General features: G+C 30.5%; 53 protein-coding genes and 1 tRNA gene (2 of these 54 cut by a window edge). 22 read left to right on the top strand and 32 right to left on the bottom strand.

Annotation, left to right across the window (positions count from 1 at the left end; genetic code table 11):
• Window positions 1-3,276 carry part of the coding region annotated (locus AAC008_RS08980; RefSeq protein ID WP_339888869.1) for a choice-of-anchor L domain-containing protein on the bottom strand (this coding region is incomplete at its 3' end). Its footprint begins 1,073 nt before the window's first position, so 3,276 of the 4,349 annotated nt are shown.
• A gap of 187 nt (window positions 3,277-3,463) precedes the next feature.
• On the opposite strand from AAC008_RS08980, the gene AAC008_RS08975 reads away from it, so the two are divergent.
• Window positions 3,464-4,210, top strand: a complete 747-nt coding sequence (locus AAC008_RS08975; RefSeq protein ID WP_339888867.1) for a UDP-2,3-diacylglucosamine diphosphatase — start codon at window positions 3,464-3,466, stop codon at window positions 4,208-4,210.
• On the opposite strand, the gene AAC008_RS08970 is transcribed toward AAC008_RS08975, so the two are convergent.
• The 7 genes from AAC008_RS08970 to AAC008_RS08940 form a co-directional block, all read right to left on the bottom strand.
• On the bottom strand, window positions 4,207-5,475 hold the full coding sequence (locus tag AAC008_RS08970) for an MFS transporter (protein ID WP_339888866.1): 1,269 nt from the start codon (window positions 5,473-5,475) through the stop codon (window positions 4,207-4,209). The two genes, AAC008_RS08975 and AAC008_RS08970, sit on opposite strands and share 4 nt — an antisense overlap.
• Window positions 5,476-5,507: 32 nt before the next feature.
• Complete coding sequence (gene recJ / locus AAC008_RS08965) at window positions 5,508-7,205, bottom strand: single-stranded-DNA-specific exonuclease RecJ (protein ID WP_339888865.1); 1,698 nt, start codon at window positions 7,203-7,205, stop codon at window positions 5,508-5,510.
• Between the two features lie 101 nt (window positions 7,206-7,306).
• Complete coding sequence (locus AAC008_RS08960; protein WP_339888864.1) at window positions 7,307-7,648, bottom strand: HopJ type III effector protein; 342 nt, start codon at window positions 7,646-7,648, stop codon at window positions 7,307-7,309.
• A gap of 3 nt (window positions 7,649-7,651) precedes the next feature.
• On the bottom strand, window positions 7,652-8,077 hold the full coding sequence (locus tag AAC008_RS08955) for an OsmC family protein (protein WP_339888862.1): 426 nt from the start codon (window positions 8,075-8,077) through the stop codon (window positions 7,652-7,654).
• 317 nt (window positions 8,078-8,394) lie between these two features.
• Window positions 8,395-9,078, bottom strand: coding sequence for a 16S rRNA (cytidine(1402)-2'-O)-methyltransferase (gene rsmI / locus AAC008_RS08950; protein WP_339888860.1), 684 nt, complete (start codon window positions 9,076-9,078; stop codon window positions 8,395-8,397).
• Window positions 9,079-9,080: 2 nt separating this feature from the next.
• Window positions 9,081-9,455, bottom strand: a complete 375-nt coding sequence (locus AAC008_RS08945) for a DoxX family protein (protein ID WP_339888858.1) — start codon at window positions 9,453-9,455, stop codon at window positions 9,081-9,083.
• Window positions 9,455-10,483: a hypothetical protein gene (locus AAC008_RS08940; RefSeq protein WP_339888856.1), complete on the bottom strand. Its 1,029-nt coding sequence runs from the start codon at window positions 10,481-10,483 to the stop codon at window positions 9,455-9,457. Before AAC008_RS08940 ends, AAC008_RS08945 begins: the two co-directional genes overlap by 1 nt.
• Before the next feature lie 103 nt (window positions 10,484-10,586).
• Here AAC008_RS08940 and AAC008_RS08935 point away from each other — a divergent pair, with 103 nt between their 5' ends.
• The 7 genes from AAC008_RS08935 to AAC008_RS08905 all read left to right on the top strand — a co-directional run bounded on the left by AAC008_RS08935 (window position 10,587) and on the right by AAC008_RS08905 (window position 20,244).
• Window positions 10,587-11,180 (top strand): thymidine kinase, encoded by a 594-nt coding sequence (locus tag AAC008_RS08935; protein WP_339888855.1) that lies wholly within the window; start codon window positions 10,587-10,589, stop codon window positions 11,178-11,180.
• A gap of 1 nt (window position 11,181) precedes the next feature.
• A complete protein-coding gene (locus AAC008_RS08930; RefSeq protein ID WP_339888854.1) occupies window positions 11,182-13,623 on the top strand; it encodes a bifunctional UDP-N-acetylmuramoyl-tripeptide:D-alanyl-D-alanine ligase/alanine racemase in 2,442 nt (813 codons plus the stop codon).
• A 72-nt stretch (window positions 13,624-13,695) separates the two neighbouring features.
• A complete protein-coding gene (gene mscL / locus AAC008_RS08925; protein WP_339888853.1) occupies window positions 13,696-14,103 on the top strand; it encodes a large conductance mechanosensitive channel protein MscL in 408 nt (135 codons plus the stop codon).
• Window positions 14,104-14,256: 153 nt separating this feature from the next.
• A complete protein-coding gene (locus tag AAC008_RS08920; protein ID WP_339888852.1) occupies window positions 14,257-15,246 on the top strand; it encodes an aspartate-semialdehyde dehydrogenase in 990 nt (329 codons plus the stop codon).
• 4 nt (window positions 15,247-15,250) lie between these two features.
• Window positions 15,251-15,586: a hypothetical protein gene (locus tag AAC008_RS08915; RefSeq protein ID WP_339888850.1), complete on the top strand. Its 336-nt coding sequence runs from the start codon at window positions 15,251-15,253 to the stop codon at window positions 15,584-15,586.
• 225 nt (window positions 15,587-15,811) lie between these two features.
• Window positions 15,812-18,016, top strand: a complete 2,205-nt coding sequence (locus tag AAC008_RS08910) for a TonB-dependent receptor (protein ID WP_339888849.1) — start codon at window positions 15,812-15,814, stop codon at window positions 18,014-18,016.
• Between the two features lie 95 nt (window positions 18,017-18,111).
• Entirely contained in the window at window positions 18,112-20,244 is a 2,133-nt protein-coding gene (locus AAC008_RS08905; RefSeq protein ID WP_339888847.1) for a prolyl oligopeptidase family serine peptidase, read from the top strand.
• A 108-nt stretch (window positions 20,245-20,352) separates the two neighbouring features.
• Here AAC008_RS08905 and AAC008_RS08900 read toward each other — a convergent pair whose 3' ends face one another.
• The 6 genes from AAC008_RS08900 to AAC008_RS08875 form a co-directional block, all read right to left on the bottom strand.
• On the bottom strand, window positions 20,353-21,153 hold the full coding sequence (locus AAC008_RS08900; protein ID WP_339888845.1) for a TIGR00266 family protein: 801 nt from the start codon (window positions 21,151-21,153) through the stop codon (window positions 20,353-20,355).
• 114 nt (window positions 21,154-21,267) lie between these two features.
• Window positions 21,268-22,059 carry a T9SS type A sorting domain-containing protein gene (locus tag AAC008_RS08895; RefSeq protein ID WP_339888844.1) on the bottom strand — a complete coding sequence of 264 codons (792 nt, stop codon included), beginning with the start codon at window positions 22,057-22,059 and terminating at the stop codon, window positions 21,268-21,270.
• A gap of 106 nt (window positions 22,060-22,165) precedes the next feature.
• On the bottom strand, window positions 22,166-22,843 hold the full coding sequence (gene mtgA, locus AAC008_RS08890; RefSeq protein ID WP_339888842.1) for a monofunctional biosynthetic peptidoglycan transglycosylase: 678 nt from the start codon (window positions 22,841-22,843) through the stop codon (window positions 22,166-22,168).
• Between the two features lie 4 nt (window positions 22,844-22,847).
• Complete coding sequence (locus AAC008_RS08885; protein WP_339888841.1) at window positions 22,848-23,960, bottom strand: FAD-dependent oxidoreductase; 1,113 nt, start codon at window positions 23,958-23,960, stop codon at window positions 22,848-22,850.
• Between the two features lie 35 nt (window positions 23,961-23,995).
• On the bottom strand, window positions 23,996-24,682 hold the full coding sequence (locus AAC008_RS08880; protein ID WP_339888839.1) for a VTT domain-containing protein: 687 nt from the start codon (window positions 24,680-24,682) through the stop codon (window positions 23,996-23,998).
• A gap of 1 nt (window position 24,683) precedes the next feature.
• Window positions 24,684-25,946 (bottom strand): dicarboxylate/amino acid:cation symporter, encoded by a 1,263-nt coding sequence (locus tag AAC008_RS08875; RefSeq protein WP_339888838.1) that lies wholly within the window; start codon window positions 25,944-25,946, stop codon window positions 24,684-24,686.
• A 264-nt stretch (window positions 25,947-26,210) separates the two neighbouring features.
• Here AAC008_RS08875 and AAC008_RS08870 point away from each other — a divergent pair, with 264 nt between their 5' ends.
• From AAC008_RS08870 to AAC008_RS08860, 3 genes are all read left to right on the top strand, one after another.
• Window positions 26,211-29,426, top strand: coding sequence for a reprolysin-like metallopeptidase (locus tag AAC008_RS08870; RefSeq protein ID WP_339888837.1), 3,216 nt, complete (start codon window positions 26,211-26,213; stop codon window positions 29,424-29,426).
• A gap of 105 nt (window positions 29,427-29,531) precedes the next feature.
• Window positions 29,532-31,406: a S9 family peptidase gene (locus tag AAC008_RS08865; RefSeq protein ID WP_339888835.1), complete on the top strand. Its 1,875-nt coding sequence runs from the start codon at window positions 29,532-29,534 to the stop codon at window positions 31,404-31,406.
• Window positions 31,407-31,453: 47 nt separating this feature from the next.
• Complete coding sequence (locus AAC008_RS08860) at window positions 31,454-31,966, top strand: hypothetical protein (RefSeq protein ID WP_339888834.1); 513 nt, start codon at window positions 31,454-31,456, stop codon at window positions 31,964-31,966.
• A 37-nt stretch (window positions 31,967-32,003) separates the two neighbouring features.
• Here AAC008_RS08860 and accC read toward each other — a convergent pair whose 3' ends face one another.
• The 6 genes from accC to pdxA all read right to left on the bottom strand — a co-directional run bounded on the left by accC (window position 32,004) and on the right by pdxA (window position 36,980).
• Window positions 32,004-33,356 (bottom strand): acetyl-CoA carboxylase biotin carboxylase subunit, encoded by a 1,353-nt coding sequence (accC, locus tag AAC008_RS08855; RefSeq protein WP_339888833.1) that lies wholly within the window; start codon window positions 33,354-33,356, stop codon window positions 32,004-32,006.
• A gap of 95 nt (window positions 33,357-33,451) precedes the next feature.
• Entirely contained in the window at window positions 33,452-33,919 is a 468-nt protein-coding gene (gene accB / locus AAC008_RS08850) for an acetyl-CoA carboxylase biotin carboxyl carrier protein (RefSeq protein ID WP_339888832.1), read from the bottom strand.
• Window positions 33,920-33,947: 28 nt separating this feature from the next.
• Complete coding sequence (locus AAC008_RS08845) at window positions 33,948-34,946, bottom strand: beta-ketoacyl-ACP synthase III (RefSeq protein ID WP_339888831.1); 999 nt, start codon at window positions 34,944-34,946, stop codon at window positions 33,948-33,950.
• Between the two features lie 161 nt (window positions 34,947-35,107).
• A complete protein-coding gene (rpmF, locus tag AAC008_RS08840) occupies window positions 35,108-35,302 on the bottom strand; it encodes a 50S ribosomal protein L32 (protein WP_026716620.1) in 195 nt (64 codons plus the stop codon).
• Window positions 35,303-35,311: 9 nt separating this feature from the next.
• Window positions 35,312-35,848 (bottom strand): DUF177 domain-containing protein, encoded by a 537-nt coding sequence (locus AAC008_RS08835; protein WP_339888830.1) that lies wholly within the window; start codon window positions 35,846-35,848, stop codon window positions 35,312-35,314.
• 91 nt (window positions 35,849-35,939) lie between these two features.
• A complete protein-coding gene (pdxA, locus tag AAC008_RS08830) occupies window positions 35,940-36,980 on the bottom strand; it encodes a 4-hydroxythreonine-4-phosphate dehydrogenase PdxA (protein WP_339888829.1) in 1,041 nt (346 codons plus the stop codon).
• 57 nt (window positions 36,981-37,037) lie between these two features.
• Between pdxA and AAC008_RS08825 the strand changes: the two genes are divergently transcribed.
• On the top strand, window positions 37,038-37,637 hold the full coding sequence (locus AAC008_RS08825) for a riboflavin synthase (protein WP_339888828.1): 600 nt from the start codon (window positions 37,038-37,040) through the stop codon (window positions 37,635-37,637).
• An 82-nt stretch (window positions 37,638-37,719) separates the two neighbouring features.
• Window positions 37,720-37,881 (top strand): hypothetical protein, encoded by a 162-nt coding sequence (locus tag AAC008_RS08820; protein WP_339888826.1) that lies wholly within the window; start codon window positions 37,720-37,722, stop codon window positions 37,879-37,881.
• A gap of 111 nt (window positions 37,882-37,992) precedes the next feature.
• Here AAC008_RS08820 and AAC008_RS08815 read toward each other — a convergent pair.
• Window positions 37,993-38,066, bottom strand: a tRNA-Ile gene (locus AAC008_RS08815).
• A 108-nt stretch (window positions 38,067-38,174) separates the two neighbouring features.
• Entirely contained in the window at window positions 38,175-38,582 is a 408-nt protein-coding gene (mce, locus tag AAC008_RS08810; RefSeq protein ID WP_339888825.1) for a methylmalonyl-CoA epimerase, read from the bottom strand.
• Between the two features lie 83 nt (window positions 38,583-38,665).
• Between mce and rbfA the strand changes: the two genes are divergently transcribed.
• On the top strand, window positions 38,666-39,058 hold the full coding sequence (gene rbfA, locus AAC008_RS08805) for a 30S ribosome-binding factor RbfA (protein WP_339888824.1): 393 nt from the start codon (window positions 38,666-38,668) through the stop codon (window positions 39,056-39,058).
• A 1-nt stretch (window position 39,059) separates the two neighbouring features.
• Window positions 39,060-40,256, top strand: coding sequence for an FtsX-like permease family protein (locus AAC008_RS08800; protein ID WP_339888822.1), 1,197 nt, complete (start codon window positions 39,060-39,062; stop codon window positions 40,254-40,256).
• Between the two features lies 1 nt (window position 40,257).
• On the opposite strand, the gene dusB is transcribed toward AAC008_RS08800, so the two are convergent.
• On the bottom strand, window positions 40,258-41,250 hold the full coding sequence (dusB, locus tag AAC008_RS08795) for a tRNA dihydrouridine synthase DusB (protein ID WP_339888821.1): 993 nt from the start codon (window positions 41,248-41,250) through the stop codon (window positions 40,258-40,260).
• 146 nt (window positions 41,251-41,396) lie between these two features.
• Between dusB and lepA the strand changes: the two genes are divergently transcribed.
• The 5 genes from lepA to thiL all read left to right on the top strand — a co-directional run bounded on the left by lepA (window position 41,397) and on the right by thiL (window position 46,314).
• On the top strand, window positions 41,397-43,193 hold the full coding sequence (gene lepA, locus AAC008_RS08790) for a translation elongation factor 4 (protein WP_339888819.1): 1,797 nt from the start codon (window positions 41,397-41,399) through the stop codon (window positions 43,191-43,193).
• Between the two features lie 73 nt (window positions 43,194-43,266).
• The gene (locus AAC008_RS08785) at window positions 43,267-44,061 is read left to right on the top strand and encodes a TIGR04255 family protein (RefSeq protein WP_339888818.1); all 795 of its coding nucleotides are present in this window, start codon (window positions 43,267-43,269) and stop codon (window positions 44,059-44,061) included.
• Between the two features lie 7 nt (window positions 44,062-44,068).
• Entirely contained in the window at window positions 44,069-44,593 is a 525-nt protein-coding gene (locus AAC008_RS08780) for a hypothetical protein (RefSeq protein WP_339888816.1), read from the top strand.
• Window positions 44,594-45,139 (top strand): hypothetical protein, encoded by a 546-nt coding sequence (locus AAC008_RS08775; RefSeq protein ID WP_339888814.1) that lies wholly within the window; start codon window positions 44,594-44,596, stop codon window positions 45,137-45,139.
• A 122-nt stretch (window positions 45,140-45,261) separates the two neighbouring features.
• Window positions 45,262-46,314 (top strand): thiamine-phosphate kinase, encoded by a 1,053-nt coding sequence (thiL, locus tag AAC008_RS08770; protein ID WP_339888813.1) that lies wholly within the window; start codon window positions 45,262-45,264, stop codon window positions 46,312-46,314.
• Window positions 46,315-46,652: 338 nt separating this feature from the next.
• Here the strand turns inward: thiL and AAC008_RS08765 are convergent, their stop codons facing one another.
• The 7 genes from AAC008_RS08765 to AAC008_RS08735 all read right to left on the bottom strand — a co-directional run bounded on the left by AAC008_RS08765 (window position 46,653) and on the right by AAC008_RS08735 (window position 53,631).
• Window positions 46,653-47,318, bottom strand: coding sequence for a response regulator (locus tag AAC008_RS08765; protein WP_339888811.1), 666 nt, complete (start codon window positions 47,316-47,318; stop codon window positions 46,653-46,655).
• A gap of 2 nt (window positions 47,319-47,320) precedes the next feature.
• On the bottom strand, window positions 47,321-49,381 hold the full coding sequence (locus AAC008_RS08760) for an ATP-binding protein (protein ID WP_339888810.1): 2,061 nt from the start codon (window positions 49,379-49,381) through the stop codon (window positions 47,321-47,323).
• 41 nt (window positions 49,382-49,422) lie between these two features.
• Complete coding sequence (locus AAC008_RS08755; RefSeq protein WP_339888809.1) at window positions 49,423-49,566, bottom strand: hypothetical protein; 144 nt, start codon at window positions 49,564-49,566, stop codon at window positions 49,423-49,425.
• 65 nt (window positions 49,567-49,631) lie between these two features.
• Window positions 49,632-49,775, bottom strand: a complete 144-nt coding sequence (locus AAC008_RS08750; protein ID WP_339888809.1) for a hypothetical protein — start codon at window positions 49,773-49,775, stop codon at window positions 49,632-49,634.
• A gap of 65 nt (window positions 49,776-49,840) precedes the next feature.
• Window positions 49,841-49,984 carry a hypothetical protein gene (locus AAC008_RS08745; protein ID WP_339888809.1) on the bottom strand — a complete coding sequence of 48 codons (144 nt, stop codon included), beginning with the start codon at window positions 49,982-49,984 and terminating at the stop codon, window positions 49,841-49,843.
• A gap of 712 nt (window positions 49,985-50,696) precedes the next feature.
• Entirely contained in the window at window positions 50,697-51,683 is a 987-nt protein-coding gene (locus tag AAC008_RS08740; protein ID WP_339888807.1) for a response regulator transcription factor, read from the bottom strand.
• A gap of 406 nt (window positions 51,684-52,089) precedes the next feature.
• Window positions 52,090-53,631 (bottom strand): glycine--tRNA ligase, encoded by a 1,542-nt coding sequence (locus tag AAC008_RS08735; protein WP_339888805.1) that lies wholly within the window; start codon window positions 53,629-53,631, stop codon window positions 52,090-52,092.
• A gap of 217 nt (window positions 53,632-53,848) precedes the next feature.
• Between AAC008_RS08735 and AAC008_RS08730 the strand changes: the two genes are divergently transcribed.
• Both AAC008_RS08730 and AAC008_RS08725 read left to right on the top strand, forming a co-directional pair.
• The gene (locus AAC008_RS08730) at window positions 53,849-54,382 is read left to right on the top strand and encodes a ComF family protein (protein ID WP_339888803.1); all 534 of its coding nucleotides are present in this window, start codon (window positions 53,849-53,851) and stop codon (window positions 54,380-54,382) included.
• Between the two features lie 70 nt (window positions 54,383-54,452).
• Window positions 54,453-56,066 carry an Ig-like domain-containing protein gene (locus AAC008_RS08725; RefSeq protein ID WP_339888802.1) on the top strand — a complete coding sequence of 538 codons (1,614 nt, stop codon included), beginning with the start codon at window positions 54,453-54,455 and terminating at the stop codon, window positions 56,064-56,066.
• A gap of 58 nt (window positions 56,067-56,124) precedes the next feature.
• On the opposite strand, the gene AAC008_RS08720 is transcribed toward AAC008_RS08725, so the two are convergent.
• Together AAC008_RS08720 and AAC008_RS08715 are read right to left on the bottom strand one after the other, a co-directional pair.
• The gene (locus AAC008_RS08720; RefSeq protein WP_339888801.1) at window positions 56,125-56,892 is read right to left on the bottom strand and encodes an amidohydrolase; all 768 of its coding nucleotides are present in this window, start codon (window positions 56,890-56,892) and stop codon (window positions 56,125-56,127) included.
• 82 nt (window positions 56,893-56,974) lie between these two features.
• Window positions 56,975-57,671, bottom strand: partial view of a succinate dehydrogenase/fumarate reductase iron-sulfur subunit gene (locus AAC008_RS08715; RefSeq protein WP_339888799.1) — the 3' portion only. 62 nt of this gene lie beyond the right edge of the window; 697 of the gene's 759 nt are visible here — the last part of the coding sequence; the start codon falls outside the window, past its right edge — the gene reads right to left on this strand; it ends in the stop codon at window positions 56,975-56,977.

The raw sequence follows: 57,671 nt of genomic DNA, 5'->3' as shown, positions 1-57,671 counted from the left end.
AACAACTGAGATAGGTGTTGTTGTTGCAGGAACAAATGCTAAATTAGAAACTGTATTTGTTACTGTATTTGTCAAAATAAAAGCAAAAGAATCTGAAAAAGAACATTGAAAAGTTCCATATTCTTCAGATGCAAACATAAAATTAAAACTTATTTGATCAATCAATGGCACAAAGTCAAATTCAATAACTGATGCATTTCGAGAGTTTAAAGTAACTCCAGAAGCTGCTAAAATTGTTTCCAACTCGGTATCTCCTGTCCAAGCTTGATTTCCATCGCCCATAAGCGAATCATTAGGCCCAGAAACCCTCATTGCATTTCCTGTTGTCATAACAATTCCATTTGAAAAAGGTAAAATACCCGGAGAATTTTCTTGAAAATATGCAATACCATTAGTTGATCCAAAATTATTTGTATTTCCTGTCTTCCACGTTATGTTCGTTACTTGAGCACAAGGGGAGTTAATTAATACATCTGTTACCAATTGTGGAACTGTATATGTTGTATTGTCTAATGTTATAGGTGGAGAACCTATACACAAATCAAAATTAGAAAATTGACCTGTTGTTGCAGTATCTGTATAAACTCTAATTAAATATGTAGTTCCTGGAGTTAAACCAGCAATAGTACCACTATTTGGTAAATTACATGCTACTTGTGTTAAAGAGCCACAAGAAGCACCTGAATAAACCACAAAATTTAAATTAGTATTAGTTCCTGTTATATTATTTAAAGATATAATGTGGGTTGAATTTGCTGCTGTAAATTGAAACCAAACATCATCATCTGCAGTACCTCCACATGTTTTTGGCTCTGGAGAGGCTGTTGCGCTTGTTACCGAACCTGCAACAAATAATGCACAATCGTTAGCTGCATTTACTGGCGCAATGATTGGTGTTGCACAACTATCGTTAGATGGTGTTGGCGGTGGAACACTTACACAAACATTAAATGTTGTAGTTTGTAATAAAGCTGCTGTTGCCGTATAAACTCTAATAAAATATACTTGTCCTGGAATTAATCCAGTTAAATAACTAAAATCTGGATTACTACAGAATACTTGAGTTAAATTTCCACAAGGATTAGTTGTATTAGTAGAAGTGTAAATTACATGATTAAGGTCTAATGTAGAACCTGCTATATTTTGCAAACTAATTGTATGTATTGCTTGAGTTGCAGTAAAAGAAAACCAAACATCATCATCGGCAGAACCTATACATGCGTTTGCTTGAGAAGAAGGTGTCGCACCAACAACTGTTCCTGCTGTGATTTGAGCACACGAACCATCAATATTTACAGGCACTGATGTAGCAGTATCACAATTATCATTTACTGGTGGTGTTGGTGGGGTTATACATGAGGTATTCAGTGTAAATGTTCCTACTGTAGTATTATTAACTCCAAATACATAAATATAGTACAATGTTCCTGGTATTGTTACAACTTGAATTTCAGATTGCAATCCACATGAATTATCATTTCCTGCGACACAAGTAAATGTACCACAACTTCCGGTTAAAACTTGAATTTTTGTATTAAAAGCAGATCCACATAATGAAAAAGTTACAACATCTCCATTACCTGCAAAACTATACCAAACTCCAGGTGAAGTATTTGATGCCGTTCCACAAAAAGCAGTTGACGCTCCTACATTTGTTGAGCCTTGTGTTGTTCCTGCAAATGTACTCCCACAGGTTACAGGTATTGCATTTGCACACAAATTGTTTGGAGCAGGACAAAATGTTTGAGTTAAAGCTGTACTATTTCTAAAGCAGTTTACATCTTGATCATTTTGAAGATTTATAGTAACTGGTGTATTATTTGGAAAAGGACCAAATTGCATTGTTCCAGCCGTTGTTATTGTCTGTGTTGTTGATGCAGGTGTTGTTGTTCCAGAAACTGAAGTTGCAGAACCTAAATTCGTTACATTAGCAGTTACAAAGAAAGTATCTGTTCCGCTAGAACAATTTGAAACCATTGCATATGATGCTGTTAGGTTTGTACAAGTATTTTCAACTATTGTTAATGTATAAGGAACACTTTGATTTGTTGCATTTGTTCCCCATGAAGATATCACAACAAAATAAGTTTGCCCTAATGTTTGGGTAAAAGTTACCGAGTCCTGAGTATTTGTACCATTTCCAGCTGTACTACCTGCAAAACAACTTACGCCTACATTTGCGCAACTGGTATATACAAATAGACCCGACCAAGTTGAATTTGTTGAAGAAGAAATAGTAACTGGATTATTAGAAGTCGCTGTAAATTCATAGAATACATCATCTCCATCTAAATATGGCCCTGTTGTTCCACAACCAGATGAACCTGGACTTCCACTATAATCATCTCCATATCCAGAAGTATTATCGGTAGTAGTATAAGGACCAGTTGAAAGATCTGGAACTATTATTGGTGCGCCACAAGTTTCTCCTAATGAAACAGTACAAAAGTTAAAAGGGCCTATCCATTGACTATTTGTTCCAGAAGTACATTTTGCTTTAACATAAAAATCATAACATGTTCCTTGTGTTAATGTTGTTACTGTATATGGATTAGAAGTAACTAATGTTCCTGTTCCTGTTGGAGTGGCTCCTGTAGCTACAATTTCAACTTCCCATTGAGAAGCACCACTTGGATTGTCCCAACCTAAAGTTGCACCCGTTAATGTTGGGTTAGTTACTGTTTGAACTGTAGGATCTAAACATTGCTCCACGACACTTACATCATCAACAATCCAACGGTCACCATTGTCATTTGTCATTACAAAGGCTACGTATACTGGTTGCCCAACATAAGAAGCTGGAAATTGAACTACTTTTTCTTCACAAATATCATAAACAACATTTAATTCTGTTTCATTCCACGTCTGAATAGTTGTAAATGAAGCCGCATTTGTCTGTGAAGTAGTAGATACTCGAATAGTATAGATACTTCCAAAATTTGCTGCTAGTGTTTGTTTTGTAGAAAAATGTAATTGACCATTAGTTGGTATTGTTACTTGAGGTGTTACCAACCAGTCTTCTGCGAAAGTTCCATCTGTAACATTTTCTCTACTTACATAAGCAGAACGTCCATTACAAGAGTTTGGAGCTGGAATCACTCCCCAAGATTGAGCGGTTCCTATTCCATTATCAAAAACTTTCCAGTTCCCTGAAGTTAATGCCCAGTTTCCTGTAGCTAAGTTTGGTATAGTTGTTCCTTCAAAATCTTCAGTTAGCTGCGAATGGCCAATAAAAGAGAAGAACAACATCACAAAGAGTAAGGTAATTTTTTTCATTATTTATTATTGTTTGGTTTGATTTAGACCCACAAGTTAAGAAATTATTAACAAAATGTAATTAATTAATGGTGTAAATAACAATTTTGAGTGTATATGTTATATTTTTAAATGTGTGTTTATGTACTTAGAATTAATTTTAATAAAAACTTTTATATATTTGACAAGTAATCAATAAGTATACAACTTGAAAACCAAAATATATTTTGCTTCCGACCAACATTTTGGCGCTCCAACTCCTGAATTAAGCTTTCCTAGAGAACAAAAATTTGTAGCATGGCTAGATGAAGTAAAAAAAGATGCTGAAGCTATTTTTTTGTTAGGTGATTTATTTGATTTTTGGTTTGAATATAAAACGGTTGTACCTAAAGGTTTTGTACGTGTTTTAGGGAAATTAGCTGAAATTAGAGACTCAGGAGTTCCAATTTATTTTTTTGTAGGCAATCACGATTTATGGATGCATGATTATTTTGTAAAAGAATTAAATATTCCTGTTTATCATGACAACAAAGAATTCACCTTTAATGGCAAAACTTTTTTAATTGGTCATGGTGACGGAAAAGGTCCAGGAGATAAAGGCTACAAAAGAATGAAACGTGTTTTTACAAATCCTTTTTCTAAATGGATTTTTCGTTGGTTACATCCTGATATTGGTGTAAAATTAGCACAATATCTATCCGTTAAAAACAAGCTAATTTCAGGTGATGAAGATGTGAAATTTTTAGGCGAAGAGAATGAATGGCTAGTACTTTATGCAAAACGAAAGCTAGAAACTAAACATTATGATTACTTCATATTTGGACACAGACATTTACCGATGATTATTGATGTTGGTGAAAATTCTAAATATGCAAATCTTGGAGATTGGATTGGCTATTTTACATATGGCGTTTTTGATGGTGAAAAATTCGAATTGAAGAAATTTGAAAATTAATTCTCATTTTCCAAATCCTCAACATCTTTTTCTAAATCAAGTTTTCTGAAATTTGGCAAGGCAAAACCTGTAAAAGTAACGGTAAGCAAAGTCATAATTCCACCAAAGACTACTGCATTTACTACACCCATTAATTTGGCTGTTAATCCACTTTCAAAAGCCCCTAATTCGTTTGATGAACCTACGAAAATAGAATTCACAGAGGCAACTCTTCCTCGCATGTGATCAGGTGTGTGTAGTTGTAGAATTGTATTTCGAATAACTACGGAAACACCATCAAAAACACCACTTAAGAACATCGCTAAAACGGAAATCCAGAATATTTCAGAAAGACCAAATACGATAATACAAATTCCGAACATAAAAATAGCTCCTAATAATTTGATTCCGGCTTTTCTATTTAGAGAAATATAAGCTGAAAAAAGCATCATTAAAAAAGAACCCAAAGCTGGTGCAGCTCGTAAAACGCCAAAACCCTCTGAACCTACTTTTAATATGTCTTGAGCAAAAATGGGTAACAAAGCCACTGCTCCACCAAATAAAACAGCAATCATATCTAAAGAAATCGCCCCTAAAATTGTTTTATTGGTAAATACAAAATTCAATCCTTCTTTTAAACTTTTGAAGATAGGTTCTCCGATTTTTGGATTTAAAATTGGTTTACTTTCAATTTTCGATAGCATGATCAAAGCCATAATCGAAAAAGCAAAAACCAAACACAAAGACCAATGAACTCCTATAAAACTAATAGAAACACCTGCCAAAGCTGGCCCAAACATGGATGCTAATTGCCATGTAGAACTACTCCAAGTAGCCGCATTTGGGTATACTTTTTTAGGAACAATTAAAGACAATAATGAAAAAATAGTTGGCCCTAAAAAAGAACGCACTAACCCACCTAAAAACACCAAAGCATATACAGTATACAAAACTGTATTTAAGGATAAGTCTTCTGTAAATTGAGGAACAGTTATTAAAAACAAGCCTAAACTCACTACAGAAAAACCAAGAATACATTTGACTAATAATTTCTTCTTTTCACTTTGATCTACAATATGTCCTGCAAATAAAGCCATTGAAACAGCAGGAATAATTTCCATTAAACCTATAATTCCTAATGATAATGGATCTTTTGTAAGACTATAAACTTCCCATTCTATGATAACAAATTGCATTGACCATGCAAAAACCATTGCAAATCGCATTAAAAGAAAAAAATTAAACTCTTTATATCGTAAAGCCGCGTAAGGATCTTTTTTTGCCATAATATTTTCAGCGAAAGCTGAAATCTTTTCAATTAATTATCAACTCTTAAATCTCGTAATCTTAATTGCAAACTCACATTTCCATTCCATTCATTTTCTTCTATGGAATACACTACATCAAATGGATTGAAGTTTTTTGTTAGTTCTAATTTATTTCCAATTCCAAAGCCGATTGCTCCTATTCCTTCTGAATCTTTATGTTTCAAAAACAAACGCAAATGTTCGTCTACTTTACCCATTGGCTTTCCGTGACCTGAATCCATAACATTTTTAGTTAAGAAAATAGGATGCATATTTTGCGGACCAAAAGGTTCAAACTGGTCTAAAATGCGTACAAATTTCGGATTAATTTCTGAAAAATCAATCTCAGCGTCAATAGAAATTTCAGGAATTAACAAATCAGGATGAATGGTTTCTTTAACTGTTTTTTCAAAAGCATTCTTGAAATTTTCATAATTTTCTTCCTTCATAGTCATTCCTGCAGCATACATATGACCTCCAAATTGTTCTAAATGTTCTGAACAAGCTTCTAAGGCATTATATACATCAAAATCTTTAACCGAACGAGCTGAAGCCGCTAATTTATCGCCACTTTTTGTAAATACAATAGTTGGTCTATAATGTTTTTCAATCAATCTTGAAGCTACAATTCCAATGACTCCTTTGTGCCAATCTTCTTGATAAACTACGGATGAAAATCGATTTTCTTCTTGATTATTTTCTATTTGAAGTAAGGCTTCTTTTGTAATTTGTTGGTCTAAACCTCTTCTATCGGTGTTAAATTCTTCAATTTCTGACGCAAATTCTGTGGCTTGTTCTAAATTAAATTCTGTTAATAATTGAACTGCGTAATTTCCGTGTTTGATTCTTCCTGCAGCGTTAATTCTGGGTGCAACTACAAAAACAACATCCGTAATGGTTAGACTTTTCTTTTTTATGTTTTGAACCAACGCTTGAATTCCAGGTCTTGGATTTGAATTGATAATTTCCATTCCAAATTTAGCCAAAACACGATTTTCACCAGTCATTGGAACAATATCAGCAGCAATGGCTGTCGCTACTAAATCCAAATAAGGCAAAAAATGCTCAATAGTTTGATTTCTGTTTTGACCTAAAGCTTGAATTAATTTAAATCCCACTCCACAACCACATAATTCGTCATAAGGATACGAACAATCTTCTCGTTTTGGGTCTAAAACTGCGATTGCCTTTGGTAAAGTGTCTCCAGGTCTGTGATGGTCTCCAATGATAAAATCGATTCCTTTTTTATTGGCATAATCGATATGATCGATGGATTTTATTCCACAATCTAAAGCAATGATTAGAGTAATTCCGTTGTCTTCTGCGTAATCAATTCCTTTGTAGGATATTCCGTAACCTTCATCATATCTATCTGGAATATATGTATCAATATTTGGATAAATAGTTTTCAAATAACTAGAAACTAAAGAAACCGCAGTTGTTCCATCGACATCATAATCTCCAAAAACTAAAATATTTTCTTCGTTTTTGATGGCGTTTTCAATTCGATTTACAGCCAAATCCATATCTTTCATTAAATAAGGATCGTGTAAATCTTCTAAAGAAGGTCGGAAAAAAGTTTTGGCTTGTTCAAAGGTTTCGATACCTCTTTGTACTAATAAAGTCGCAATTATTTCATCGACTTGAAGTTCATTTTGCAGTTGTTGAACTTTTTGTTTTTCTGGCTTAGATTTTAAATTCCATCTCATTTTAGATAATTTAGAAGTTAGAATTCTGAATTTAGAATTCAGTTGTTATGGCGTATATAATTGAAATGCAAATGTATAAATAATTTCAACTCAAAAACTAATTATTTTTTTTCTTGAAGAGCATCATTCTCAAATTGAATGCCATCCCAACCAAATTTGATGAAATTTCTAATGTTTTGATGGTCTTCTTCATTTGGAGTATCAACTACCTTTTGATAATGTTCTCCGAATAAAAATAAGGTTTCAGCAACTTTTAATTCATTTAATTTCGCAAATGAAAACACTTTGCAAGAACCGTTATTTGTGTTTGCTTCATTTGTAACATTTCCGTTTGTGAATTTTGTGGGTGTAAAATTATAAGATGCATCAATGGTTTCTAAAACGTCTGAAAAAATTAGAATTTCAGGTTGTTTTACTTTATCTATTAACTCTAAAACTGTCATTATTTATATTTTATGAAACATTGTTTTTACCTCAACTTTTGCAAACTTTCTGAACATTTCTAGCACACCACAGTATTTTTCAACAGATAAATCTACGGCTCTATTTAAGCGTTCTTCATTTAAGTTTGAACCATAAAAATGATACTCAATGATTACTTCATCATATACTTTAGGATCTTCTTCGGTTAAATTTGCTATAGTTTCAATTTTGAAATCGTCTACTTCTAATTTCATTTTTCCAATTAATGAAGCGACATCTAAACCTGAACAACCCGCTAAAGAGGATAGCATTAAGGCTTTAGGTCTAAAACCTGGTCCTTCGCCTCCATTTTCTTCACCAGCGTTAATTAATAAGGTTTCTCCACTAGGGTTTGTGGATTCGAATTGCATTTTTCCTTTCCAGGTTGTAGTTGTATTGTGTGTTGACATATTGTTGTTTAAAATTTATTATCAAGCTATTGAACATTCTTTACATTGTATACTAAATATTTTTGGAAGCCATAAAATTATGTTTAACCCAAATAAAAATAAGAAATAAACTACTTCATTCCGTTTGTTTCTTAAAAATAAAACTATTGAAACTAAACAAAAAAATAAAGCAAGAAAAAGCAATGCAATAGCAAAATAATCAGCGTTAGCTGTATGTTTATTTACTGATTTTTGAATATAATCAACAATAACAAAATAAATAAAACTATTAATGATTATTAAACTAAAAACTAGAATACTTGTTTTCTTAAAACTCACTATCCTTTAGTTTTCACTAACCCACCAACAACCACAACAATTTCTCCTTTTGCAGGTTTGATTTCAAAATGTTTTAGCACTTCTTCGGCTGATCCTCTAACGGTTTCTTCGTGTAATTTTGATAATTCACGCGAAACAGAAACAGGTCTATCTGCTCCAAAATACTGCACAAAATCAGTTAATGTTTTATTCAATTTATGAGGCGAAACGTAGAAAATCATAGTTCTGACTTCGTTTTCTAAAGTTAAAAAACGCGTTTGTCTTCCTTTTTTATCGGGTAAAAAACCTTCAAAAACGAATTTATCATTAGGTAAACCACTATTTACCAAAGCTGGTACAAAAGCCGTTGCTCCAGGTAAACATTCCACTTCAATTTTATGTTCTACACAAGCTCTCGTTAATAAAAATCCAGGATCGGAAATGGCTGGTGTTCCTGCATCACTAATTAAAGCAATATTTTCTCCAGCTTCTAAACGTTTAATGATATTTTCAACGGTTTTGTGTTCGTTGTGCATGTGATGACTGTGCATGTGAGTAGCAATTTCGAAATGCTTCATCAATTTTCCACTAGTACGCGTGTCTTCGGCTAAAATTAAATCGACTTCTCTTAAAACTCTAATGGCTCTAAAAGTCATGTCTTCAAGGTTTCCAATTGGTGTTGGCACAAGGAATAATTTTCCCATTTTTATTCTTTATTCGATTTAAGATTCGTTTTTTTCCAAAAGAAGTATGATAAAGCAAGTAAAATCAAAGCTACTAAAGCCGTTCCTTCTCCACCATCTTTTATCATGTAATGCGCAAAAAAAGCTAAAACAACTTCAAAGAAAAAAGCTGAATAAGTCCATTCTTTTAGCGTTTTATTAAAATTTGCAAGTAACGTTATTACACCAAGTATTTTTAAAATGGCTAATGGGTAAATTAAATAGCTTGGATACCCTAAGGTTTCGAAAAAACCTTTGACCATTTCATATTTTGTAAAATACATTGTTGCAGAATACAACATTATGAAACAAAAAAGAGACGTAAAAACCCAATTTGCAATTTTTATATATTTATTCATTAATTGAATTTTTTCTCAATAATCTCTAAGAAGCGAGTTTCATATTCTTCTTGACCTTCCCAGTTTTTATAGTCTGGTTTTACGAAATCAGTAATAAACGAACTTGCTTCATCAAAAGAATCAAAAGTGTTTAATTGAGAAATTACTCTATTAAAGTCATCTGTACTTCCTCCAAATAATTTTTTCTCGAAAGCTATTCTGTCGTTTAATCCAAAACTAATTCCATTAGTCAATCTATCGTTTAATGATTTTGATTTAAATTCTTGATTTTCTATTGTTTTAGTAGCGCCAAAACTAAATTCTTCTTTCTTTTCGGGAATTGGTAATTCGTTAGCTCTTTCGAAAATCATTTCAGCGGCTTTCTCTACTTCTTCTTTTTTTGTTTCTAGAACTTCTTCTTTTTTGTCAAAAATTAAATCAGCTGCTTGCTCTACTTCTTTTGGAGTGTCTTCTACTCTAACAAATTCAGGATCCTTGTAAGATTCGCCTAATAAATCTTCAAAAGCAATTTGTTGTGATTGAGTAGGTTTGTTTTCAACTTTTTTACCAGTCATTTCGGCAATAATTCTATTGATATCCTCTGCCGTTGCTTCTTCATCACCTTTAGATTTTAAAACTATTGGTTCTTCAACAATTGTTTCAACTACGATTTCTTCTTCTAAAGAAACCTCTTCTGCTACTATAACTTGTTCTTCAATTTCAACTGGAGTAACTGATTCAACAATTCTTTCTTCTTCAACAATTAGATCTTCTTTTACATTAGGTTGAGCTACCTCAGCTACTTTTTCTTCTAAATCGGTAGTTTCAACCGCAGCAACAATTGCCATTTGTTCTAGTTTTTCTTCTAATTGTTGTGGAGAAATGTCGTTTTTTAAGGTTTCGAAATTTTCTTCATAAAAACGTAAAACCGTTAATTGTTCATATAATTTTTTGGCTTCTCGTTGTAAAAGCACAGTTTCCGAACGGTTTTTAAGTTTTAAAACTCGGTGTGCGATGCTTATTAATTCGCCTTCTAGCTTTTTCTTCATAACTTTATAGAATAGAATAGAGTTTATAGATGATTTTTTTGATAAATTTGTTTCTGATTACAAAAATAAAAGAATTTAGTATTAATCGTCCGAAATATACAAAATGTTTCTCGAAAACACCGTAAATCAACAAGAACAATTTGGCTGGATAGAAGTAATTTGTGGCTCTATGTTCTCTGGCAAAACAGAAGAACTAATTAGACGCCTCAAAAGAGCTCAGTTTGCCAAACAAAAAGTTGAAATTTTTAAGCCCGCAATAGACACACGTTATCACGAAGAAATGGTTGTTTCTCATGATTCAAACGAGATTCGCTCTACACCAGTTCCTGCTGCCGAAAACATTAGAATTTTGGCACAAGGTTGCGATGTTGTAGGTATTGATGAAGCCCAATTTTTTGACGATGAAATTATAGCAATTTGTAATGATTTAGCCAATTCTGGAATAAGAGTTATTGTTGCTGGATTAGACATGGATTTTAAAGGAAATCCTTTTGGACCAATGCCTGCTTTAATGGCAACAGCCGAATATGTAACAAAAGTTCACGCCGTTTGTACGCGTACAGGAAATTTGGCTAACTACAGTTTTAGAAAATCCGAAAATGACAAATTAGTTATGCTTGGTGAAACTGAAGAATACGAACCTTTGAGCAGAGCCGCATTTTATAAAGCTATGAAAGAAAACAAAGAAAATCATTAATTTGACTTTTACACTCCAAAATATTATATCAAATATTGAAGTTAAATTCAATACTCCATTTGAAGATTTTTCAGTTGAAAATATTTCTATTGATAGTCGTTCCTTGCAAAATAATCAGGGAACACTTTTTTTTGCTTTAAAAGGTAATAATCATGATGCTCATCAATATATTGAAGGTCTAATTACAAAAGGTGTAAGCAATTTTGTTGTTGAAAGAATTCCAGAAAATGTAAAAGACAAGGCACACTTTTTTGTGGTTGATAATTCTTTAAAGGCATTACAAGAAACAGCTGTGTTTTATAGAAATCAATTTGATTTTCCTTTTATTGGAATAACAGGTAGCAACGGAAAAACAATTGTAAAAGAATGGCTAAACTTTTTATTGACTCAAGACTATACCATTGTTAGAAGTCCGAAAAGTTATAATTCTCAAGTTGGTGTTCCTTTATCTATTTTCGGCATCAATGAAAATCATAATTTAGGCATTTTTGAAGCTGGAATTTCGACCACAAATGAAATGCAAAAGCTCCAAAGAATTATTCAACCTAAAATTGGAATTTTTACACATCTAGGAATAGCTCATGATGAAGGATTTTCTTCAGAAATTGAAAAAATTGAAGAAAAAATAAAATTATTTAGTAATTCTGAAATTGTCATTCTTCAAAAGAATGCTTTAATTGAGTCTTTACTTAAAGTAAAAACCTTAAGCTGGAGTTTTACAGATAAAAATGCAACCGTTTTTGCTGAAATAATAACTACTGAAAATGGATCATCAATTTTCGATATTCATTATAATTCATATGTATTTAAAATAAAAATACCTTTCGTTGATAAAGCTTCTGTTTCAAACTCAATGAGTTGTATTTGCACTATGCTATATCTTGAATATAATACTAAAACTATTGCTGAGCGAATTGAAAATCTTTATCCGTTAGAATTGCGTTTACAGGTTAAAAAGGGTATAAATAATTGCTCTTTAATTGACGATTCCTATTCATCAGATTATCAGTCTTTAAAACTAGCCTTAGATTTTTTAGAACAACAAAAATTACATCAAAAAAAGACCTTAATATTATCCGATATTTTTCAAAGCGGTTTGCCCTTAAATGAATTGTATGAAAAAATTACCAAACTCATTCAAAACAACAAAATAGACAGACTAATTACTATTGGTGATACAATTGGAAGTTATCTAAAAGACATTCAAAATATTATTTCCTTTTCAACTACTCAAGAATTTTTACAACAGTTTAATATTAATTCGTTTGTAAATGAAACCATTTTAGTAAAAGGTTCTCGAAATTTTGATTTTGAAGAAATCGTAGTCATTTTAGAAGAAAAAAATCACGAAACAGTTCTTGAAATTAATTTAGATGCAATTAGTTATAACCTCAACTTTTATAAATCAAAACTTAAATCTGAAACCAAAGTAATGGTCATGGTAAAGGCTTTTGGTTATGGAAATGGTGGTTATGAAATTGCAAAACTTTTAGAACATCACAAAGTAGATTACTTAGGAGTAGCCTTTGCTGATGAAGGAATAGAATTAAGAAAAGCTGGAATTACTGTTCCAATTATGGTATTGAATCCAGAAAACAGTAGTTTTAATGCAATGATTGCTTATGACTTAGAACCTGAAATTTATTCAATTACAGGATTAAATGCATTTTTAAAAATTGCACAAAGAAGAAATATTTCATCTTATCCTATTCATTTAAAAATTGATACAGGAATGCATCGATTGGGGTTTGAACCCAATGAATTTGAACGATTAAAAGCCATTATAAAGAATAATAATTTTATTCATATACAAAGTGTTTTTACACATTTAGCCGCAAGTGATGATTTAGAATTAAAAGACTTTACTATAAATCAAATTAACTTGTTTTCTAAAGCGTATGAAAATTTAATCAAAGTCTTAAATCACAAACCAATTCGCCATATTTTAAATACTTCAGGAATTTTTAATTACTCAAGTTATCAAATGGAAATGGTAAGACTTGGAATTGGCCTATATGGCGTTGGAAATTCTGATGAAGAAAGTAAAAAACTACTCAATGTAAGTACTTTAAAAAGTATTATTTCTCAAATTCATATTATTGAAAAAGGAGAAAGTGTTGGTTATTCTCGAAAATTTATAGCACAAAGAAAAACTAAAGTTGCCACAATTCCTATAGGCTATGCAGATGGAATAAGACGTTTATGGGGAAATGAAAAAGGATATGTAATGATAAATAATGAAAAAGCAGTCATTATAGGTAACATTTGCATGGACATGTTAATGGTTGATGTAACAGAAATTTCCTGTATTCCTGGTGATAAAGTTATTATTTTTGGAGACAAACCAAGCGTAATTGAGATAGCCGAGATGTCATTCACCATACCATATGAGGTTTTCGTCGGTATTTCGCAAAGAGTGAAGCGTGTTTTTTATAAAAACTAAAAAAAATGTTAAAATTTTTAATATATTCGTGATCAGATTTTTAACCAAAACTAATTTAAAATTTAAAACATTATGTTAAAAGAATTTAAAAATTTCATCATGACAGGAAACGTAATTGAGTTTGCTGTTGCCCTAATTATGGCTGGTGCTATAAATGGTGTTGTAAAAGGATTTGTAGACGATATTGTTATGCCAATTGTAGGATATTTTACTGGTGGAGTTGACTTTGCCGATAAAAAAATAATCCTAACAGAAGGAATTGCAGCAAGTGAAGGTATAGCTGAAGTTACTGAAGTTGCCATTCGTTATGGTGCTTGGGTAAACACAATTGTTAACTTAATCATAGTTGGATTTATAATGTTTATATTAATTAAAGGATACAACAAAATGAAAAAACCTGCTGTAGTAGAAGCTCCTGCACCTGCTGGACCAACTCAGGAAGAATTATTAGCTGAAATTAGAGATTTATTGAAAAAATAAATCCTAAAAATAATTTATATTTAAACCCTGAATTTATTTCAGGGTTTTTTTATGTTTAAAAATGACATTTTATAAAATTTTGTGAAATTCTTAAATTGAATATTAACTGATTATTAAATTAACTACTTTTGCACTACTTAAATTTATAGTATAATGAAAATAGCTGTAGTTGGTGCAACCGGAATGGTTGGAGAAGTAATGTTACAAGTTTTAGCAGAACGAAATTTTCCTATAACGGAATTAATTCCTGTTGCTTCTGAGAAATCTGTGGGAAAACAAATTGAATATAAAGGAAAAAAATATTCGGTAGTTGGTTTACAAACTGCTGTTGAAATGCGTCCAGATATTGCTTTATTTTCAGCTGGTGGAGAAACTTCATTAGCTTGGGCACCTAAATTTGCTGAAGTTGGCACAACAGTAATTGATAATTCTTCTGCTTGGAGAATGGATCAAACCAAAAAATTAGTTGTACCTGAGATTAATGCCTCATCATTGACTAAAGAAGATAAAATTATTGCAAATCCTAATTGTTCTACTATTCAAATGGTATTGACATTAGCTCCATTACATGATAAATATAAAATTAAACGTGTTATTGTTTCAACTTACCAATCTATAACTGGAACTGGTGTAAAAGCAGTTGAACAATTAGAAAACGAATATGCTGGTACGAAAGGTGAAATGGCTTATAAATACCAAATTCACAGAAATGCAATTCCTCAATGTGATGTTTTTGAAGAAAACGGATACACTAAAGAAGAAATGAAATTAGTTCGTGAAACTCAAAAAATATTAAACGACAAAACTATTGCTGTTACTGCAACTGCTGTTCGTGTACCAATCGTTGGAGGACATAGTGAAGCTGTAAATGTTGAGTTTGAAAATGATTTTGACGTAAGTGAAATTCGTAAAATTTTACACAATACTGCGGGAATAACTGTTCAAGACAATTTAGATACTTTTACTTATCCAATGCCTTTATATGCACAAGGAAAAGATGATGTTTTTGTAGGTAGAATTCGTAGAGATGAAAGCCAACCAAACACTTTAAACATGTGGATTGTTGCTGATAATTTAAGAAAAGGTGCTGCAACAAACACAATACAAATTGCTGAATATTTAGTAGCTAATAAATTAGTATAATCTTTTGAAGAAAAAAATTGCAATAGTAAACTTAGGTTTGATGTTAGCGGTGGTTTTTGCCATTTGCTATCAATCTTTGCATGCTTTTTCTCATATTCATGAAAACGGTTTTGAACATCATTATTCAAAATCTAATAAGAATTTAGTTTATAAAATTTCTGAGACAGAAGACTGTTCAGTTTGTGATTTCACTTTCGCTAGTTTTCTTTCTCCAGAAGTTTTTTCGTTTGATTTCATTCCTTTTTACCAAAACGTTACTTACTTATTTTCAATTCCAGAAAATGTAATTGCGTTTAATGGTATTCACTACTTTTTAAGAGGACCACCGAGTTTTATTTAATACATATTTTTTTTAGCCACTGATCCACTAATTATTTTTGGATTAGTTTACAATGTATATTGACTTTCACTTTTTTTTGAATTTACTCATTAATGATAAATTTAAAATCTGTGAATCTGTGGCTAGAACTCCTATTATTTATTATTTTATAATCATTCAAATTACTTTTGTGTTATGATTTAAATATCACAATACAAACACTTATTTATCATTTAAAAACTCATTATGAAACATTTATATATACTATTATTTACATTTTTATCAACTATAGCTTTCAGTCAAAACAATATTAAAGGAAACATTAAAGCTGAAGACAAATCCAATCTTGAGAACGTTACGATTCAAATCATTGGAACCAACTTATACACCCAATCAGACGAAAATGGAAACTTTGAATTAAAAGATATTCCAAAAGGAAAAATTGAATTAGCCTTCTATTTAATAAGCTATGAACAAAAAGTTGTTACTCAAACTATAACTCAACAAGAAACTTATTTAACAATACTATTAAAAGAAAAAGAACAGCATTTAGACGAAGTTGTAGTTTCTTCAATTTTCAATAAAACACAAGCACAAACGGTAATGAAGGTTGAACATAAAACTACAGAAGAAATGCAAAAAAACGGGGCTTCTTCATTGGTTGATGGCTTAACCACAATTCCCGGAATTTCAAATATTTCAACTGGAAATTCTATTGGAAAGCCTGTAATTCGTGGTTTGAGCAGCAGTCGCGTTCTGGTTTACACACAAGGAATTCGATTAGAAAATCAACAATTTGGAGAAGAACATGGTTTAGGCTTAAATGCAAACGGAATTGAAAGTGTGGAAGTAATTAAAGGTCCAGCATCTTTATTATATGGATCAGACGCTATTGGTGGAGTTATCTATTTTAATCCTGAAAAATTTGCTTCATTTGGAGAAACAAAAGCAAATATTGCTCAACAATTTTATTCCAATACGAATGGAACATCAACTTCTTTTGGAATTAAAACTTCACCAAGCAATTGGAAATTTTTAGCTAGAGGAAATTACACTTCACATGAAGATTATAAAATTCCTTCTGGTGATAAAGTTGTAAATACTCGTTCTATTGAAAAAGATTTTAAAACCGGAATTGGTTATTCAAATTCTGATTTTTCTACAGATTTTCGATACAATTACAACAATTTAAATTTGGGTTTACCCGAAGAAGATTTGACTAATGAAGGAAACCGAAATCCATTATATCCAAAACAAGAAATTGACAATCATATCTTGAGTTTAAACCAAAAAGTCTATTTCAAAAATTCTAAATTAGAAGCTGATTTAGGCTATAGTTATAATAACAGAAAGGAATTAGAAGCTGCTGATGAAATAGCGCTTTACATGAAGTTAAAAACAGCTAATTACAATGTAAAATATTATTTACCTAAAATTACAAACATTGAAACTATTGTTGGAGTTCAAGGAATGCATCAAAACAATGAAAATTTTGGAGAAGAATTATTAATTCCGAATGCAACTACAAATGACATTGGTGCTTTTGCGACTTTTAATTATGAAAAAAATCAACATGCTTTAATTGCTGGATTTCGTTTTGATAACCGAAAAATAGAAACAGAAACTCATGGTGAAGTTGGAGAAGAAGGTTATTTTGAAGCTATTGATAAAAAATTCCAAAGTTTCAACGCTGCTTTAGGATACAAAACAGATTGGACAACAGAATTTACCTCAAGAATTAATGTAGCTTCTGGATTTAGAGCTCCAAATTTATCTGAATTAACTTCAAATGGTGTTCATGAAGGTAGTAATCGATATGAAATTGGAAATTCTAACTTAAAAAACGAACAAAATTTTCAAGTTGATTTAAATTTAGAATACAAAAGCGAACATTTTGAAGTTTTTACCAATGGTTTTTATAATCACATCAATAATTATATTTTCATTTCTCCAACAGGTGAAGTTTTAGAAGACAATTTTGTGTTTGATTATGTACAAAGCAACGCCTATTTATTTGGTGGTGAAGCTGGAATCCACTTTCATCCACACCCATTTGATTGGTTGCATTTTACAAGTAGTTTTGAGTCAGTTACAGGTAAACAGAGTAATGACGCCTATTTACCTTTAATTCCAGCAAACCAATGGAAAAACAATATTAGAGGTGAGTTCGACATAAAAAACTGGCTAACGAAAGGCTTTGCTTCACTTCAAGTCAATCATGCGTTAGCACAAAACAATATAAGTTCTTTTGAAACAAATACTAATGATTATACTTTAGTAAATCTGGGTTTTGGTGGAACAATAAAACTAGGAAAATCTACAATTGATCTTACATTAAATGCAAATAATTTATTAGACAAAGCCTACATCAATCATTTGTCAAGATTAAAAGCTGACGGCATTCCAAATATAGGTAGAAACATATTATTTGGAATGAATTTCAAGATTTAACAAAGCTTTAATAATCAATTTGTTAAATTTGTAGAACAACTAACCAATACTAACAAGTATCTTATAAAAAAGATGCTGAACTAAATTCAGTATAAATGAAAAAAACAATAACCTTGGCCCTTGTAGCACTATCAGTTTTATCGTGTAAACAAGAGCCTAAAGCAGAACCAGAGTTAGATATGACCGTAAATTATCCAGAAACCAAAAAAGTAGACTCAGTAGATGTTTATTTTGGTGATTCAATTCAAGATCCTTATCGTTGGTTAGAAGATGATAATAGCGAAGAAACAAAAGCTTGGGTAAAAGCTCAGAACGAAGTCACTTTTGGATATTTGGACAAAATTCCATTCAGAAAACAAATTAAAGAACGTTTGGAGAAATTATGGAATTACGAAAAAATTTCTGCTCCATTTAAAGAAGGTGATTACACGTATTTCTACAAAAATGATGGCTTACAAAATCAATCCGTTTTATATAGAAAAGACAAAAATGGCAAAGAAGAGGTCTTCCTAGATCCAAATACATTCTCTAAAGACGGAACAACTTCTTTAGGTGGAATTAACTTCTCAAAAGACGGGTCTTTAGTAGCCTATGCTATTTCAGAAGGTGGAAGCGATTGGCGAAAAGTAATTGTTTTAAATGCAGTTACAAAAGAAGTTATTGGTGAAACAATTGTTGATGTAAAATTCAGTGGAATTTCTTGGTATAAAAACGAAGGTTTCTATTACTCTAGTTATGACAAACCAAAAGGAAGTGAACTTTCTGCAAAAACAGACCAACACAAATTATATTTTCACAAATTGAATACTTCTCAAAAAGAAGATAAAGTGATTTTTGGATTAAATGAAAAAAGAAGATATGTTGGTGGTTATGTAACTTATGATGAAAATTATTTGATTATTTCGGCTTCAACATCAACATCTGGAAACGAATTGTACTATAAAGATTTATCGAATCCAACTTCTAAAATCATAAACATTGTTAATAATTTTGATAGCGACAATGGTGTTGTAGATAATGTAGGAACAAAATTTTATGTATCAACAAATTACAATGCTCCAAACAAACGAGTGGTAACCTTTGATTTAGCCAATCCAAAAATGGAAAATTGGGTTGATTTTATTCCAGAAACAGAAAATGTTCTTTCAGTTTCAACTGGTGGAGGTTATATTTTTGCTGATTATATTAAAGATGCTGTTTCGTTCATCAAACAATATGATTATAACGGAAAACTTGTAAGGGATATCAAATTACCTGGCATAGGTTCTGCTGGAGGATTTGATGGTAAAAAAGAAGAAACAACCTTGTATTATTCGTTTACAAATTACACAACTCCTGGAACGATTTATTCTTATGATCCAAAAGCTGGAACTTCTAAAGTATATGAAAAACCAAAAGTAGATTTTAAATCAGAAGATTATGAATCAAAGCAAGTTTTTTACACTTCAAAAGATGGTACAAAAATTCCAATGATTATTACCTATAAGAAAGGAACTGAATTGAATGGTAAAAATCCAACTATCTTATATGCTTATGGTGGTTTTAATATTAGTTTGACACCAAGTTTTAGTATTGCTAATGCTGTTTGGATGGAAAATGGTGGAGTTTATGCTGTCGCAAATTTACGTGGTGGTGGAGAATATGGTAAAAAATGGCATGATGCAGGAACACAAATGAAAAAGCAAAATGTATTTGATGATTTTATTGCTGCTGCTGAATTTTTAATCAAAGAAAAATATACCTCATCTGATTATTTAGCCATAAAAGGTGGTTCTAATGGTGGATTATTAGTTGGTGCAACTATGACACAAAGACCCGATTTAATGAAAGTAGCTTTGCCTGCTGTTGGAGTAATGGATATGTTGCGTTATCATACGTTTACAGCTGGAGCTGGATGGGCTTATGATTATGGAACTGCTGAAGATTCTAAAGAAATGCTTAACTACTTGAAAGGCTATTCTCCAGTTCATAATGTGAAAGCAGGTACAAAATATCCAGCAACTATGGTAACAACTGGTGATCATGATGACCGAGTTGTTCCTGCACACAGTTTCAAGTTTGCAGCAGAGTTACAAGCTAAACAAACAGGGCCAAATCCAACCTTAATTCGTATTGATGTAAATGCTGGCCACGGTGCCGGAAAATCGACTGAAGCTATTATTAATGAGCAAGTAGACATTCAAGCGTTTACTTTATACAATATGGGTGTTAGAGCATTGAAAAAATAATTTATTTAAAAAGAAGACCTAACAGGTTTTAAAAACCTGTTAGGTCTAAAATAAAAAATCCCGTTTAGTTATAAGCTAAGCGGGATTTTTATATTTTCAGGTAAAAGATTAAAACCTATTATCACCATCTATCATTCTGCCTAAACCCCCAAGCAAACTTCCTTCTCCTCTATCCTTTCCGCCCATTTGTGGTGCTGATTGGATAATTCTATCCGCTAACCTGCTAAAAGGTAACGATTGAATATAAACTACTCCAGGACCACGAAGAGTTGCAAAGAAAACTCCTTCTCCACCGAAAATGGTGTTTTTGATTCCTCCTACAAATTCAATATCATATTCTACATCTTTGGTAAATCCAACAATGCAACCTGTGTCTACTTTTAAAACTTCACCAGCTTGTAATTCTCTTCTTGCTAAAGTTCCACCTGCGTGAACAAATGCCATTCCGTCTCCTTCTAATTTTTGCATGATGAAACCTTCTCCACCAAATAAACCTCTTCCTAGTTTTCTAGAAAAATCTATTCCGACAGAAACTCCTTTTGCTGCACAAAGAAAAGCGTCTTTTTGGCAAACGAATTTTCCACCATATTTATTTAAATCAATAGGTACAATTTTTCCGGGATAAGGTGAGGCAAATGAAACTTTCTTCTTTCCGTGTTCAATGTTTTGGTAAGCTGTCATAAATAGACTTTCACCCGTTAAAACACGTTTTCCAGCTGATAGTAGTTTTCCAAAGATTCCACCTTCTTGTTTACTTCCGTCTCCGAAGATGGTTTCCATTTTGATTCCGCTATCCATCATCATAAAACTACCTGCTTCAGCTACTACAACTTCACTAGGATCTAGTTCTATTTCTACATATTGCATTTCTTCTCCATAAATATGGTAATCAATTTCGTGTGCTTGCATATCTAATAAGTTTTTGTTTATTTGTCGAATTAGATTAAAAAATGTTACGTTCAAACTTTTAAAACAAAAAAAGGAGCTAAAATTTAGCTCCTTTTTAATATATATTTATAACAACTATGGTTGTTTAATAATTTTTTTGATAGTAAAATTATTATCAGCATTTTGAATTTTTATTAAATAAACACCATCAGTATATGAAGAAAAATCAAGCTTTACTTCTACTTCTTTAGTGTCAAAAGATCTTAATAATTTACCATTGTAAGCATAAATTTCAATAGTGTTTAATGCTGTTGTTAATCCTGAAATTGTTAATTGTGAAATTACTGGATTAGGGTAAGCAATAATATTTAATTCAGAGAAATCAACAGTTGCGTTTGATAATGTACATGAAGTACCGTTATTGTTATAATTTGCATTATAAATGTCGGTTAAAGATCCATTATCTATTGAATTACGGAAATCACCACCAGACATACCTGGTTGAGAAGAATTTGGGTCTGTACTATTTACAAATAATCGTAATCCATCAACACATGCTCCTGAAGGAGGAAGAAAAGAAAAAACCAGTATTTCTTGATTAGCTACTAAATTTGTTTGTTGACCATTTGACGAAACTCCATGATAATCAACACTTGGTGAAACTGTTGGTGCATATACTTTAGAATTGTCACCCCAAGATCCTCCAGCAAAAGCGGTAATCAATAAAGACTGATCAGGAAAACTTGCAGGAACAACTATTGAAATTTGAGAAGGTCCCCAAGTAAAATTATTTTGAGTAAAATTAGGCTTTGCAAAAACTTCGTAACGAGAATTTGAAACACTATATTTTATTGTTAAATCTATTTGTTGTTGAGCAAAAAGAAATTGCATAACAAATAATGCAGAAAAAAGGAGCGTTTTTTTCATTAATATTTTATTTTGTCGGTTAATAAACAAATGTATTAAAAAAATTGTGTGAAATTCTTTTTTAAGGCACAAACCAGACCATTAACGTATTATGCCGACAAAGTGCTTAATAATCTAAAGAAACATAGCCAATGTATTTACTAATCTTAGCTTTTCTTCGATTGATATAGTTAGAAGAATTTACAGGTTTAAACTTTCTTGGATTGGGTAAAATAACAGCAATTCCTGCTGCTTCTATTCTTGATAAATTTTTAGCCTCTTTATGGTACCAATGTTTAGAAGCCGCTTGAGCACCATAAACACCATCACCCATTTCAATACTATTTAAATATACTTCCATGATGCGTTCTTTACTCCAAAATAACTCAATCAATACGGTGTAATAAGCTTCTAAACCCTTTCGTAAGTAACTTCTACCTTGCCAAAGAAATACATTTTTTGCTGTTTGTTGCGAAATGGTACTTCCTCCTTTTATTTTTTTTCCTTTTTCATTATTATCCATAGCTTTTTCAATGGCTGTAAAATCGAAACCACTATGTGTTAAGAAATTTCCGTCTTCACTAGCAATAACTGCTTTTTGTAGATTGGGAGAAATTTCTTCAATAGGTACCCAATCGTGGCTTGAACGCATTTCTTTGCCTTCCATTTTTTGTTCAATAGCTCTAATTGCCATTAAGGGTGTAAATGGAACTGGTACAAATTTGAAAAGCAATACCAAAAACAGACTGATGATATTAAACCACAGAAAGGTTTTCCAAATAATTCGTTTTATTTTTTTGAACATATAATTATATTAAATCCGCTAACTCTTTACCTATTAAACTTCCAATTGCAACTCCCATTCCTCCTAATCGAACACCACAGTAAACATTATTTGAAAGTTGTTCTACAATAGGTTTTTTATGATTTCCAACACCCATAATTCCGCTCCAACGATGTTCAATTTCAAAAGATTGATTGGGCAAAATTACATCTTTTAATAATTGCTCCAACTTATTTTGTATAGTTTCTGTTTGACACAATTCCGTTGTGGTTTCTTCTTCAAAAGCAAGGTTTCTTCCACCACCAAATAATATTCTATTTCCTACATTTCTAAAATAATAATAACCTTGATCTAAATGAAATGTTCCTTTTATATCTAAATTTTCAATAGGTTTTGTAATTAATACTTGAGCTCTTGCCGGTTTTACTTGGTTATTTGTTAGTTGGGAAGCAAATCCATTTGTAGCGAAGAGTAATTTGTTTGTTTTAAAAGATATTTCATTCGTCACAACTTCTACAAATGAATTATTTTCTACGAATGAAATAACATTTTGTTGATTCAAGATTAAAATATCATTGGAAATAACTTCTTTTAATAAAGCTTGCATCATGTTTCCTGTATCAATTTGTCCTTCAAAGGGATTGAAAATAAGGTGTTCGAAAATCCCTTTAAAATTAAATCGATCCATTTCTTTAGCAAAAACATCTGATTTAAAAATGGGTTTTAAAATATCGTTAACAAAAGGTAATTGTTGCAGACATTGATTGTAAAAGACTTCATCTTCTTTCAAAAACAATTCATAACCACCGTAAGGTTTGTAGTCGATTACCTCATCACCCAAACGTTTACGAAGTAATTGCAAACCATTAACTCGTTTTTGAACTAACTGAATAACTTCTTCTTCTGAATGTGTTTTTAAATCATCTATAATTTCTGAAATACTTCCAAAACAAGCAAAACCTGCATTTTTTGTACTTGCTCCTTGAGGTAAAATTCCTTTTTCCAAAATTAGAATTTTGGCTTTTGGAAATTTCTCTCTTAATTCTAAAGCACAATGCAAACCTACAATTCCACTTCCCACGATTGTGAAATCGACATTAGAGAACCAGTTTTTTAATTCCCAATAACTTAGTTTCATTTAGTTTTTGATTTAAGAATTGAAAAATTAAAAGATTATTCTTCTGTTTTTTTCTTTTTGGCTTTTATAGCTTTCATTACTAATGGAAAAGTAGTAACAGCAATAAGAATAAGAATGATTTTTTCTATATGTTCTTTTAAATCTATACCAAATTCAGTTAAAAACATGGCATATAAATAATGTCCAGCAAAGACTAAAATAAATGACCAAAGTAATGAACTTAGCACATTATAAAACATGAATCTCTTTTTTTCCATATGAACAATTCCGGCAATAATAGGAACAAATGTTCTTATAATTGGTAGAAAACGTGCAAATATTATAGCTTTTCCACCGTGTTTTTCAAAAAATTCTTGAGATTGATATAGGTACTTTTTTTTGAAAAAGAAACTATCTTCTTTAGCATATAAAAACTGACCACTTCTTGAACCAAACCAATAGCCAAAAATATTTCCTAAAGTAGCCGCAGCAGCAATTAATAATGCCAAAATCGTTACATTAGAAAAATCACTTGGAATATAAAAAAAAGTTTCTACTAACTCTCTACTATAAATTCCGGATAAAAACAACAAACTATCACCTGGTAAAAAGAAACCTGCAAACAAACCTGTTTCGGCAAAAACAATAAACAAAACCATGTAAATTCCAATAGGTACGCCACCAACTTCCATAGTGATATAGAATTCAGGATTAAATAGTTTAGTCCAATGAAAATCGTTCATGTTATTCAAGTTTATCTACTGATTTTGCTACAACCATAGAAACGGCTGCATCACCAGTAACATTAACAGTTGTTCTACACATATCTAAAGGTCTATCAATGGCAAAAATTAAAGCTAAACCAGCTTCTGGAATTCCAGCTTGCGCTAAAACAATTACTAACATGACCATTCCAGCTCCAGGAACAGCTGCACTTCCAATTGATGCCAATGTTGCTGTAACAATAATTCCTAATTGAGCTCCAAGAGATAAATCCATACCAAAAGCTTGTGCGATAAAAACGGCTGCAACTGCTTGATACAAACTCGTTCCATCCATATTTATTGTAGCACCAATTGGCAAAACAAAACTAGCTACTTCATCATCAACTCCTAAATTGTCAACAACTCTTTCCATAGTAACTGGTAATGTTGCAGCTGAAGAACTTGTTGAAAAGGCCAATAATTGTGCTGGAGCAATTCCATTAAGGAAAAAAGAAGCATCTTTTCTGGCTAATATTTTTACAATTAAAACATACACTCCAATCATTAAAGCTAAACCAATTAGCACAGACAAACCATACATTCCTAAAGCCTTAAATAAATCTAAGCTTGGTGATTCTGCCACTAACGATGCTAATAATGCAAAAACTCCAAAAGGGGCTGCCAACATTATTAAATCAATCATTTTTAGAATAACTTCATTAAACCCGTCAAAAAAGTCTTTTACTGGTTTTGAAGTTTTTTCTGGAATTAATATCATTGAAACACCAAAAAATAAAGCAAAGAAAATTACTTGCAACATACTTCCGTTATCTGTCGCTGATTTAAAGATATTATCTGGAACAATATCTTCTAAAGCTTGTAATGGCCCAACTTCATTTTGCTTATTCGCTGCTTCTATTTTTGAGTTAGCATCACCTGCAAAATTAGTTAAAAGTTCTGTTCGTGTTTCTTCTGAAATATATTCTCCTGGTTTTATGATATTAACTATTGCTAAACCAATTGAAACAGCTAAAACAGTAGTTAAAATATAAAGTCCAATTGTTCTTCCTCCCATTTTAGAAAGTTTAGAAATATCTTTTAAGTCTGAAACCCCTTTGATTAATGATCCTAAAATTAAAGGAACTGCAATTAATTTTAAAAGATTTATAAATATATTTCCAAATGGCTTAATCCAATCTACAATAAACTGTTTTCCCCAATCAAATTGTACAAATAAAAAAGCAAATAAAACTCCTAAAACCATTCCTAATAAAATTTGCCAATGCAATGCTAATTTCCTCATTATTTTCTTTTTTGCTTTTGAATCGTGAAATTACTTATATTTTTTTTAAATGTTATGAAATTCGGAATATTTATTCAATAAACACCCATAAATATTTTTAGATAGAAAATTGCAATACAATAACTTTATTATTAATTAAATAAGAATAATTTACGTTTTTGCCGTATATTTTTACTAATTGTTAATATCTTTTGATTTTGGTTGTAAATTTAAAATTCTTTCCAATTACATTTGACCCCTAATTAACCTAAATTCATAATTTATATGAAACACAAATTACTATCGGTAGCCTTGTTGGCTGTTGTGAGTTTTTCTTTCGCTCAAGAAAAAAACTCCTTGTGGAAATCTTCTACAAAAAGCAATGTCGCTCTGTTGGAAAGCAAAATGCTATTGCCTCAAAAAAATCTTTTCGATTTACAAGTAAACGAATTGAAAAATTTAGTAGATCAATCACCCCAGAGGAATAGTTTGAATATAAAATCAAATATTATTATTTCACTACCAAATGCAGATGGAGAATTTGAACGTTTCGGAATTTATGAAAACTCAATAATGGATCCAGCTCTTGCAGCTCAATATCCAGAAATAAAATCATATATTGGTGTTGGAATAGATAATCCATCTACTTCTGTTTATTTTAGCATTTCTCCTTTAGGATTTAAATCAATGACTTTATATGCCGATAAATCTCCTGTATTTATTGAACCGTATTCTCAAGATTTAAATACTTATTCCGTTTATAAAAAGTCAGATAAAAAACAAGCTTTTACAGCTTTTGAATGTTCTGTTATAGATGAAATTACTCCAGATCTTGAGTCAAGTTTATTAAGACCGAACGCAGATGATGCAAAGTTGAGAACTTTCCGACTTGCAATGTCTGTTACCGGTGAATATACGGCTTATTTTGGTGGTACAAAAGCTCTAGCTTTAGCTGCAATTAACAATACAATGACTCGAGTAAATGCAATTTTTGAAAAAGATTTTGCTGTTAGAATGGTTTTAATTGCTAATAACGATGCTGTAATTTATACAAGTGCATCAACAGACCCTTATTCTGCTTCAAGCAGTATGTCGAATTGGAATTCTCAATTACAATCTACTTTAACTTCTGTTATTGGAGAGGCTAATTATGATGTAGGTCACTTATTTGGAGCGTCTGGTGGTGGTGGAAACGCAGGCTGTATTGGTTGTGTTTGCGTTAACGGAAGTAAAGGGAGTGGTTATACTTCTCCTTCTGATGGTGTGCCAAGCGGAGATAACTTTGATGTTGATTATGTAGCACATGAATTAGGTCATCAATTTGGTGCTAATCACACATTTTCAATGAGTAATGAAGGAACTGGTGTAAATATGGAACCTGGATCTGGATCAACAATTATGGGTTATGCTGGAATTACAAGTCAGGATATTCAAGCACATTCAGATGCCTATTTTCATGCTATAAGTATTCAACAAGTAACTAACAATATAAAAGCTAAAACCTGTCCTGTTTCTACAAATACTGGAAACTCAATTCCAACTGCCAATGCAGGGTTAGATTATACTATCCCAAAAAGCACTCCATTTATGTTAACAGGAAGTGGAACAGATGCAAATGGAGATATTTTATCTTATAATTGGGAACAAATAGACAATGCTTCTAGTTCACAAACAGCAGCAAATTCTGCAGCAACTGCAACAAAAACATCTGGTCCAACTTTTAGATCTTATTCTTCCACAACATCCCCAGTACGTTATTTCCCAATTATGTCAAGGGTTTTAACAGGCGCTACAACAACTTCTGGTTCTGAAATTGTGGTTGAAGCATTGTCTTCTGTAGCAAGAACATTGAATTTTAGATTTACAGTTAGAGACAACAGAGCTGGTGGTTCTGGAAACAATAGTGACGACATGATTGTTACTGTTAACTCAACAGCTGGTCCTTTTACTGTAAGTTCTCCAAATACTGCAGTTTCTTATGTAGGTGGAAGTACGCAAACAATTACATGGGCTGTCGCAGGAACAACTGCAAACAATATAAACTGTGCTAATGTTGACATATTAATTTCAACTAATGCAGGAACAACTTGGTCAACTTTGTTAGCTTCAACTCCAAATGATGGAACACAAGCTGTAACAATTCCAAATATTGCTGGAACTCAAAACAGAATAATGGTAAAAGGAACTAATCATATTTTCTTTGATGTTTCAAATACTAATTTTACTATTACAGCTGGTTCTTCAGGAGACACAACTGCTCCAACTGCTCCAACTCTTGCTGCCTCAGGAACAACTCAAACTACTACAAATTTATCTTGGTCTGGTGCTACAGATAATATTGGTGTAACTGGTTATGATGTTTATAAAGGCGCTGCATTATTAGGCTCAACAACTTCAACTTCGTATGCTGTTACTGGATTAACAGCTTCAACAGCTTATACCTTTTCTATAAAAGCTAAAGATGCTGCTGGAAACATTTCTGTATCTAGTAATGTTGTTAATGTAACTACTTTAGCAAATGCAGGAGACACAACTGCTCCATCAACTCCAACAAGTTTAACTGCTTCTGGAACTACTCAAACTACAACTAACTTATCTTGGACTGCTTCAACAGATAATGTTGGTGTTACAGGATATGATATTTATAGTGGTGCAAGTTTATTAGGAAACGTAGCAGGAACTTCTGCTAACATAACAGGTTTAGTAGCATCAACATCTTATACTTTTTCTGTAAAAGCTAAAGATGCAGCTGGAAACACTTCTGCTTCTAGCAATGTGGTTTCAGTAACAACTCTTTCAAATACTTTAACGTATTGTACCTCACAAGGAAACAGTACTGCTGATGAAAAAATTGGAAAAGTAGTGTTTGGTTCAATCAACAACACTTCAACAGGAACTACTGGTTATGAGAATTTTACTTCACTTTCTACAAGTGTTAACAAAAACTCTGCTTATACAATAACAATAACTCCATCTTGGACAAGCACAGTTTATAGTGAAGGCTATGCTGTATTTATTGACTATAACCAAGATGGTGATTTTAGTGATACTGGAGAAACGGTTTGGACTAAAACAGCTTCAAAAACAACTCCTGTGACGGGTTCAATTACAATTCCTACAACTGCTTTGAGTGGTTCTACAAGAATGAGAGTCGCTATGAAATACAATGGAATTCCAACTTCTTGTGAAGCTTTTTCTTATGGACAAGTAGAAGATTATACAATCGTAATTGGTGGAACTGGAAAAGAAATAGTTTCCTCTTCAACAGAAAATAATTTAGTTGACATTAAATTATATCCAAATCCAACAAGTTCTGTGTTAAACATTTCTACTATTAGTGAAAACACAGCAGTTAAAATATTAAACATGCAAGGGCAAACTGTTTTCAATGGAGAAGTTAAAAACAATAGTTTAGATGTTTCTAATTTACCTGTCGGAACTTATATGTTAGAAATTAACTATAATAATTCTAAAATTGTGAAACAATTCATAAAACAATAATTTTAGTATCAAATAAATAATCTAAAGGTCTTCTCAACAGAAGGCCTTTTTTTATTGACTTAATTTATTGTAATTTTATATTCTTAAATCATAAGAAAATTATTTATGAAAAAATTAGTTTTAATAGCATTGTTTATGATATCAAACACAGGAATTGCACAAGAAATTATGTCTCCAGAAAAATTATGGGAACTGGGTAGAGTTTCTGCACTTGGAATTTCAAAAGATGGAAAGTCGATAGTTTACAAAGTTTCTAAACCTGATATGGTTGAGAATAAATTGAATTCTACTTATTATTCCATCCCAATTAATGGTGGAAAAGCTAAAGAAATTAAAGAGTATGCTGCCTTATTAAATGATAAAAATTCTTCAAACGGAAATACACTTTCACATAAAGAAATTAAAATTGACAAAGTTTTAGGAAAAGACTTTTACCCTGAATTAGATAAATCCAATGTTCAAATTTATGATGGTTTAGACTATCGCCATTGGGATACTTGGAATGAAGGAAAACACAATCATGTTTTTGTAAATGATGAAGACATAATGGCAAATGAGCCTTACGATTCTCCTCAAAAACCTTTTGGTGGTGACGAAGATTATATTTTTTCACCTGATGGAAAAAAAGTGATTTATGTAAGCAAGAAAAAAGCAGGAACAGCTTATGCAACTTCTACTAACACAGATTTATATGAATATGATTTAAATACAAAATCAACAAAAAATCTAACGGAAAAAAATTTAGGATATGATGTTGCTCCTCAATTTTCACCCAATGGAGATTTATCTTGGTTGCAAATGAAACAAGATGGTTATGAAGCTGATAAAAATGACATTATCGTTCGTTATAAAGGTTTAGATATAAATTTAACTAGCAATTGGGATGGAACTGTAGATAGTTTTATATGGAGTAAAGATGGTGAAAAAGTCTATTTTATTGCTGCAATTGATGGAACAAAACAATTATTTGAGGTTAATTTTCCTGGTTTAACGAAAATTATGGTTCGAGTTCAACAAATTACAAAAGGAGATTTTGACGTTAACGGAATTATTGGTTTTGATGATTCGAAAATAATTGCAACTCGTGGTAATATGAATCACGCAAGTGAAATTTTTTCTTATGATTTAAAAAGTTCTGAATGGAATCAAATCACGAAAGTAAATGATGAAGTTTATAGCAAAATAACTCAATGTAAAACCGAAAGAAGATATGTAACGACAACTGACGGTAAAAAAATGTTGGTTTGGGTAATTTTACCACCAAATTTTGATGCTTCAAAAAAATATCCAACATTATTATATTGCCAAGGTGGTCCACAAAGTGCTTTGACTCAGTTTTATTCGTTTAGATGGAATTTTCAAGTTATGGCTTCACAAGGTTATGTAGTTGTTGCTCCAAATAGAAGAGGAATGCCAGGTCATGGTGTAGAATGGAACGAAAAAATTAGTGGTGATTGGGGTGGACAAGTGATGGATGATTATTTATCGGCAATTGATGATGTATCTAAAGAAAGCTATGTTGATAAAGAAAGACTAGGAGCTATTGGAGCCAGTTACGGTGGTTATTCAGTCTTTTATTTAGCTGGGATTCACAATAACAGATTTAAAACATTCATTTCACATGCTGGAATTTTCAACACACAAAGTATGTACGGAACAACCGAAGAAGTTTTCTTTACACATTATGATTCTGGTGGTGCTTATTGGGAAAATGAGAATGAAATTGCTCAAAAAACCTATAATGAATTCAATCCAATTACCTTAGTAAATAAGTGGAATACACCTATTTTCATAATTCAAGGTGGAATTGATTATCGTGTTCCGATTGGACAAAGTCAAGAAGCATTTCAGGCAGCACAACTAAAAGGAATTAAAAGTAAGTTTATGATTTTTCCAGAAGAAAATCACTGGATTTTAAAACCTCAAAACGGATTGGTTTGGCAACGTGAGTTTTTTAAATGGTTGAAAGAAACACTTTGATTTTAGATTGAAGATTAACGATTTTTGAAATTGCTATTTAACTTGATATGATGTCATTTGAAGATATTGAATTCACAATAAAAATATTCCATAAAAATGGATTAACTGTTGATGCAGCAGAATTATTGATTAGAGAATACGAATTAAGTCATCCAAATTTTAAAGGCATTGAATTAAGAGAAAAAGCTAAACCAGATTTCATTTTAATGACTACAGAAGGAGAAATAGGTCAACCACAAATCGTTAGAATTCCAGAAAATACTTTTGAATTTCCTTTAGTTTTGATGTTAAATTTATTGGCTCATGAAATGTTGCATGTTCGTCAAAAATCGTCAGTAATAGCTATTCAAGAAAGAAACGAACGCGAATGGCAAGCCTATTATGAAATGTTATTTCACGAAATTTTTCCTTTAATTCCCGAAGCTTCCGATTTTCACAAAAAGCATTTTGCTACAAAAGGTTTAGAATATTATAACCGAATGGGTTCAGCAACTAATTTACAATTAAAATACGCTATTCAAAAAAGAGAAGTTGAAACATTACTTGATTCATTAGTATAAAAAAACGCTCAATTTTCATTGAGCGTTTTTTGTATTTTTATTCTTCTACTTTTTCTTTCATTACAAATGATTCCATAAATTTTGTAGTATAATTTCCGGCTACATAATCTGGCTCATCCATTAATTGTCTGTGAAATGGAATTGTAGTTTTTATACCTTCGATAACAAATTCATCTAAAGCACGTTTCATTTTGTTGATTGCTTCTTCTCTTGTTTGAGCTGTTGTAATCAACTTGGCAATCATTGAATCGTAATTTGGTGGAATTGTATATCCTGCATAAACATGAGTATCTAAACGAACTCCATGTCCTCCTGGTGTATGTAATGTAGTGATTTTTCCTGGTGAAGGTCTAAAATCGTTATAAGGATCTTCAGCATTAATACGACATTCAATAGAATGTAACATTGGAAAATAGTTTTTACCTGAAATTGGAATTCCAGCAGCCACCATAATTTGTTCGCGTATTAAATCAAAATCAATTACTTGTTCTGTTATAGGATGTTCTACTTGAATACGAGTATTCATTTCCATGAAGAAGAAATTTCTATGTTTGTCTACAAGAAATTCAACTGTTCCTGCTCCTTCATATTTAATATATTCAGCAGCTTTTACAGCAGCAGCACCCATTGCATTACGCAATTCATCAGTCATAAAAGGAGAAGGTGTTTCTTCCGTTAGTTTTTGATGACGTCTTTGTACTGAACAATCTCTTTCAGACAAGTGACAAGCTTTACCGAATGAATCACCAACAACCTGAATTTCAATATGTCTTGGTTCTTCAATAAGTTTCTCCATATACATATCATCGTTTCCAAAAGCAGCTTTACTTTCTTGTCTTGCAGACTCCCAAGCATTTTTCAAATCTTCTTTTTTCCAAATGGCACGCATACCTTTTCCACCACCACCAGCGGAAGCTTTAAGCATTACTGGATAACCCGTTTCTTTAGCTATTTTTTCACATTCTTCAAATGTTTCAATAATTCCTTCACTTCCTGGTACACAAGGTACGCCAGCTTCAATCATTGTAGATTTAGCATTGGCTTTGTCTCCCATTCTATCAATCATTTCTGGAGAAGCTCCAATAAACTTGATGCCATGTTCTTGACAAATTTTAGAAAATTTAGCATTTTCAGACAGAAAACCATATCCTGGATGAATAGCGTCTGCATTAGTTATTTCAGCAGCAGCTATAATATTTGACATTTTTAAATAAGAAAGATTACTTGGTGGAGGACCAATACACACTGCTTCATCTGCGAAGCGTACGTGCAAACTTTCTGCATCAGCAGTTGAATAAACAGCTACTGTTTTGATGCCCATTTCTTTACAAGTTCTAATTACACGTAGTGCAATTTCTCCTCTATTTGCAATTAATATTTTTTTAAACATCTAATTTGAGTTATGAGTTATGAGTTATGAGTTTTTTCTTAAATCATGATTGGTACAAACCAATTCTTAATTTATAATTCATAATTTATAATTTATTAAGATGGATCTACTAAAAACAATGGTTGATCAAACTCTACTGGAGAAGAATCATCTACTAAAATTTTAACGATTTTTCCTGAAATTTCAGATTCAATTTCATTGAATAATTTCATTGCTTCAATTACACAAACCACATCTCCTTTAGAAATTGTACTTCCAACTTCAACAAAAACTGGTTTGTCTGGTGAAGGTTTTCTATATAATGTTCCAATAATTGGAGACTTTATAGTAATGTATTTTGCATCTTCATTTGCTTCTACTACGGCTACAGGAGCTGCTGCCGTTGCTGGCTGTGCTACTGGTGCTTGAGATACAGGCATTTGTTGCACATAAGTAGTTGTTGGCTCGACGCCTTCTGTAGTAGTTTTGATGGTGATTTTAAAATCATCCATTTCTAATTTCACTTCCGTTGCACCTGACTTTGATACAAATTTGATTAAATTCTGAATTTCTCTAATATCCATGGTATTAAAATTTGATTTAGTTTGTTTGTTATTCTCTGTTATACGCCCATTTTAAGTAGATAGCTCCCCAAGTGAAACCACCACCAAATGCAGCAAATATTAAATTATCACCTTTTTTAAATTGGTTTTCAAAATCTGCTAATAATAATGGTAAAGTTGCTGAAGTAGTATTTCCATATCTATGAATATTTACCAAGACTTTTTCTTCTTCTAGCCCAATTCTATTGGCAGTTGCGTCTATAATTCTTCTATTAGCTTGATGCGCTACCAACCAATTAATATCTTCTTTGCTAAGATTATTACGATGCATTATTTTTTCGCTAACATCAGCCATTCCAGAAACAGCATATTTGAAAACAGTTTTTCCTTCTTGTTGAACGAAATGCCTTTTGTTTTTTACAGTTTCTTCAGAAGGAGGCATTATTGATCCTCCAGCTTCAATTCTTAAGAAATCTCGTCCAATACCATCACTCCTTAAATATTCATCTTGTAAACCCAAACCTTCTTCATTTGGTTCAAACAAAACTGCACCAGCACCATCTCCAAAGATAATACAAGTAGATCTGTCTGTATAATCAATAATTGAGGACATTTTATCGGCTCCAATTAACAATATTTTTTTATATCTTCCTGATTGTATGTGAGCAGCAGCTGTTGACATTCCGTATAAGAAACTAGAACATGCTGCTTGTAAATCATAAGCAAATGCATTAACGGCTCCTAATTGAGTTGCAACATAAACTCCAGTAGCCGCTACAGGCTGATCTGGTGTCGTAGTAGCCATTATAACCATATCTATTTCACTAGGGTCAATTTTAGCTTTTTCAATTAAATTTTGTGCTGCTTTTATTGCCAAGTAAGATGTTCCTTGGCCTTCTTCTTTGAGAATTCTTCGTTCCTTGATTCCTGTTCTTGAAGTAATCCATTCATCATTAGTATCTACTAAAGTTTCTAACACTTTATTAGACATAACAAAATCTGGAACATAGGACCCAACGGCTGTTATTGCGGCTGTTATTTTATTCATAAATATAATTTTTCTTTTCAAATGTTACCATTTGATTAGTTGTGAAAATTACAAAAAAAAAATTAAACCCTATTAAATCCTTGATTATAATTATCAACGATTTAATAAATCAAAAAAAAACTCCCACAATGTGAGAGTTTTTTCTCTATTATTTTAAACAATTATGCTACTGCTTCAGATTTGTCAATTACAACTTGTCCTCTGTAGTACATTTTACCTTCGTGCCAATAAGCTCTGTGGTATAAATGCGCTTCACCAGTTATTGGGCAAGTAGCAATTTGAGCAGGTGTTGCTTTATAATGTGTTCTTCTCTTATCTCTTCTTGTTTTGGAGATTTTTCTCTTTGGATGTGCCATTTTACTATATTATTTATCCGTTAATAGTTTCTTTAAATCGTCCCATCTTGGGTCGGTATCTTTATTTTCTTCTTCTTTAATCTCTGTTGGAGCTAAATCATTTAAAACATCTAATGCTTTAGAGTCTAGTGTTCCATCTTTTACTCCTGGATGAACTCTTTTTGTGGGAACTGAAAGTATGATTGACTCATATATGTATTGAGCCACATTAAATTCATATTCACCATGAGGTAATGTCAATATTTCTTCATTTTCATCATTAAAAGCATCTCCAAACTTAACAATTAAGTTTATTTTACCTTTTATTGTAAGGTCAAAATCTTCACTAGTCAAATCACATGGAACATTTATGGTTCCGTTATGCTTAATTTCTAATTCAAGCATCATGTTTTTCTTATCTAATAGGATCTCAACTTTTATATCTGAAGCACTATATTCATCAAAACCAAAGTGCTCAAAGAACGAATCATCTATCTGATAATCAAACTGGTGTTTTCCTGTTTTTAACCCAACAAACTGAATTAAATATTCTTTTAAATTACTCATCACAACAGTTTTTCCCTTTTTAAAGGAGTGCAAAGATATAAAATTTTTATAAACTAAAACTAGTTGTCAACTTTTTTTTGTTTATAACTAATTATTTACTTGCAATTAAAGGATTATTTGTCAATTCTTTATATTCATTTCTTTTATTATACACATCAATAGCTAAGTATAAAGCTTCCCTAAACGAACTTTCATTTGCTTTGTTTTTTCCAGCAATATCAAAAGCTGTTCCATGATCAGGAGAAGTTCTAATTTTACTTAAACCTGCAGTATAATTAACACCACTTCCAAAAGACATCGTCTTAAACGGAATCAAACCTTGGTCATGATACACTGCTAAAACAGCATCATATTGCTTATATTGATTGCTTCCAAAAAAACTATCTGCTGAATAAGGCCCAAAAACCATAATTCCTGAATCATAAATCTTTTTTAAAGCTGGCTTAATTATTTCTTCATCTTCTTTTCCAATAACACCATTATCACCTGCATGAGGATTTAGTCCTAAAACAGCAATTTTAGGCTTTTCAATTCTAAAGTCTTGTTTTAAAGTATCATTTACAATTTTAACTTTCTTTGATATTAACTCTTCATTTAAATACTTTGCAACATCATTAACCGGAACATGATCAGTTAATAATCCAACTCTCAAATTTTCATGAATCATAAACATAAGAGCGTTTTCATTAAATTCTTTTGCTAAATAATCTGTGTGTCCTGGGAATTTAAATTCTTCAGACTGAATATTGTATTTATTAATAGGTGCTGTTAGCAAAACATCAACTTTGTTTTCTTTTAAAGCTTTTGTAGCTGCAAAGAAAGATTTTAGTGCATATTTACCAACTTCATTGTCATTTTTACCAAATTCAACATTAACAGTTTCTTTCCAGACATTTAAAACATTAATCTTTCCAACAACTAGTTGGTCTAAAGAATCAATACCATGAAAATTCAGGGTCAATTCATAAACTTTCTTCAAATAAGACATTATTTTTACGTTGGCAAAAATAACAGGTGTACATAATTCTAACATTCTATTATCCTCAAATGTTTTAAGGACAACTTCACTACCAACACCGTTTAAATCGCCAATTGATATTCCAACAATAATATTTTCTGCTATTTTAACCATTATAAAGAGTTATTTATGCTATTTTTGAACTGCAAATTTAGTAAAATAAAATCAGTTATGTTTACAGGAATAGTAGAAACAATAGGAATTATAAAAGATATTAGTCAAGACCAAGAGAATCTTAACTTAACAATTGAATCAAAAATCACCAATGAATTAAAAATTGACCAAAGTGTATCTCATAATGGAATATGCTTAACCGTTGTTGCTATTAAAGAAAATCTTTATACTGTTACGGCAATTAAAGAGACTATCGAAAAAACAACAATAGGAAATTGGAAAAAAAATGATCCGGTAAATCTTGAAAGAGCAATGATTTTAGGTTCTAGACTTGATGGACATATTGTTCAAGGTCATGTAGATCAAATTGGCGTTTGTAAAAACATAAAAGAAGCTGATGGAAGTTGGTATTTCACCTTTGAATATGACACAGTTTTAAACAACGTTACAATTGAAAAAGGGTCAATTACAATAAACGGAACTAGTTTAACTGTAGTGAATTCTAAATTAAATGAATTTAGTGTTGCAATTATACCTTACACTTATGAAAACACAATTTTTTCAAAAATAAAAATTGGAGATTCTGTAAATTTAGAATTTGACGTTATAGGAAAATACGTCAAAAGATTAACTGAATTAGGCGTTTATAACAAATAATTAAGCTTTTTTATTAAAACTCGAATATTTTTTAAGAAAAATAAACGAAAAAATAACTCCAAATACAACCATTAAAAAAAGGTTGTCATCCAAAGTAAAACCCGGTGGTAACGGTGGGCCTGCAGGTGGTGGCGGTGGACCTTGTTTTGCTGTAGCAGAAAAACATACCATCAAAAGGCTAATTAAAAAAAAATTATTTGGGGTCAATTTCATGTGCGTAAAAGTAAAAAAAAAAAATTACTAACAAAATTTTTAAATTATTAATAATATAAAAATAACCTCAAATGCATTTACTCTCTATAAAATGCAAAAATAGTGTTTAAAAAAAAGCCTTCCAATTAGAAAGGCTTTTTTGTGGTCCCACCTGGGCTCGAACCAGGGACCACCTGATTATGAGTCAGGTGCTCTAACCAACTGAGCTATAGGACCGGTTAGCTTCACAGATTAATATTTTTAAGCTGTGCTCAATGAATAAAGACGAGCTTTATTTTGAGAGTGCAATATTACTACTATTTTTAATTGCTTGCAAATCTTATATTACTTTTCTTTAATTTCTTGACAAAGTTCTATTAAAACGCCATTTGTACTTTTTGGATGAAGAAAAACAACAAGTTTGTTATCTGCTCCTTTTTTTGGCTTATCATTAATTAAAACAAACCCTTCGGCTTGCAGTCTAACTATTTCTGATTCAATATCTTCTACATCAAAAGCGATATGATGAATTCCTTCTCCTTTTTTTTCTAAAAATTTGGCAATTGGACTATTCTCATTTGTTGCTTCTAACAATTCTATTTTATTTGGCCCATTCATAAAAAAAGATGTCTTTACTCCTTCTGAAGCAACTTCTTCTTCTTTATACGGTGGGTTTCCAAAAAGTTTTTCAAAAAGTTGATTTGACACTTTTATATCTTTAACAGCAATACCTATATGTTCAATTTTACGCATATTTTCTATTTTTTGTAAAATTATAAAATAAAATCCTATCATATATATTATAAGTGACTTTAAAAAAATCGTATTTTTGCAAAATGGAAACGAACAGACAAAAAAAAATTGGTGCATTATTGCAAAATGACTTAGTTGATATTTTACAAGGAGAAATTCGCAAAAACGGAATTAGCAACCTAATTATATCAATATCAAAAGTAAATGTAACTACAGATTTATCTGTAGCAAGAGTTCATTTAAGTGTTTTTCCAACAAACAAAGCACCTGAAATTTTAGCAGCAATTAAAACAAACACACCATTAATCAAGCATGATTTAGCTCAAAGGGTGAAAAATCAATTAAGAAAAGTCCCAAACCTTACTTTTTATATCGATGACAGTTTGGATTATATCGAAAACATTGACAATGCATTAAAAGGTGAAGAAAATCCAATTACCAATCCAGATTTATTAGAAAAAAGAAAAAAATCATAATTTGAATTTTCCTTTTTACATAGCTAAAAGATATGCGCTAAGTTTTAGTAAAAGTACTGCCATAAATATCATTACTGGTATTGCTTCACTAGGAATCATTGTTAGTGCTATGGCTTTGTTTGTTGTTATGTCAGTTTTTAGTGGTTTAAAGGAATTTAGTTTGAGTTTTAGCAACTCAACTGATCCTGATTTAAAAATTGAAGCTTCAAAAGGAAAATCTTTTATACTTTCTACTGAACAAGTCAATCAATTAAAGAAATCGACAAACTTTTCAGCATTCAGTAAAATAGTTGAAGAACGTGTTTTCTTTTTATATGATGAAAAAGAACAAGTTGCGTATTTAAAAGGTGTTGATTCTTTTTATTCTGATGTCACAACATTTAATGAACAGCTTTATGCGGGTTCTTGGATAGAATCAGAAACAAATCAGGCAATTATTGGTGCAGGAATAATGCGTAAACTTTCTATTGGCTTGTTAGATTTTAATAATCGATTAGAAGTCATAGCTCCAAAACCTAAGAAAGGGCAAATTTCTAGTGAAGATGATTTTAAACGAGCCTCATTAATTCCAGTTGGTGTTTATTCTTTGAATGATGAAATTGACAACAAATATGTATATTGCGATATTGAAATAGCTCAAGAATTATTAGGTTTTAAGCCAAATCAAGTCACAAATGTTGAATTTAAGATCAATCCAAATTCAGACGAAGAAAAAGCAATTGCTGAGTTAAAATCAATTTTTAAAAATCAAGTCACTATAAAAAATAGAGCGCAATTAAATGATTCACTTTATAAAATGTTGAACACTGAGAATATTGCAGTTTACTTGATTTTTACTTTAGTGATTATTATTGCCTTATTTAATTTAATTGGTGCATTAATCATGATGATTATTGATAAAAAAGCAAATTTAAAAACCTTATATAATTTAGGTGTTGAAGTAAAACAATTGCGTGGAATATTCTTTTTTCAAGGTGGTTTACTTACTTTTTTTGGTGGATTAATTGGTTTAATTTTCGGAGTTCTTATTGTAGTAGTTCAACAACAATTTAGCTTGGTTATGGTAAATGAATCTTTAGCTTATCCCGTAGTTTTTGAAGTTAAAAACATATTAATTGTAATTTCAACAATATATATATTAGGAATTATTGCTTCTTGGATTGCAAGTAGCACCGTTTCAAAAAAATTAGTAGAATAACTTACGAAAATTGATAATCTGCATAAACTTCTGCAATTTCTTCAAAAATTTTCATCAAGCCATTAGAATCATCTGTTGTTACTAAACGTTGTTTGTATTCTTTAAAAGAATGAATTCCTTTGAAATAATTAGTATAATGACGACGCATTTCTATAATACCTAAATGCTCCCCTTTCCAATCCATAGACCAAATCAAATGATTTTTGGCAGCATCAATTCTGTCATTCATTGTTGGTTGAGCTAAATGTTCTCCAGTTTTCATGAAATGCTTTATTTCATTAAAAATCCATGGATTTCCAATGGCTGCTCTTCCTATCATTATTCCGTCAATTCCGTATTTGTTTTTGTATTCTAATGCTTTTTCGGCAGAATCTATATCACCATTTCCAAAAATTGGCATTGTAATTCTTTGATTATTTTTAACTCTTGCAATATGAGACCAATCTGAATGCCCTTTATACATTTGAGCTCGAGTTCTTGCATGAATAGACAAGGCTTGTACACCAATATCTTGTAATCTCTCAGCAACTTCATCAATATTTATGGAAGCATCATCCCAGCCTAAACGTGTTTTCACAGTTACTGGCAAAGAAGTTCCTTTAATAACTGCTTTTGTTAAACGAATCATTAAATCAACATCTTTTAAAACTCCTGCTCCTGCTCCTTTGCATACTACTTTCTTAACAGGGCAACCAAAATTTATATCAACCAAATCTGGCTGAACAGTATCAACAATTCTGGCTGACATTTCCATTGCATCTTCATCACCACCAAAAATTTGAATTCCAACCGGTCTTTCGTAATCAAAAATGTCAAGTTTTTTCATACTTTTAATTGCATCACGAATTAATCCTTCTGAAGAAATAAATTCAGAATACATTAAATCCGCCCCATGCAATTTGCACAATCTACGAAAAGGTGGATCACTTACATCTTCCATAGGTGCAAGTAATAAAGGAAATTCTGGTAAAACTATGTTTCCGATTTTTGGCATTTTTATAGCTAATATTTTTGCAAAAATACTAAAAAATTATGGTTTGAATCTTAAGGAAAAAAAAATCAGCATATTATATCCAAAACTTTAAATTATATTTGCAGATTAAATGCAATTGCATTGCTACATAAAGAAAGAAAAAGAGAATGAAAAACATTAGAAATTTTTGTATAATAGCACATATTGATCACGGAAAAAGTACATTAGCTGACAGATTGTTAGGTGCTACTCAAACCGTAACTGCTCGCGAAGAAAAAGCACAGTTATTAGACAATATGGATTTGGAACGTGAACGTGGAATAACCATTAAGAGTCACGCTATCCAAATGGAATACAAATATAAGGGTGAAGATTATGTTTTAAATTTAATTGACACACCTGGTCACGTTGATTTTTCTTATGAAGTTTCTCGTTCAATTGCTGCGTGTGAAGGAGCTTTGTTAATTGTTGATGCAGCACAAAGTATTCAAGCACAAACGATTTCTAATTTATATTTAGCATTAGAAAATGACTTGGAAATTATTCCGGTTTTAAATAAAGTTGATTTACCAAGTGCAAACCCTGAAGAAGTTAGTGACGACATTATTGATTTATTAGGCTGTAAATTAGAAGATATTATTCATGCTTCAGGAAAAACAGGTTTTGGTGTTGAAAATATTTTAGCAGCCATTATCGAAAAAATTCCAGCTCCAAAAGGAAATGTTGACGAACCTTTACAAGCCTTAATTTTCGACTCACATTACAATCCTTTTAGAGGAATTGAAGTAATTTTTCGTGTAAAAAATGGAGAAATTAAAAAAGGTCAGAAAATTAAGTTCATGGCAACAGGAAATGAGTATTTTGCTGATGAAGTAGGTACTTTAAAATTGAATCAAGTTCCAAAAGATAAAATTTCAACAGGTGATGTAGGTTATTTAATTTCTGGAATAAAAGAAGCAAAAGAAGTAAAAGTTGGTGACACTGTAACAGATGCAAAAACACCAACAACTAATATGATTACAGGTTTTGAAGACGTAAAACCTATGGTTTTTGCTGGAATTTACCCTGTTGATACAGATGATTTTGAAGACTTACGTGCTTCAATGGAAAAATTACAATTGAATGACGCTTCTTTAGTATTTGTACCAGAAAGTTCAGCAGCCTTAGGATTTGGTTTTCGTTGTGGATTCTTAGGAATGTTACACATGGAAATTATTCAAGAACGTTTAGAGCGTGAGTTTGACATGACTGTAATTACAACAGTTCCCAATGTATCTTACCATGCTTTTACCAAAAAAGAACCTAACACAATTTTAATTGTAAATAATCCAACAGATTTACCAGAACCGTCTAAATTAGACAGGGTTGAAGAACCATATATAAAAGCAACTATCATTACAAAATCTGATTTTGTTGGTAACGTTATGAGTTTGTGTATTGAAAAACGTGGTGTAATTACCAATCAAACTTATTTAACAACAGAGCGTGTAGAATTAACTTTTGACATGCCTTTAGCTGAAATTGTATTCGATTTTTATGATAGATTAAAAACAGTTTCTAAAGGATATGCTTCATTTGATTATTCGCCAATTGGATTACGTGAGTCTAAATTAGTGCGATTAGATGTTTTATTAAATGGTGCGTCAGTTGATGCGCTTTCTGCTTTAATTCACGAAAGTAGTGCTTATCATATTGGTAAGAAAATGTGTGAAAAATTGAAAGAATTAATCCCAAGACAACAATTTGACATTCCAATTCAGGCAGCAATTGGAGCAAAAGTTATTGCTCGTGAAACGATAAAAGCGCTTCGTAAAGATGTAACTGCCAAATGTTATGGTGGAGATATTTCTCGTAAAAGAAAATTACTTGAAAAACAGAAAAAAGGTAAAAAACGTATGCGTTTAGTAGGAAATGTTGAAATTCCTCAAGAAGCGTTTATGGCTGTTTTGAAGTTGAATGATTAATTTTAATAAAAATTTATATATTTTATAAATTTATTTAGTTATTTTGCATAATATTAATACCTCATAATTATCTATGTTAGATCATTTATTTCCAATTCTTGGTAATCACTCTGTAGACAGGTCAACAATAACTCTTTATTTACCTCAAGAGTTCATTAAGCCTGAAAAGTTGTTTGAAAAAATTAATAAAGAGGGGTATTTTATGTTAAAATTCCAAAGAAGGAATTTAATAAAAAAAAGAATTATAAATATTCAAGATAAAGAAAATTCATTATCAATAATTGAAGGAAAAACTGATGAAGACATAATAGGTTTTGTTTTAGAACAATATAATTCAGAAGGCGAATTGGAAAATATTTTAGCACTTCAAAACAATAACGATAAAGCTGTTATAAATTTTGAAACAAGAAAATATATTAGATGGGAAAATTTTTTCAATAGTTTTTTTGAAGATTTTAAAAATTTAATCAAAGGAAATGAGTTTTATTTTGAAGCTATCAATTTAACATACGTAGATGAATTTATATGGAAGTCTGAAGAGAGAATTCCTGTTGAAGAAATTTTTCAAAAAGATTCTGAACTAATAAATAGTAAGTTTTTAAAATCAAAAAATGGAACAATTGTTTTATTGTCACAAAATGAAGATCACAATATTGAAGAAAAAACAGAAATTTCTTTTAATAATGAATTGAAAAGAGTTCAAATAATTCATCAACATGCAACAAAATTTAAAGATATTTTAGATTCAAATAACTTAATTGAAAAAGACAATATAAATTCTTTATTAGAAATAGCACATATTTCAAACAAAGAAACTTTAAAAGATTTGTTTACTGAAACTATAAAAGAAAAGATAAACTTAAAATAGCTTAAAAATGCCAATCACTACTGCACTATTAGGTCTGAATCCTGACTTCGACAGAAGAAGAGTATCTGAAGAAAATAAAGTAATAGATAGAAATCATTATTACACAAATTCATCTGTGGCTTTAAGTCTAAAAAACAATTTTTTCTTAAATTCAGAAACTAAAAAAAATGAGGATTGTTTAATTGATTCAATAACATCTATTTCTTGTTTAAATGATAATTGGAATAATTTTGGAACAAAAAAAATAAGTTCTGAAATAATAATAAATTCTTTAAAAATAATTCAATCTATCCCTCCTAGTTTATTAAACTATTTAAGACCTGAAAATATTTATCCAAGTAAAACAGGAACAATAGTCATGGATTGGGAAATAGATAAAGACAATATATTATCTCTTGAAATAGCAAAAAAATCTGTAGGCTATTTTGTTGAAGTCAATGGTAATGACTTTAAACAAGTTGACAATATAGATGCTGAAAATATACCTCAAATAGTCTCTTCTATTAATAATGATTTATCAATATTAATATAAATGGCAGAAATTATTAATAGAAATATTGATAATAATGAAATTATTATTCGTTTTATTTTCAAAGGAGATATTAAAGTAAATAAGCAAAATAAAAAAGAAAATATCATTGATAAAGATGTGTTTATTGACACTAGAAATCCTGAAGTTTCACTTTTGAGAGAAAAATATAACAGTAAGGATGATTGCGTCAAAAGAGGTTACGATGTTAAATCAGATTTTATTGGATTTGTTATTTTTAAAAAAAACGACTATGATAATTGTGTAAATTCGCACAAGAACGATTGTGCTACATTTAACGCTGAAATTGTTTCATCCCCACTTGATGCAGATTATAATATCATTCCTTTAGAAATAGAAGTAAGAACAGACACTCCTATAAATCCAGGTCATTCTGATTTAAAATATATTAACCCAGGTTTAATTCAAGATGATGAAAATCCTAATATTGCTATTAGAAGATTTTCAAGAAAACTTTTTAAAATTTGTCATGTCTGTTTTGAAAATGAAAATTTCGAAGAAATTGTTGAAGGAATTAAAGTAATTTAAAACCCGATGACGCAAGTTGTTGGGTTTTTTGTTTAGCAAATACACTTTCAAGTTTGTACCTTTGCAACTTCAAACTAATTTAAATAAGTGAACGACAGATTGCTTCGTTCCTCGCAATGACCATGATAGAAGACAAAAACCCTCAAAGAACAGATTTATCGCAATTAGGTGAATTTGGATTAATAGAACATTTAACCAAGCAATTTGATGTAAAACAAAAATCAACCCTAAAAAGTATTGGTGATGATGCTGCTGTGATTGACTTTAAGAAGAAAAAAGCTGTAATATCAACTGATTTACTAGTAGAAGGTGTTCATTTTGATTTGAGCTATATGCCTTTGAAGCATTTAGGCTATAAAGCCGTTGTAGCAAATCTTTCTGACATCTATGCAATGAATGCTACTCCAACACAAATAACGGTTTCTATTGCTGTTTCTAATCGTTTCCCACTAGAAGCTTTGGAAGAATTGTTTGACGGAATTGCATTAGCCTCTAAAATCTACAATGTTGATGTTGTTGGTGGTGATACTACTTCTTCTCAAAAAGGAATGATAATTTCCATAACTGCAATTGGTGAAGCTGATGAAAAAGATTTAGCTTATAGAAGTGGTGCAAAGGAAGGTGATTTATTAGTTGTTACTGGAGATTTAGGTGCAGCTTATATGGGTTTACAAGTTTTGGAACGTGAAAAGCAAGTTTTTCAGGTTAACCCAAATAACCAACCCGATTTAGATGCTTACACTTATTTGATTGAGCGTCAATTAAAACCTGAAGCACGAAAAGATATTAAAGAATTATTGGCTCAATTAGAAGTAAAACCAACTTCAATGATTGATATTTCGGACGGTCTTTCTTCTGAAATTATGCACATTTGCAAACAAAGTAATGTTGGCTGTAATCTATTCGAAGAAAAAATTCCTCTTGATCCACAATTAATTGATGTTTGCGAAGAGTTTAATATTGATAGTACAACGATTGCTATAAATGGTGGTGAAGATTATGAATTATTATTCACTATTAAATTAGAAGATTTTGATAAAATTAAGGCAAATCCTAATTTAACCGTAATTGGTCATATGGTAAATGAAAAAGAAGGAAATCACTTAATCACAAGAGCTAATACTAAAATTGCATTAAAAGCTAAAGGCTGGAATGCGTTGAAAGAAGAAGAATAACAAACTTATTAAAAACAAAAAAGCGTAAACATTAATTGAATTAATGTTTACGCTTTTTTAATTAATAAAATAAAATAAAACAGAATCTGGCATAGTAGGCTTAGTTTCGCTTGGGGCAAATACAGGGCTACACTTTCATCTGTTTTATGAAATTTTAATTTTAAACTTTAAGTAGAAAAAAATTACGAAAAATTAACCCTTAAAGTTTAATAATAGACACATAAAATATTATAAGAACGTATGAGAAATATTTTGTTATTTCCTTTTGCTAAATTACAATAAAGTGTCTTAAGTTGTCTGCGGTTTCAACCTCTTTGTGTTACGGTTTTCCCGTATTTTTACAAAAACCCTCTATCTCTTGCTTCTCTAATTAAATCTTCATCAGAACCACCTTTTACTTTAAAAAGTTCTTTTAAACTTAATTTTCTTTTCTCAATAGTACTTAGGGACATTGATGTATACATGGGAATATTTTTTGTTTTAACACCACGAGAAATATGATATAAAATTTGCCTGTCTAGTTCGTCAATTGGACTTTTTTCAATAGAAGCTGATTGACTAACGTATTTTACAACGGTTTGACTATAGTAGTTATCACCATTCAAAATTTTCTCAAAAGCATTTTTAAGCTCTTCAAATGTTAAATCATTTTTAATTATTAAACCATTAGGGTTAATGTTTTTAATAATATTTAAAATTCGCAATGAATCTGACAACATTGTTAGCATTATGATTTTGCATTGAGGCTGTTTATTTTTAAGTATTCTTGCTACATCTTCACCTGTTAAAATATTTCTTTCTTCGAATGGCGGCATGCTGACATCTAAAAAAGCCAAATCTAGAATAGGTGTTTCACTATTGTTTAAGGTTTCGTATGCTTCTTTGCAATTACTTGCTTTTAATACAGTAATTTCGTACTCATTTTCATAACTTTTTATTGTATTGTTATATGCTTCGATGATAAAGGGATGATCATCTGCCATAAATACATTTAGTTTTTTCATAGTTAAAATTCTTTGTTGGGGTTTATTTCTAATATTATTTGTGTTGTTGTTCCTTTGTTAATTTCTGAATTTATTGATAAGGTTGCATTTATTAATTTTGCCCTATCTCTCATGTTCTTAATGCCGATTCCTTTATGTGTTTTTTGTACATCAAACCCATTTCCATCATCTAATATACTAATTTTCAGATTATTATTGCTATAAACAATTGAAAAGGTTACTTTTTTGGCGTTAGCATATTTAATTATATTATGAAAAGTTTCTTGAAAAATTCTATATAGATTAATTTTCTCTTCAGCGGAGAGCTTTTCCCATGGTACTTTTGTATTGACAACATAATCAATTTGTAAGTTTAAAAATTTTTCTTGTTCTTGAACAAGTCTATCAATCATTAATTGATAATTATTAATAATACTTTGTTTGTCATCATTTAATTCATGAGAAATTTGTCTAATTTGTTTCTCTACTTGAATTATCTCATGTATGTACTTTTCTTTATCTTTTTTAACCTGCTCAGATTCTTGACTGTTTAAATAATCTAGATTCATTCTTGCCCCAAATAGCTTTCCTAAAACACCATCATGCAACTCTTGAGAAATTCTTTTTTGTTCTTGAGCCTTCACGTAATCCATTTGAGTTTGTTGATTAATCATCAAACTATATACCTCTTCATTTGCTTTTTGTTGCTCTTGAACCAATATAAATTCTCTTTGTTTTTGCTTTTGCCACCTATAAAAATAAAACATTGACAATAACAAAACACCAATTACAAAATAATAAATCAATCGTTGATTTCTTTCCGCTAATAATAGATTTTCATTATTTAATTCATCAACTCTATATTCTATTCTAGCAAAAGTATTTTGTGTTTTTTTATCAATAGCTGCAATACTATCTGATAGTTTTATGTATTCATTTGAATAGTCTTTTGCTTTTTCAGGAAAAACATTTGTGAGTTGTTTTAATGCTATAAGTTTATCTCTATAGGTTTTCTGCTTTATGGATATCTGATATGCGTTTAAAGCAAGTTCTTGAGCTTTTTTAATATTGTCTTGAGTCTCATAAAACTCAGAGAGTTGAACCAACGGTTGAATTGGTGAAAGATTTAATTCATTATAGCCCTCAATAACTGCTTCATATTCTTTTTCAAAATTTTGATTAAGCCCTAGTTTAAATTTTGAATAAGCAATATTTTGTTTTGTATATAAAAATACTTGATAATTATTGTTTTTTAAATTATCACTTAGTTCTATTTTATTATAATATTCTAATGCTTTTTTATAATCACGTTTGTTTAAAAAAGAATAACCAATATTATTATAAGCAATCTCAACAGACAACTTATCTGCATCTATATCTTTTGCATTTTTTATAGCTAAACTTAAAAAATAAAAAGCTTCGTCATACTCTTTTAACTCAATTTTACATAAGCCCAATAATGTATATGAAACATTTAAGAGTGTAGAATTATTTTCTTTTTTTGTTATTGGTAAAGATTTGAATAAACTTGTTTCACATCCCAAGAAATCTCCTTCTTTATATTTAATCAAACTTTTTTTTAGAGTAATCTCATTTGCTTTTACAAAATCATTTTTAGAAATATAATATTTTTCAATTTTATCAAAAAAGATAAATGCACTGTCTACTTTATTAGTTTTTAAAAAATAATTTCCAAGATTTTTGTATGCATTTAATTTTCTTATTGTATCTTTTTTAGTCTCATATTCATTTAAAGCCTTGTTTATAATAAACCTGTTTTGTTTTAATAAATTTAGCGAATATGTTTTCTTAATAATTGAATCATAATTATTAAATCTTATGGAGTCATTAGTTATTTTACTATTTAAATAATCAAGCTTATCAGATAAAAACACTCTTAAAGCATCTGATTTGGCATTTTCAAGTTTTATATAAGTTTCTTTTATACTATCGTTAAGTGCATCATTGTCTCTATTAAGAGTTGACTTATCATCACAGGATAAAAAAATGATTAAAACAAAAAAACATATTAATTTAAATAATTTCATAGATGCTAAAATAAAAAAAAAGTCTTTAATTTTCATTAAAGACTTTTTTTTATTTTAATTATTAATTTTAATTAAAATTAAAAATCAATAACTACTCCTCCTGGCTCTTGCATTTGAGTAGAATTAGTATCTCCAGCGATTTGGTCATCACCGTTAGTGTTGTAAGAAGTAAGTACTACTGTAAATAGAACTATAGCTAAGGTTGCAATAAATTTTTTCATAATAAATAGGGTTAAGGTTTGTTTTTTGGTTTTTGTTAAAAGACTTATTATACTACTTGATTTTATTAAAAATCAATAACTACTCCACCTGGCTCTTGCATTTGAGTAGAATTAGTATCTCCAGCGATTTGGTCATCACCGTTAGTGTTGTAAGAAGTAAGTACTACTGTAAATAGAACTATAGCTAAGGTTGCAATAAATTTTTTCATAATAAATAGGGTTAAGGTTTGTTTTTTGGTTTTTGTTAAAAGACTTATTATACTACTTGATTTTATTAAAAATCAATAACTACTCCACCTGGCTCTTGCATTTGAGTAGAATTAGTATCTCCAGCGATTTGGTCATCACCGTTAGTGTTGTAAGAAGTAAGTACTACTGTAAATAGAACTATAGCTAAAGTTGCAATAAATTTTTTCATAATAAATAGGGTTAAGGTTTTTAAATTTGTTTTTTGTTTGAAGTAAAATTAGCCGGAACACTTTTTATTCGTGATTTAGATTGGTAATCATATCTGTTTTGAAGGTGAATAAAAGTATTACGACTGCAAAAAATGGTAGATTAATCATTTAAAGTGGTGTAATTACCTAATAAATAAATATAAAATATGAATAAATATAAGGTTTTTTCTTACGTAAAAATATATTTAACGATTATTTTGACTTTTAAACGAAAAAATTGGTGTTCTTAATTTCTGTTTTTTGACAACTTTATTATTTATAATCAAATATATTTTCTTACAATAAATTTTCAAAAAGTGCTTTTTTTTATTGAAATAATATAATTCTGAAACTCTGTTCTAGAAAAAAGCATGTAAATCGGTTTTAGAAACTTGTAAGAAATAAAACTTTATAGGTATTATTAATTGATAAAACGGTGCTTCTATAAAAATCAAAAAGGCTACCTGAATAATTCAAGCAGCCTTTTTAAAGACATATATAAATATTAATAAAAATTAATCGGTAAGAACGTAGTTCGATAATAAAGAAAGGCCATTAAGGTGCTTTTTTTATTCTGAACAATGTAAAAATAGATAAGTTTATAGAAATAAACGTAAGTATTTGGTCACCTATTTGTAGTATAACCACAAATAAGCGTTAAATACCCTTTTTTGAATTGTGTAATGGAACTATCTAATCGTCTTTGGAATCGTTAGAAGCGTATAATTCAATAATAGCATTAATATTGTCTTTGTAAGATTTAGAAAATGGAAGTTTTATCTTTCCTTTATTCAGATAACAGTCTGAATTGCCTAAATGTATTCTAGAAACAAACTTTTTGTTTATAATGTGACTGTTGTGAATTCGTTCAAAATCATTTGGCAATGAACTTTCAAAATATTTTAATGTTTTAAAAGCTGTAATACTATCACCAGTGTTTAGCATTATATCTGTTGAATTATTATCGGCTTTTAAATAAACAATGTCATCAAATTCAATAAATCTATAATCACCATAAGATTTAACACAAAGTATATTGTTTTTTTGTTCAATTACCTGTTCGGTTTGCACGGTTATGGGTTTAGATTCAATACTTTGTTTTACGATTTCAATTAATTCATTCTTTATTTCTTCCGTATCAAATTGAAAATCCACTTTAACTAATTCTTTCTCAACACCATTTTCTTTAAAAGCATACTTCTCCTCTACAACTGGAGCTGGATGATTTACAAACGAGCTACTTAATACAGGTTGACTCTTTTCAATTTGATTAACTGCAGTTTGATTTAAAAATGATTTAAAACCATTTTCCTTTTTAAATTTTAATAATGTTTTTATAATATCAATTTTCTGAAAAGGTTTCAACAAAAAATCATATACATCATATTTCATTGCTTCGTAAGCAACTTCTTTTGTATTAGAAACCACAACTACCTTAGGCAAAACTACCATATACTTATACAACTCGTTTATTAAAGTAAAATTACTTTCGGTTGAAGAGTCTGTTAGATTAGTTCCCAAAAAAATCACATCTGGATTTTCTTCCAAAATGAGGTTTAATCCTTCTGCTGCATTATTTACATAACCAGAGAAGTAAAAATCGCCCAAAGTTGAAACATGAGTTTGTAAACTTATGCTACTTTGACTATCACCATCAATTATAATATATTTATATGCCATATGTCTAATGCCAATAACCTTAAATGATTATTTAGAAATAGTAGTTTAAAGGGTAAAATTTATGATCTTACTGATAACAATATTAGTTAATTTTCGTGTAAAAAAGGTAAAACCGTAATTCTCTTTTTTAAACAAAAACTGTTAACAAGTGATAATTTGTGTTAATAAGTGGTCTATTCACATCGAAACAAGGTTAAAAGACACAAATAATTTAATTTAATATTTTTTGAACTTGTCTATTTTACGCATTTTTCAAGACATATGTCGATGAAATGAGTTTTAAATACCATAATAAGCATTAAGTATTAAGAACACCAACAAAAAGACCCCAAAAAAATTCTTTTGTTAATAACTAAAAAAAAGACTCGCAAAATAGCGAGTCTTACAAAATATAGTGTGTAAAAAATTACATTTTCATTAACCAATTACGCATTGAAACTTCATTTGCGATGATATTTCTTAAATCAGCAATGGCAACTCGTTCTTGAATCATGGTATCTCTATGACGAATTGTTACCGTGTTATCTTCTTTTGTTTGATGATCTACTGTGATACAAAAAGGAGTTCCAAGTGCGTCTTGACGACGGTAACGTCTTCCAACAGCATCTTTTTCATCATAAGCCACATTGAAATCCCATTTAAGTTCTTCAATAATTTCTTTTGCAATTTCTGGTAAACCATCTTTCTTAACTAAAGGTAGAACAGCTGCTTTTGTAGGTGCCAATACAGAAGGTAAACGCAATACAGTTCTTGTTGAACCATCTTCTAACGTTTCTTCTTGTAGAGCTTTAGAAAAAACTGCTAAAAACATTCTGTCTAAACCAACAGAAGTTTCAACTACATAAGGAACGTAATTTGAATTTGTATCATTATCAAAAAACTGTAATTTCTTACCTGAATGTTCTTCATGAGCTTTCAAATCGAAATCAGTTCTTGAATGAATTCCTTCTAATTCTTTGAATCCAAATGGAAAGTTAAATTCAATATCAGCAGCAGCGTTAGCATAATGAGCTAATTTTTCATGGTCGTGAAAACGATAATTTTCTTTTCCTAAACCCAATGATAAATGCCATTTTAAACGAGTTTCTTTCCAATATTCATAATATTGCATTTCTTCTCCTGGTTTTACAAAAAACTGCATTTCCATTTGTTCAAATTCACGCATTCTAAAGATGAATTGTCTTGCAACGATTTCATTTCTAAAAGCTTTACCCGTTTGAGCAATCCCGAACGGAATTTTCATTCGACCTGTTTTTTGAACATTTGAGAAATTAACAAAAATACCTTGAGCTGTTTCTGGACGCAAGTATAAATCCATTGCAGTATCAGCTGAAGCACCAATTTTTGTAGCAAACATTAAGTTAAACTGACGAACTTCTGTCCAGTTTTTGGACCCAGAATCAGGACAAGCTATTTCTAATTCTTCAATCAAAGATTTTACATCAGCTAAATCTTCTTTTTCAAGAGAACGAGCTAAACGTTGTAGAATAGTATTTTTCTGTTCTAAATATCCTTTAACTCTTTCATTAGTAGTTACAAACTCCTCTTCATTAAAAGCATCTCCAAAACGAGTTCTAGCTTTTTCTATTTCTTTTTGCGCTTTGATGTTGATTTTTTCTGCATAGTCTTCAACCAAAACATCGGCACGATATCTCTTTTTAGAATCTTTGTTATCAATTAATGGATCTGAAAACGCATCAACGTGACCAGAAGCTTTCCAAGTTGTTGGATGCATAAATATTGAAGAATCTAATCCTACAATATTTTCATGCATTTGCACCATGGCTTTCCACCAATATTCTCTAATATTTTTTTTTAATTCTACACCATTTTGAGCATAATCATAGACTGCACTCAAACCATCATAAATTTCGCTTGACGGAAAAATAAATCCGTATTCTTTTGCGTGCGAAACTACGTTCTTAAATAAATCTTCTTGTTTTGCCATAATACTGCAAAAGTAAAAATTATATAAGAATATTAAAGAAGATTTTTTATCTTTAATTTTATTTTTTTAAATGGTAAAAGCTTTAATCAATTTATTCTTTCCAAAACTATGCAATGGTTGTAACTTCTTGTTATTGAACAATGAATCTATCATTTGCATTAAATGCAGGCATGACTTACCTTATACGTACCATCACTTAATAGACAATAATGAAATTATGAGTAAGTTTTATGGGATTTTACCTGTTGAACAAGCTTCAGCCATGTTATATTTTCATTCGAAAGGAATGGCTCAAGAACTAATTCATAATTTAAAATACAGAAAACAAGAGGAAATAGGCACTATTTTGGGCAACATCTATGCACATGAGCTTATCAATTCCGATAAAATTCCTAAAGTAGACTATATTATTCCGACACCAATACATAAAAAAAGATTACAAGAAAGAGGTTACAATCAAGTTACTACATTTTGTGAAGCTTTGTCAAAAGAACTTCAAATTCCAATTGAAAAGGAAGTTTTACTTAGAATTAAACATACCAAAACACAAACTAAAAAATCTAAAGCCAAACGAGCCGAAATGTTATCAAACAACTTTGAAATTATGGCAAAAGACCATCATATTGGCAAACACTACCTACTTATTGACGATGTTATTACAAGTGGAGCAACCATTGAAGCTTGTGCAAAAGCTTTGTTGGAAATTCCAGGTTCTAAAGTCAGTTTGTTGGCTATTGCTTACACACAATGATAAAAATTTCTAAAAAAAGTATGTAACCTTTAAATATAGTTGTTATTTTGTGGTTGAATTTTAAGATGTTATGCGAAAAATATATTTTATACTCCTTTTTATTGTTTTTAGCCTACTATTAACCATAACTGGTTGTGCTAAAAGAGGAACTATTACTGGTGGATTGAAAGATACAATCGCACCAAAAATCATTGGTAGTTCACCCGAAAATTATAAAACTAACTTTACAGGAAAAGAAATAAAAATTGTTTTTAACGAATTGATAAAAGTTAAAGATATTACAAAGCAATTGATTATTTCTCCACCAATGAAAACAGCACCAATTATTGTTCCTCAAGGAAGTGCTAGTAAATTTATTTCGATAAATATAAAAGACACTTTACAAGAGAACACTACTTATAGTTTCAATTTTGGGCAAAGTATTACAGATAATAATGAAGGAAATCCATATTCTCAGTTTAAATATGTGTTTTCAACAGGTTCTTATATTGATTCTTTAACTGTTGTAGGAAAAATTAAAGATGCCTATAATCAAAAGCCAGACAATTTTATATCTGTAATGTTGTATGACGCGCAAACTTTTAAAGATTCTACTGTTTATAAAGAAACTCCACTATATGTTACAAATACTTTAGACAGTTTGAAAGTATTTGCTCTAGAAAATTTAAAAGAAGGTTCTTATTACGTAGTTGCTATGAAAGACAAAAATGGCAATAACAAATTTGATCCAAAGTCGGATAAAATCGGTTTTTTAAAAGAACCTATAAAAACGCCAAGCGAAATTGCATATCAATTAGAGTTATTTAAAGAAATTGAAGTTTTTAAAGCTGAAAAACCTATTCAGCAAACCACAAATAAGTATTTTATGGCTTATTCTGGAAACACTAAAAATCTAAAAGTTACTGCTAAAAATGGCTTGAAAAATATTGATGTTAAATTGGCTAAATTTCCAATTGTTGGAAAAGATTCTATACAATTATTTGTACCAAAAATGGAATCAGATTCTATTGAATTTGTTGTTGAAAATGACAATTATTCAAAAGCATTTGTTTCAAAATATAAGAAATTAAAAGAAACAGATACCTTAACACTTACTTCAAAACAAAATGGAACTATACGATTTACAGAGGATTTTGCTTTAAAATCAACTACTCCATTAACAAGTTTTGATAAATTAAAAATGAAATTAATCAACAAAGATTCGGTTGTACTTGATTTCACTACTAAATACCTAGAATTTGAACAAGAACTTGTTTTTGATTTCAAAAAAGAAGAGAATGAAAAGTATGTTTTAGAACTTTTACCTGGTGCTATTACTGATTTTTATGGAAAATCAAATGACACTTTGGTTCAAAAATTTGGTACAAGAACACATTCAGATTACGGAAATTTTAGAATTAACCTAAAAAATACGAATCGTTTTCCGTTGATTTTAGAATTGTTAGACAGTAAAGGAAAAGTTTTAGCATCTCAAACATCAACTAAAGAAACCACGCTTAATTTTGATTTAATTGACCCAATGCTTTATACTATTCGCGTTATTTATGATGATAATGCTAATGGTGAATGGGACACAGGTAACTTTTTAGCAAAAAAACAAGCGGAGCAAATCATCTATTTTCCAAAAGAAATTGACGTTCGAGCCAATTGGGACGTTAATCAAGATTTTGATTTGGGAAATTAAATTTCATGAAACACAGATTTGAGAAATTGAAGAAATTTAGAAAAGCTTTTATTTGAATCTAAACAATTATTTCAAAATCATCTTTGTCATTCAGAAAGTTCAATTTATTTCGGGTTTCTAGCATTTTATTCTTATCTAATTCAACTATAAAAACACCTGTATTTTCTTCTGCATTGAGTATTTGGTTGCCTAATTCATCAATTACTTGTGAATGACCAATGTATTCGTGATTGTTTTCATCTAAACCAATTCGATTAACACCAACAACATAACATAAATTTTCTACTGCACGAGCTTTTAGTAAAATATCCCAAGCATTTGTTCTTGGTTTTGGCCAATTGGCAACATAAAGTAATAAATCATAATTTTCATGATTGCGAGAAAAAGCAGGAAAACGCAAATCATAACAAACTTGAGGGCAAATTTTCCAGTCTTTATATTCTATAATTACTTTTGAAGTTCCTTTTGAATATTTTTGATGTTCTCCAGCTAAAGAAAACAAATGTCTTTTGTTATAAAAGTCAATTTTTCTGTTTGGATGAACGAATATAAAACGGTTGTAAAAGCTGTTGTTTTCCGAAACCACTAAACTTCCGCAAACAGCACAATCTTTCTTTATAGCTAATGATTTCATCCATGAAATGGTTTCTCCGTTCATTTCTTCAGCAACATTTTCTGGATTCATTGAAAAACCTGTTGTAAACATTTCAGGAAGTACAAATAAATCAAATTCTTCATCTTCATTTATAAAATATTCTTCTATAAATGTTCTGTTTGATTTAGGGTTTTCCCAAGCTAAACTGGTTTGAAATAATGCTATTTTCATTGGAAATAATTTGATTTTAAAAATACAAAAAAACGCATCCAATTACGAATGCGTTTTTTATATTTATTAAAACCTATTTTTTTTAGAAACTAGATTTTAAATATTCTCTGTTCATACGAGCGATGTTTTCTAAAGAAATTCCTTTAGGACATTCTACTTCACAAGCTCCAGTATTTGTACAGTTTCCAAAACCTTCTTCATCCATTTGACGAACCATGTTTTGAACACGTTGTGTTGCTTCAACTTTTCCTTGTGGTAATAAGGCAAATTGTGAAACTTTTGCTCCAACAAATAACATTGCTGAACCATTTTTACAACTTGCTACACAAGCACCACAACCAATACAAGCTGCTGCTTCAAAAGCGTGATCTGCATCGTGTTTTGGAATTGGAATTGTGTTTGCATCAATAGTATTTCCAGACGTATTAACAGAAACGAAACCTCCAGCTTGCTGAATTCTTTCGAAAGATTCTCTGTTTACAACTAAATCTTTAACAACTGGGAAAGCTTTACTTCTCCATGGTTCAATGAAAATAGTATCACCATCATTGAATTTTCTCATGTGTAACTGACAAGTAGTTGTTCCTGTTTCTGGTCCGTGAGCTCTACCATTAATGTAAAGTGAACACATTCCACAAATTCCTTCACGACAATCGTGATCGAATGCAACAGGCTCTTGTCTTTCGTTAACTAATTGTTCATTTAATTGGTCTAGCATTTCCAAAAATGAACTTGCTGTTGAAACATTATCTAATTTGTATGTTTCGATGTTTCCTTTT

It is taken from the genome of uncultured Flavobacterium sp. (genome assembly GCF_963975515.1).
In the GTDB taxonomy this organism is placed as follows: domain Bacteria; phylum Bacteroidota; class Bacteroidia; order Flavobacteriales; family Flavobacteriaceae; genus Flavobacterium.
This window is presented reverse-complemented; position numbering and strand designations above follow the sequence as displayed.

Coding starts and splice junctions, on each gene's coding strand:
- AAC008_RS08870 (WP_339888837.1), top strand. CDS start 26,211: ATGAAACACAAATTACTATCGGTAGCCTTGTTGGCTGTTGTGAGTTTT.
- rbfA (WP_339888824.1), top strand. CDS start 38,666: ATGGAAACGAACAGACAAAAAAAAATTGGTGCATTATTGCAAAATGAC.
- AAC008_RS08875 (WP_339888838.1), bottom strand. CDS start 25,946: ATGAGGAAATTAGCATTGCATTGGCAAATTTTATTAGGAATGGTTTTA.
- AAC008_RS08880 (WP_339888839.1), bottom strand. CDS start 24,682: ATGAACGATTTTCATTGGACTAAACTATTTAATCCTGAATTCTATATC.
- rpmF (WP_026716620.1), bottom strand. CDS start 35,302: ATGGCACATCCAAAGAGAAAAATCTCCAAAACAAGAAGAGATAAGAGA.
- AAC008_RS08900 (WP_339888845.1), bottom strand. CDS start 21,153: ATGCAAGCACACGAAATTGATTACCATATTTATGGAGAAGAAATGCAA.
- thiL (WP_339888813.1), top strand. CDS start 45,262: ATGATAGAAGACAAAAACCCTCAAAGAACAGATTTATCGCAATTAGGT.
- AAC008_RS08970 (WP_339888866.1), bottom strand. CDS start 5,475: ATGGCAAAAAAAGATCCTTACGCGGCTTTACGATATAAAGAGTTTAAT.
- AAC008_RS08940 (WP_339888856.1), bottom strand. CDS start 10,483: ATGAAGAAAAAGCTAGAAGGCGAATTAATAAGCATCGCACACCGAGTT.
- AAC008_RS08895 (WP_339888844.1), bottom strand. CDS start 22,059: ATGAAAAAAACGCTCCTTTTTTCTGCATTATTTGTTATGCAATTTCTT.
- recJ (WP_339888865.1), bottom strand. CDS start 7,205: ATGAGATGGAATTTAAAATCTAAGCCAGAAAAACAAAAAGTTCAACAA.
- AAC008_RS08885 (WP_339888841.1), bottom strand. CDS start 23,960: ATGAAACTAAGTTATTGGGAATTAAAAAACTGGTTCTCTAATGTCGAT.
- AAC008_RS08935 (WP_339888855.1), top strand. CDS start 10,587: ATGTTTCTCGAAAACACCGTAAATCAACAAGAACAATTTGGCTGGATA.
- AAC008_RS08740 (WP_339888807.1), bottom strand. CDS start 51,683: ATGGCATATAAATATATTATAATTGATGGTGATAGTCAAAGTAGCATA.
- AAC008_RS08760 (WP_339888810.1), bottom strand. CDS start 49,381: ATGAAAATTAAAGACTTTTTTTTTATTTTAGCATCTATGAAATTATTT.
- AAC008_RS08730 (WP_339888803.1), top strand. CDS start 53,849: ATGAGTAAGTTTTATGGGATTTTACCTGTTGAACAAGCTTCAGCCATG.
- mscL (WP_339888853.1), top strand. CDS start 13,696: ATGTTAAAAGAATTTAAAAATTTCATCATGACAGGAAACGTAATTGAG.
- AAC008_RS08825 (WP_339888828.1), top strand. CDS start 37,038: ATGTTTACAGGAATAGTAGAAACAATAGGAATTATAAAAGATATTAGT.
- accB (WP_339888832.1), bottom strand. CDS start 33,919: ATGGATATTAGAGAAATTCAGAATTTAATCAAATTTGTATCAAAGTCA.
- AAC008_RS08865 (WP_339888835.1), top strand. CDS start 29,532: ATGAAAAAATTAGTTTTAATAGCATTGTTTATGATATCAAACACAGGA.
- AAC008_RS08785 (WP_339888818.1), top strand. CDS start 43,267: ATGTTAGATCATTTATTTCCAATTCTTGGTAATCACTCTGTAGACAGG.
- rsmI (WP_339888860.1), bottom strand. CDS start 9,078: ATGGGAAAATTATTCCTTGTGCCAACACCAATTGGAAACCTTGAAGAC.
- AAC008_RS08945 (WP_339888858.1), bottom strand. CDS start 9,455: ATGAATAAATATATAAAAATTGCAAATTGGGTTTTTACGTCTCTTTTT.
- lepA (WP_339888819.1), top strand. CDS start 41,397: ATGAAAAACATTAGAAATTTTTGTATAATAGCACATATTGATCACGGA.
- AAC008_RS08835 (WP_339888830.1), bottom strand. CDS start 35,848: ATGAGTAATTTAAAAGAATATTTAATTCAGTTTGTTGGGTTAAAAACA.
- AAC008_RS08765 (WP_339888811.1), bottom strand. CDS start 47,318: ATGAAAAAACTAAATGTATTTATGGCAGATGATCATCCCTTTATCATC.
- AAC008_RS08720 (WP_339888801.1), bottom strand. CDS start 56,892: ATGAAAATAGCATTATTTCAAACCAGTTTAGCTTGGGAAAACCCTAAA.
- AAC008_RS08955 (WP_339888862.1), bottom strand. CDS start 8,077: ATGTCAACACACAATACAACTACAACCTGGAAAGGAAAAATGCAATTC.
- pdxA (WP_339888829.1), bottom strand. CDS start 36,980: ATGGTTAAAATAGCAGAAAATATTATTGTTGGAATATCAATTGGCGAT.
- AAC008_RS08960 (WP_339888864.1), bottom strand. CDS start 7,648: ATGACAGTTTTAGAGTTAATAGATAAAGTAAAACAACCTGAAATTCTA.
- AAC008_RS08910 (WP_339888849.1), top strand. CDS start 15,812: ATGAAACATTTATATATACTATTATTTACATTTTTATCAACTATAGCT.
- AAC008_RS08905 (WP_339888847.1), top strand. CDS start 18,112: ATGAAAAAAACAATAACCTTGGCCCTTGTAGCACTATCAGTTTTATCG.
- AAC008_RS08755 (WP_339888809.1), bottom strand. CDS start 49,566: ATGAAAAAATTTATTGCAACCTTAGCTATAGTTCTATTTACAGTAGTA.
- AAC008_RS08750 (WP_339888809.1), bottom strand. CDS start 49,775: ATGAAAAAATTTATTGCAACCTTAGCTATAGTTCTATTTACAGTAGTA.
- AAC008_RS08860 (WP_339888834.1), top strand. CDS start 31,454: ATGATGTCATTTGAAGATATTGAATTCACAATAAAAATATTCCATAAA.
- AAC008_RS08845 (WP_339888831.1), bottom strand. CDS start 34,946: ATGAATAAAATAACAGCCGCAATAACAGCCGTTGGGTCCTATGTTCCA.
- AAC008_RS08745 (WP_339888809.1), bottom strand. CDS start 49,984: ATGAAAAAATTTATTGCAACTTTAGCTATAGTTCTATTTACAGTAGTA.
- AAC008_RS08780 (WP_339888816.1), top strand. CDS start 44,069: ATGCCAATCACTACTGCACTATTAGGTCTGAATCCTGACTTCGACAGA.
- AAC008_RS08775 (WP_339888814.1), top strand. CDS start 44,594: ATGGCAGAAATTATTAATAGAAATATTGATAATAATGAAATTATTATT.
- accC (WP_339888833.1), bottom strand. CDS start 33,356: ATGTTTAAAAAAATATTAATTGCAAATAGAGGAGAAATTGCACTACGT.
- mce (WP_339888825.1), bottom strand. CDS start 38,582: ATGCGTAAAATTGAACATATAGGTATTGCTGTTAAAGATATAAAAGTG.
- AAC008_RS08735 (WP_339888805.1), bottom strand. CDS start 53,631: ATGGCAAAACAAGAAGATTTATTTAAGAACGTAGTTTCGCACGCAAAA.
- mtgA (WP_339888842.1), bottom strand. CDS start 22,843: ATGTTCAAAAAAATAAAACGAATTATTTGGAAAACCTTTCTGTGGTTT.
- AAC008_RS08725 (WP_339888802.1), top strand. CDS start 54,453: ATGCGAAAAATATATTTTATACTCCTTTTTATTGTTTTTAGCCTACTA.
- AAC008_RS08920 (WP_339888852.1), top strand. CDS start 14,257: ATGAAAATAGCTGTAGTTGGTGCAACCGGAATGGTTGGAGAAGTAATG.
- dusB (WP_339888821.1), bottom strand. CDS start 41,250: ATGCCAAAAATCGGAAACATAGTTTTACCAGAATTTCCTTTATTACTT.